Raw genomic sequence first — 49,838 nt, 5'->3', positions numbered from 1 at the left:
CCAAAGTCAAGGGTGGACGAAGTCCATCGCGTAGCGACGCCGAAGGCGCCCTTGACTTTGGAGGGGCGGCCCCGTACGCAAGCGCCACCCCACCACCCGAACACCCCTCCCACCGACGCATCCGAACACCCCTCCCGCCGACGCGCTCGATGCGCTCCGACACGTCGCACCCCACGGGTACTGCTCCGTCCTCGCTCCGGCCCTTCGCTTCCCCAACCAAAACGCACAACGCCACCAACAGCTCAACGCCACCAACAGCTCAACGCCACCAACAGCTCAACGCCACCAACAGCTCAACGCCTCGTACAGCTCAACGCCTCGAACAGCTTGACTGCGTTATGCGACGCCCCGCTTGCCCCACGGCGTGGAGACATCAATAACCCCGTCCACTGCTGGAGGCCCGTGAGCGTCGGTAACGGCGGCTACGGTCAGACGGGCGGCTCTGGACAGACCCCCGAGAACCAGTGCAGTGCCCACGGCCGTCCGACGACGACCCGGGCCTGGCGGCACCGCGACGGCGCTCGTACCGCAGCAGGGGCGTCTGCGTCCGCACGCGCTCGTCGCGTGGCTCGCGGGCGGCCGGCCGACACCGGGCCTCGTCCGAGACCACCGCCGCGCGCACAGGGCCGATGTGCGGCCGGGGTCGGCGGCGGTACGAACAGGGGCACCAAGACCGCACCGCCTTTCACCAAAGTGCGCGGATCCCGTTCAGTGACGTCGGCGCCGACGTGTCGCCCGGGAGAAGGTTGCAGATCGGCCCGGGCGAGTAAGACCGTCCCGTACCGGCGCGGCAGCTCCAGCATCCCCGTGCGCTGGTGGAACACGGTGACTACTCGGCCCTGCTCGGCCGCGCGCCGGAGCAGAGGGGGCGGCAAGTCGGTGGACGAGTCCACGCCGTCGAGTCCGGTGGGGTGCGACGTTCCATCCGGGCGGTCCGTTGGCCGTGCTCACGGAGGGGACGGACGGCACCGCGCGAGGACGGTTCACGCCTGGATCATGCCGCGGCCCGGCCAGCGCAGGCCGCGGACCGTCCTGCGCGAGACCAGGGAACGGTGGGAGGGGGCCGGCGAACCGGGCGCGTCCGGAGACGGGATGACGGTGACGCCGGACGGGGCGGCCGGGCTTGTCGCCGGGTCAGCGGGACCGGCGGGCGGCGGCTCGCGCCTCGTCGCGCTCCCGGATCAGCCGTGCCAGTTCGTCGGTCACCTCGTCGAGGAACGCGTCGACCTCCTCGACCGCGTATCCCTGGGTGAGGCGGGTCGTCGCGAACTTCCGGTTCCGGACGGTGTCCGGGGTGATCCGCCGCTCACCGCCGGCCGTGCCGGGGGCGCCGGGGGAACCGGTCAGCAGGCCGTGCCAGGCCGGTCTCTTCTTGCTCATGCGCACCACTTAACACAGCCCGTCCAGGGCAGGGCGAGGGTTTCCTCGAAGGTGTTGCAATGATGCTGGTTCCGAACCGGTTTCTTGAATCCTGGTGAGCATTTTTGGGACGCGGCGATTGCTGCTGTACGCTGCGCCGCGTCCATTTCCCGGGCGGCCGGATGCTGGATGTCCGAATGGAACGTGTCATCGAGCATCGGTCCGGCGCCGGCCGTTCGTTCGTGACGGAACGGCTCGCGTCTGCCGCCTGATCAGGCCTCAGTTCCCCGGTGTCTGGAACGCCTGCATGCAGGCCAGCAGGGCCGCTTGGGTCTTGGCCTTGTCGGCGCCGGGCGGCGGCTTCCAGGTGCTCACGTTGTCGGGGACGTCGACGCCGTGTGCGCGCATGCACCTGGCGAACGCGGTGACGGCCTTGGACGGCGCGGTGGTCGGACGGGTCGGGTTCGCGCTGGGCTTGGGCGCCGCGGGCATGGACGTGGGTGCGGTTGGGGTCTGCGCGGGAGTGGCGCTGCTACCCGGCGGCGCCGTGCCGTCCGGTGGGGTGGGGGAGGTGAGGGAGACCGGCGGCGGCGCGGACGCGCCGCCATCCCCGCCGCCGCAGCCGGTGGCGGCCATCAGCGTCGCGGCGAGCAGCAGCGCCGCCGGCCCGGTACGAGCTGCCATCGGCTTCACCTCGGGTCCTTCCGATGAGACGGCGGCCGCGGGACGGCCGGGAGAAAGCCATTATCGTGCGACCGGAAGGGCGTGCGTTATCACTCGGATAAAGTTCCGGAACGGCCGCTTGTCAGTCGGTTGACAAGCATTTCCGGGGACCGGGTCGCTGCTCACTGGAGTATGAAGAAGGATATTCCTTGCTCGCCCGGTGAGCAATTTTTCCGGGCGTCTTGTGCCGGTGCGTTCTTCCGTGGTCCCATCCGGTGCCAGGCTCGTGACCGGCGCGGAAAGCGATCGCCGGCCGGGGCGGACGGACGATTTCCGATGGGTGGTCGACAGATGAGCGTTCGCGCACGCCGGGCCGGGCGCCTGACGGCGGCCGCCGCGGCGGGCGCGCTGCTCGCCGCCGGGCTGAGCGGCGCCGGGGCCGCGGCCGCGGGCACCCAGAACGCCGACCTGACGGTGGCGTACCAGTGCGCGTTCCCCGCCGGTCCGCAGGAGGTGAGCGTCCGCTACCGGGCGGCGTTCCCTGCGTCGGCGGCGCCGGGCGGCCGGGTGCGGCCGGGGAAGGTCACGGCGACCCTGACCGTTCCGCGCGCCGCGCTCGCCGACCTCGGCGCCACCGAGGTCGGCGGGACCGTGCAGGTGGCGGCGCGGACCGAGCAGAACGGGGCGGGCGCCAAGGCCGCCTGGCCGGCGTTCACCGTCGAGCCCGCCGCGGTCCCGGACGACGGGGACGTGACGCTCACCGCGTCCGGGCGGCCCGCGGACATGACGGCCGCGCGCACGGGCACCCTCACGGTCACCGTCGGGGCACTCGACCTGGGCCTGGCGCCGGAGCCCGCCGCCGGCGGCGCCGAGGAGAGCCCGGTCGCCTGCACCCCCGCGCAAGGGCAGGCGGGTGTCCTCGCGGCGGTTCCGATAGCGGCGGACGGCGCCGCGCAGCCGCCGAAGAGGACGGCGGCCGTGCCCGCCGGCGAGGCCCCGCCGGACTGCCAGGACCTCAAGGAGCCCGGGTGGCTGATCTCCGGCTGCGTCTACATGAACGGCTACGCGAACGTGCGCAAGCTCGCCGGCGCCACCGTCCTGAATGATCCGGCGGGCCCGGCCCCCGCGCTGACGAACGTCGAGTACAACATCGTCCCGAACCTGCCCACCGGGACCGGGACGGACGTCCGCTTCCGGTTCCACGAGCCGCTGCGGTCGAAGGCGGGCTTCCTGACGTTCGGGTTCATGCCCACGACGGCGACGATGGAGATGGACCAGGTCGGGCTCGGGACGGAGACCTCGGAGCCGTACGAGAAGGGCCAGACCCGGCAGCACGTGCAGGCCAGGATGCGGGTCACGATCCGGCTGTACGACGTGAAGGTCAACGGGACGCCGCTGGACGTCGGCCCGCACTGCGAGTCCAGCCGGCCGGCGGACATCGCGCTCGGCGACGCCCCGGGAGCCGGCATCACCAACATCGTCAAAGGCGGGACGCTCGACGGTTCTTTCGAGATACCGCCTTTCCGTGGATGCGGGTCCGGAGAGGACCTGGATCCGCTTTTCACCGGCGCGGTTTCCGGGCCTGGAAACTATGTGAAGGTCAGTCAGGGAACCATCTGCGGCCGGGCGGCTGCCACCTGCCCGCCGGCGATGCCGGAACTGAAGCGATAACGGTCACTGGGTGCGGTGGCCGGAGGCGAGCATGCCCAAAATGCCTGCTCAGCGTGCACGTGTGAGTGTTGTCACTCGACAATAAAGGCCGCGTAAGGCGGCGATTGAAACGTCTCAGAATTTGTCATCGGCGTCCGATGACGATTGAGGTTTCCAGCGAGTAACTTACCGGCGTGACGCAGTGGAAAAGGTTCTCGGGAGGTGATGCGGCATCGGGGGTGAGCAGTACATCGGATAGCCGTGCTTCGAGAATCGAGAGGTACCAGTGAAGACCACGAAGAACACCCGGCGCAGGGGCGGGATGCTCGCCGGCGCGGCCGTCGCGCTGAGCGCCGCCGCCATCGCGTCGGCGCTGCCGGCCTCCGCCGCCGCGCCGATCCACTACTCCTTCGACCTGAAGGGGTCGTCGTTCATCAAGGCGCCGAACGGCAGCACCGACCTCACCGGCGGCGTCGAGGCCGACCTCGACGTGACCAAGCCGGCCGACAACGTCACGGCGGACCTGACCCTGAACCCGACCAAGGGAGACTTCTCGATCCTCGGCATCCTGCCGGTGACCGCGGACATCTCCTTCGTCCCGCAGGGCAAGACCACCGGCACCTACGCCAACAGCGAGCTGACGACGGACTCCAAGATGATCGTCAAGCTCAGCTCGTTCAACGCGTTCGGCTCCATCCCGCTCGGCGGCGGCGACACGTGCCAGACCACCGAGCCGTCGGACATCGTCCTGAAGTCGGACGGCAAGTTCATCCCGTCCAAGGGCGGCACGCTCAAGACCGACGACTTCTCGCTGTCGGCGATCGACGGCTGCGGCCCGCTGACGGGGATCCTCAACGCCTTCACCGCCGGGTCCGGCAACACGATCACGCTGAACCTCACCGCCAAGGCGTAGGCCCCCGCCCGCGCCCTCTGCCCCCCAACCTCACGCACACGAGAGGTACGAGGTGAAACCGAAGAACATCGCACGAAGAGTCAGGACCGGCACGGTCCTCGGCTCCACGGCGGGCCTGATGCTCGCCATGGCGAGCATCGTGGCGGCGCCGGCGGCGTCGGCCGACGCGTCGCTGACGCTGAAGTACCGCTGCACCTACCCGCTGATCGGCCAGCAGGACCTGAGCGTCGCGGTCTCGACCGACATCCCCGACAAGGTCGCGCTGAACACCCCCTCGCCGACGATCAACATCAAGGCCGTCTCGACGGTCAGCGGCGACACGACCTTCGGGCTGTGGACGACCCTGGCCAAGAAGCTGACGGGAACGGCGAAGGCGCAGGCCAAGCTGACCGCCCCGCAGTATCCGAGCGGCCTGCCGCTGAAGCCGAACATGACGCTGGCGGACGCGGACGTGCCCGACTCGGGCCCGTTCGACATCACCGCCACCGGCACGCAGGTCCCGCTGACGTTCAACAAGGCGGGCTGGGCGCAGATCACGGTCGGCAACCTGGACCTGACGATCAACCCGCTCGGCGCGGACGGCAACCCGACCGGGCTCGGCACGCTCAACGCGTCGTGCAAGCAGCTGCCGGGGCAGAACAACGTCCTGAAGCAGTTCCTCATCGACGACGGGAGCAACCCGGCCCAGCCGGAGCCGAAGCCGGACACCTACCCGGCGCCGAACCCGGTGCAGACGCTCGAGCCGGGCCTGCCCTCCTCGCCGGAGAAGACGCTCGACTACACCTGCCCGTACCCCCTCGTGGGCGACGGCGACCTGCAGGTCAAGGTGAAGTCGAACTTCCCGACCGAGGTCCCGGTCAACACCGCGACGCAGGACTTCATCTCCCAGGCCATCGAGGTCACGTCGGTCTCGACCGTTCCGGCCGACGTGAACGAGAACGGGCTCCAGCAGCTCGGCGCCGTGCAGATGGACGGGACCGCGCTCGCGCACCCGACCATCACCGTGCCCGAGATGGCCAACCCCGTCCCGCTGCAGATGGCGCTGAAGCTGGACAAGACCGACGTCCCGGCGACCGGCCCGGTCAGCATCAACGGGCCCGGCAAGGCCCCGGCGCTGTCGTTCAGCAAGACCGGCGACGGCAAGGTCACCCTGGACGACATCGACATCCAGAACTTCACGACCTACGACGCCGACGGCAACCCCGCGAACCTCGGCGACTTCACGTGCCACCTGAAGGCCGGGCAGGACAACACCCTGTTCAGCTTCACCATCAAGGACGGCGGCACGCCGCCGCCGACCGACACGACCGCTCCGTCCGTGCCGGCGAACGTGAAGGGTGCGGCGACCGGTGACTCGGTGGCGCTGTCATGGGACGCCTCGACCGACAACGACGGCGGTTCGGGTGTCAAGGGCTACTTCGTGACGGTGGACGGTCAGAAGGGCGACCTGGTGACGGGTACGTCCACGACCGTTTCGGGTCTGGCCGATGGTGACCACACGTTCGGTGTGTCGGCGGTGGACAACGCGGGCAACGAGTCGGCCGCGTCCGCTCCGGTCACGGTGAAGATCTCCACGGGCCCCGGCCCCGACACGACCGCCCCGTCCGCCCCGGCGAACGTCAAGGGCACCGGGTCCGACGACGGTTCGGTGGCGCTGTCATGGGACGCGTCCACCGACAACGACGGCGGCTCCGGCGTCAAGGGCTACTACGTGACCGTGGACGGCAAGAAGGGCGACGTCGTCACCGGCACGTCGACCAAGGTCACCGGACTGGCCGCGGGCGACCACACGTTCGCGGTGTCGGCCGTGGACGGCGCGGGCAACGAGTCCGCCGCGTCCGCCCCGGCCACGGTGAACGTGCCCGGCAAGCCGACCGGCGGCGGCGTCTCGTACGCGCTGTCCGGGTCGTCGACCATCAAGGGCCTGAACGGCAAGGTCGCGCTGAACGGCGCGGTCAGCGCCACGGTCGACGGCAGCGGCAAGGTCTCCGCCGACCTGACGCTGAACCCGACCACCGGCACCTTCTCGCTGTTCGGGTTCATCCCGGCGACCGCCGGCGTCTCCTTCGCCCCGCAGGGCAAGACGACCGGCACCCTGTCCGGCTCGACCCTCAGCACCGACACCAAGACCGTCGTCAAGATCTCCTCGGTCAAGGTGTTCGGGATGGACCTGGGCGTCGGGAACACCTGCCAGACCAGCGCCCCGGCCGACATCCCGCTGAAGTCCACCGACTTCGGCGTGGCGGGCGGCGGGACGCTGACCGGCAACTACACCCTGCCCGGCCTCACCGGCTGCGGCGCCCTGACGCCGCTGGTCAGCGCGCTGGCCGCCGGCCCGGGGAACGCGATCGACCTGAAGGCCGCGCCGCAGAAGTGATCTTCCGGCAGTGACCGAACGGTCCTGATTCCGGCCCCCGCCGCTCTGCCAGGGACGGCGGCGGGGGCCACCAGCGATGACCAGGGAGGCGGCGTTGAGAGCCACGAGGAGAACGGCCGGGAGCGCGGCCATGGCGTGCGCCGTCGCGCTCGCGTCCGGTGCCGCGGCCCTCGCCGGCACCGCGGCGCCCGCCGCGGCCGACCCGGTCTCGCTGACCCTGAACTACCACTGCGTGTTCCCGCTGATCGGCCCCGAGCCGCTCACCGTCGAGATCAGCACCGACGTCCCGAAGACCGTTGTCAGCGGGCAGCAGGTGCCGGGGTTCTCGGTGGACTCGGTGTCCACCGTCAGCGCCGGCGCGGCGCGCGGCCTGGCCGCCGCCGGGTCGGTGAAGCTCGACGGGACCGCGCTGGCCAAGGCGTCCATCACGGTGCCGGACGTGCCGTCCGGGCTGCCGGTGGCCGTCACCTCGAAGCTCGCCACCACCGCCGTCCCGGCGGAGGGCGCCTTCGACGTGCGGGCGCACGGCACCACCGTCCCGCTGACGTTCCGCAAGACCGGCAAGGGGACGATCAGGGTCGGCGACCTCGTGCTCACGCTGACGCCGGCGATCGGCGACGGCGGCCCGTCCGGCCTCGGCACCTTCGAGTCCGAATGCACGCAGGACCCGGGGCAGGACGACGTGCTCGCGACCTTCGACGTCGTCGACTCGACGCCCGTCTCGACCCACCACGACTACACGGTCCAGGGGACGGCGGCCGTCAAGGCGGCCGGCGGGACCGTCCCCCTGAACGGCACGTTCGGCGCCGGCATCGACCCGGGCACCGGGAACGTCACCGGCGACCTCGCCCTCGACCCCGCCACCGCCGACCTCAAGGCGTGGGGGTTCCTGCCCGTCACGGCGGACGTCGCGTTCGGCCGGCCCGGCGAGACCACCGGCAGGCTGGCCGGCGGCGCGCTCACCGCCGACTCCGCGCTGGACGTGCGGGTGACGTCGGTCAAGGTGCTCGGGCTCCCGGCCGGCGTCGGCGACCAGTGCCGCGCGACTGCACCCTCGAACTGCTGCTGGATTACCAGGGCAAGAAGGTCGCCGACTACTTCACCACCAATCCGCTGGGCACCGAGCCGTGGGCGGACCGCGTCACCGAGAACCGGCTCGGCGGCACGCCCATCAAGGTGCCCGTCCTGCAATACCACTCCGACGCCGACGAGATCGTCGCGTTCAACCAGGCGGACACGCTGCACCGGCAGTACTGCGCCGCGGGCGTGCCGCTCACCTGGAAGGTCTGGAACGGCCTGAGCCACATCACGCTCGTCTACCGCGGAAACGCCGACGCCATGGCGTTCATCGCGGACCGGCTCGCCGGGAAGCCCGCGGCCTCGAACTGCGCCACCACCCCGAGTTCCTGAAGGAGAGTTCGATGATTCGGCGATTGATCATCGGAACCGTGCTCGCGTCCGTCACGGCCTCGGCCGCCGCCGGCTGCGGCGGAGACGGCGGCGACAAGGCGAAACCGGAGGTCGCGTGGGCCGGGAAGGTCTGCGACGGCGTCACCGCGAGCGGCGCCGGCCTGAGCTTCCCGCAGCTCGACCCGGAGAACGGGGCGAGGTCCGCCAAGGCCCTCGCGGGCTTCCTCGACGCGATGGGCAAGCGCCTCCAGACGATGGAGACCCGGCTCCAGGGGGCGGGCGCGCCGCCCGTCGACAACGGAGGGGCGGCGCTGAACACGGCGCTGGCCAACCTGCGCGGCACCGAGTCGGCGGTGCGGACCGCGTCCGGCGGGCTCGCCAAGGCGAAGGTGACCGACGCCAAGTCCTTCAAGGCCGCCGTCACCGAGGCGGGGCAGGCGATGCGGAAGGTGCAGACCTACCAGGGCCCCACCAAGGACCTGCGCGCCGACCCCGCCCTGGCGAAGGCGTTCGACCAGGCCGGCTCCTGCAAGACGCACCAGCTGTGAACGCCGGGGACATGCGTGCCGCCATGGCGCGCCGCGCGATCGCCGGGCTCGTCCTCGCGGCCCTCGCCGCCGCGCCGCTCGCCGGATGCAGCGGCGACGACGAGGGCAAGGAGGGCACCACGGCCGCCGCCGCGCCCACCGCGACCGGCGCCGCCGCCTCGACGAAGGCGGAGCCGCGCCGCACGGCGACGAAGGCGGCGGTCGCCTGGGCCGGACGGGTGTGCCGGGCGATCCCGCCGGGCATCACCGACTCCCCGCTGCCCAAGATCAATGCGCGGGACGTCGCCGCCTCCGAGCGCGCCATCGCCGCCTACATGACCGGGATGGCGAAGCGGCTCGACACCGTCCGCGCCCGGCTCCAGCAGGCCGGTTCGCCGCCGATGGCGGACGGGCGGGCCGTGCTGGACGCGACGCTCAAGGACCTGGAGGCCACCGGGCGGCAGTTGCGGGACGCGGCGTCCGGGCTGCGCACCGGCAGGCCCGGCACGCCCGCGTTCCGGACGGCGCAGGCGGACGCGGGCAAGGCGATGCGCCGGCTCGGCGGCTACCGGCCGCCGACGAGGGCGCTGCGCGCGTCGCCCGCGATCGGCGACGCCTTCACCCGCGCCGCGCCGTGCAAGAAGCCCGGCGTATGAGGGGCGGCGGGCCCGGGATCACTTCGCGCCGGCGGACCTCATGCAGGCGAGCAGCGCGGCCTGCATGTGGGTGTCGCCGGGGCCGGGGGTGGGCTGCCAGTGGCTCACGTCGTCGGGGACCTTGACGCCGTGGGCGCGCATGCACGCGACGAAGTCGTTGACGACCTTGGTCGGCGCGGCGGAGGGAGCGCCGCCGCCGGACGTGCCGGTGCCGCCGGTGCCGCCGCTGCCGCCGGACGAACCGCCGCCGGACGGCGCGCCGGGCACGCCGCCGCCGGACGGGGCCGCGGAACCGCCGGCGGCCGGGCCCGACGAGGAGGACGAGGCGCCCGTGCCGTCGTCGCCGCCGCCACCGCCGCAGGCGGTGAGGGCGAGCGCCGGCGCGAGCAGCAGGACTGCGAGATGACGTCGGTTCACTGGTGTCCTTCCCGCGGGGTGGGGCCTTGACGATAGCCGGTCGGCCGCCGTTCGCGCGCCCCTCCCAGGGCCCGGGCGCGGTGTTCCCCCGCTGCCAAGGAATTGAAGATGATCATCGAGAACCTGTCAGTTCCGGATAGAAAAGCACCGCGCCTCGGAATTCCGTCCCTTTGCTTCTTGCGAATTGAATTTACCCGCCAGTAGTTTTCCTGGACCATGCGCACGCGAAAGGAGGCCCGGCCGTGGCGGCACCGGTCATCGAATTCCCGCTGGGCGCGCTGCGCCAGGCGGGGCGGATGTTCGCGCTCGGCGCCACCGTGCTCGGCATGGCGTTCCGCCGGCCGTTCCAGTTCCGCGAGTTCGTCGAGCAGTTCTGGTTCATCGCCAGCGTGACGATCCTGCCGACCGCCCTCGTGTCGATCCCGTTCGGCGCGGTGACCTCGCTGCAGGTCGGCTCGCTCACCCAGCAGTTCGGCGCGCAGTCGTTCACCGGCGCCGCCAGCGTGCTGGTGGTGATCCAGCAGGCCAGCCCGATGATCGTGGCGCTGCTGGTGTCCGGGGTGGCGGGCTCGACGATCTGCGCGGACATCGGCGCCCGCACGATCCGCGAGGAGCTGGACGCGATGGAGGTGCTCGGCGTCTCGCCCGTCCAGCGGCTGGTCGTGCCGCGCGTGCTCGCGTGCGTCGCGGTCGCGCTGCTGCTGAACGGCCTGGTCTCGGTCGTCGGCGTCGCGGGCGGCTACTGCTTCAACGTCATGATGCAGGGCGGCACGCCCGGCGCGTACGTCGCGAGCTTCTCCGCCCTGGCGCAGCTCCCCGACATCTACGTGGGGGAGGCGAAGGCGCTGCTGTTCGGGTTCGTCGCGGGCGTCGTCGCCGCGTACCGGGGGCTGAACCCGAAGGGCGGGCCGAAGGGCGTCGGCGACGTCGTCAACCAGTCCGTCGTCATCACGTTCCTGCTGCTGTTCCTGATGAACCTCGTGATCACCGGGATCTACCTGCAGGTCGTCCCGCCGAAGGGAGGCTGAGATGGCCGTGCTGCGCGCCGGGCCGAACCGGTGGTTCGCGTGGCTGGACCAGCCCGGCGACCAGGGCACCTTCTACGTCCGGGCGCTGCTGTGGACGCCGCGCGCCCTGCACCGCTACCGCAAGGAGGTGCAGCGGCTGCTGTCGGAGGTCGCGTTCGGCAGCGGCGGCCTCGGCGTGATCGGCGGGACGATCGGCGTGATGGTCGCGATGACGCTCGCGACCGGCGTCGTCGTCGGCATGCAGGGCTACTCCGCGCTCCAGCAGATCGGGACGTCGGCGTTCACCGGGTTCGCGTCCGCCTACATCAACACCCGGGAGATCGCGCCGGTCGTGTCGGGCCTCGCGCTGTCGGCGACGGTCGGCGCCGGGTTCACCGCGCAGCTCGGCGCGATGCGGATCAGCGACGAGGTCGACGCGCTGGAGGTCATGGGCATCCCGAGCCTGCCGTACCTGGTGACGACCCGGATCATCGCGGGCGCGGTCGCGATCGTCCCGCTGTACGCGGTCGGGCTGCTGTGCGCCTACCTCGCGTCCCGTGAGGTCACGGTGAAGGTCAACGGGCAGTCCGCGGGCACCTACGACCACTACTTCGGGCTGTTCCTGTCGCCGACGGACGTGGTGCTGTCGTTCCTGAAGGTGCTGGTGTTCAGCGTCCTGGTGATCCTGTCGCACTGCTACTACGGCTACCGCGCGGCCGGCGGCCCGGCCGGTGTGGGGAAGGCCGTCGGCCGCGCGGTCCGCACCTCGATCGTGCTGATCAGCGTGAGCGACTTCTTCTTCAGCCTCGCGGTGTGGGGCACCAACACGACGGTGAAGGTGGCCGGGTGAACGCGCGGCGGGAGGCCCGCAGGCGCAGGCGGGCGAGCGGCGAGGCGGTGGCCGGGCGGCGGCTCGCCGGGGTCGCGTTCCTGCTGGTGCCGGCGCTGCTGGTCTGGCTGTCGATCGCGTGCTACGACAAGGCGTTCACCGAGGTCAGCTGGGTGACGCTGAGGACGGCGAGCGCCGGCAGCGAGATGCATCCGCACGCGGACGTGAAGTTGCGCGGCGTCGTCGTCGGCGAGGTGCGGACGGTGTCGTCCGACGGCGGCGTCGCGACGCTGAAGCTGGCGATGCGGCCGGACAAGGTGAAGCTGCTGCCGAGCAACGTCACCGCGCAGCTGCTGCCGACGACGCTGTTCGGGCAGCGGTACGTCGCGCTGATCCCGCCCGCGGACCCGAGCCCGGCGCGGCTCACCGCGGGCAACGTGATCAGCCAGGACCGCTCGTCCAACGCGATCGAGCTGCAGCGGGTGATGGACAACCTGTACCCGCTGCTCACCGCCGTCCAGCCGGCGCAGCTGTCGGCGACGCTGACCGCGGTGTCGCAGGCGCTGAGCGGGCGCGGCGAGCGGCTCGGCCAGACCCTTGTGGAGCTGGACGCCTACCTCAAGAAGATCAACCCGAGCCTGCCCGCGCTGAACCGGGACATCCGGGAGCTCGTCGCGGTCAGCAGCGACTACAGCGAGGCGGCGCCCGACATCCTCCAGGCGCTCAACGACTTCAGTTACACGACCCGCTCGATCGTCCAGCAGCGCGACGACCTGAGCCGCCTGTACGCGGCCGTCACCGGCGCGTCGCAGGACATGTCGGACTTCCTGCACGAGAACTCGGCCAACTTCATCGCGCTCGCCGCCGACAGCCGCGCCTCGCTGCAGGTGCTGCAGAAGTACGCGCCGGAGATGCCCTGCACGCTGCGGATGCTGAACGACTTCATCCCGCTGATGGACAAGGTGCTCGGCAAGGGCACCAAGCGCCCCGGCCTGCACGTGGACGTGACGACCGTGCAGAACAAGGGCCGGTACGTCCCCGGCAAGGACACGCCCCGCTACACCGACAAGAGCGGACCGCACTGCTACCCCGCCGGCGCCACCGTGAAGTCGGCGCCCCCGAACGCGGCCACCCCGGTCGCTGTCGCGCCCGGGGCGCTCGGCCTGCCGAACTCGCCGGAGGAGAACCGCCTGGTCAACGAGCTGCTGGCACCGGGACTCCAGGAGGTCCCCGAGGACCTGCCCGACTGGAGCAGCGTGCTCCTCGGACCCGTCTACCGCGGTACGGAGGTGAGGATCCGATGAACCGCGGGGGACTGCTCGGGCCGCTGTGGAAGTCGCTCGCGTTCGTCGTCGTGACGGTCGTCGCGACCGGGATGCTGGCGCTCACCATCGCGCAGACCGGAGGCGGCGGCTCCGTCACCTACAGGGCGCGGTTCACCGACGCGTCCGGGCTGCGCGACGGCGACAGCGTGCGGATCGCCGGCGTCCAGGTCGGCCGGGTCGGCGGGATCCGGGTCGTCGGCCGCCGGCAGGCGCTCGTCACGTTCAAGATCGACCGCGCGCACCGGCTGCCCGCCTCGTCCACCGCGACGATCAAGTACCTGAACCTGATCGGCCAGCGGTACCTGGAGATCGGCCGGGGCACCGGCGGCGCCGGCGTGCTGCGGCCCGGCGCGACGATCCCCGTCGACCGGACGGCCCCGGCGCTGAACCTGACGCAGCTGTTCAACGGGTTCCAGCCGCTGTTCCAGGCGCTGTCGCCGAACGACGTCAACCGGCTCGCCGAGTCGATCGTCCAGGTGCTCCAGGGCGAGGGCGGGACGGTCGAGGACCTGCTGTCCACGGTCGGGTCACTGACCAGCGGCATCGCCGACAAGGACCAGGTGATCGGGCAGGTCATCGACAACCTGAACGCCGTCCTCGACACGGTCAACGCGCGCGGCGACAACCTGTCGGGCCTCATCACGACGCTGCGGCGGCTCGTGTCGGGCCTCGCCGGCGACCGCACGTCCATCGGCGACGCGATCAGCGCCCTCGACGACCTCGCCGGCGTCACCACGAGCCTGCTCCAGCAGGGCCGCGAACCGCTCAGGCAGGACATCGCGCAGCTCGGGCGGCTGTCCACCAACCTCGACGACGACTCCCCGACCGTCGAGACGTTCCTGCGGACGCTGCCGGTGAAGATGGCGGCGATCGGCCGGGTCGGCTCGTACGGGTCGTGGATGAACTTCTACATGTGCGAGGCGTCCGTGACCGGGGTGACCTACCGGCAGTACCCGGGCGAGACCCACCCGGCGCCGACCGGCGTGCACTCGGACGCGGCCAGGTGCGGGTCATGAGGCGGCCGAGGCTGAAGCCGGTCCGGGAGCGCGACCCGGTCCTCGTCGCGATCGTGTCGATCGCGCTGCTCGTCGCCGCCGGGCTCGCCGCGTTCAACGCCAAGGACCTGCCGCTGATCGGCGGCGGCACCGTCTACCGCGCCGACTTCAGCGAGGCGGCCGGGCTGCGGCCGGGCAACGAGGTCCGTGTCGCCGGCGTCAAGGTCGGCGAGGTCACCGGGGTCCGGCTGGACGGCGCGAAGGTCGCCGTGTCGTTCCGGGTGAAGCGCACCTGGGTCGGCGACGCCAGCACCGTCGCGATCGCGATCAAGACGCTGCTCGGCGACAAGTACCTCGCCGTCGACCCGCTCGGCGCGCGCCGGCAGGACCCCGGCCGCACCATCCCGCTGGACCGGACGACCTCCCCCTACGACGTGACGCAGGCGTTCCAGGACCTCGCCACCACCACCGGGGAACTCGACTCCGTCAAGCTCGCGCAGAGCCTCGACGCGATCTCCGGCGCGTTCGCGCACACCGCGCCGAGCGTCCGGCAGGCCCTCACCGGCGTGTCCGCGCTGTCGAAGACGATCTCGTCGCGGGACGCGGAGCTGTCCCGGCTGCTGGCGAACACCCGGCAGATCACCGGTACGGTCTCCGGCCAGGCCCAGGACGTCCAGGCGCTGCTGCGCGACGGCAACCTGCTGCTGAACGAGATCGCCCGGCGCCGCGAGGCGATCCACGGGCTGCTGGTCGGCGCGCAGTCGCTGTCCGAGCAGATCAGCGGGCTGGTCGACGACAACCAGAAGCAGCTCGACCCGACGCTGCGCGCGCTCGGCCGCGTCACCGACCTGCTGCAGCGCAACCAGGACGACCTCGACCGCGCGCTGAAGACCGCCGGTCCGTACACGCGGCTGCTCGGCAACTCCATGGGCAACGGCCGCTGGCTGGACGGGTACCTGTGCGGGCTCGTCCCGAAGGAGTACGCGCCCGCGACGACACCGGAGAAGGGCTGCATGCCGCCCGAGAAGGGCGGGCACTGATGCTGCGCAGAATCGCCGGACCGGCGGCGCTGGTCGCCGCCGGACTCGCCGTCATCGCCGCCGCGACCGTCGCGTTCCTCGTCCTGCGGCCTCCCGCCGGGACCCGGATCACCGTCTACTTCCACGACGCCGTCGGCGTCTACAAGGGCTCCGACGTGCGGATCCTCGGCGTGAAGGCCGGCACGGTGAACTCCGTCCGCGCCGAGGGCACGCAGGTCAGGGCGGTGCTGACGGTCGACCACGGGATCGACGTGCCGGCCGGTGCGAACGCCGTCGCGATCGCGCCGAGCCTTGTCGCCGACCGGTACGTCCAGCTCACGCCCGCCTACACCGGCGGCCCGAAGATGGCGGCCGGCGCGGTGATCCCGGTCGCGCGGACCGCGACGCCCGTCGAACTCGACCAGATCTACGCCGGCATCACCAAGCTGTCGAAGCAGCTCGGACCGGACGGCGTGAACAAGGACGGCGCGCTGTCGCGCGTCCTCGGCACCGGCGCGGAGAACCTCCAGGGCAACGGCCAGGACATCCGCACCACCACCGAGCGGATGGCGCAGGCCGCCAAGACCCTGTCCGGGTCGCAGAAGGACCTGTTCGCGACGGTCTCGAACCTGTCGGCGTTCACCTCGATGCTGAAGGCCAACGACGGGCAGGTCCGGCAGGCCGAGCGGCAGCTCGCCGACGTGAGCGGGTTCCTCGCCGACGACCGGCAGGAGCTGGACGCGGCGCTGAAGGCGCTCGCCGCCGCGCTCGCCAAGGTCAAGGTGTTCATCCACGACAACCGCGAGCAGATCAGCACGAACGTCGCGAAGCTCTCGAAGATCACCCAGCTGCTGGTGGACGAGCGCGGCTCCCTCGCCGAGGCCCTCGACGACCTGCCGCTCGACGTCACCAACGTCCTCAACGCCTACGACCCGAAGAGCGGGACGCTGATGGGCCGCGGCGACCTCAACGAGATGAGCCCGCCGCTGCCCGCGGCCGGACGCGCCGCGCCCGCCGCCGGCGCGGGGAAGGGGGCGCCATGAGCCGCGCGCACACCCGGCGGGCCCGGACCGCCGTCATCGCCGCCGTGCTCGCCGCGACCACGCTCGGCGGCTGCGGGTTCGGCGGCGTGCAGGACCTGCCGCTGCCCGGCGGCGCCGACCTCGGCGACCACCCGTACACGGTGAAGGCGGAGTTCGCGAACGTGCTGAACCTCGTCCCGCAGTCCGCGGTGAAGGTCAACGACGTCGCGGTCGGCCGGGTGGTGAAGGTGGCGCTGCCGCACGGCGGCTGGACCGCCGAGGTCACCATGAAGATCAACGGCGATGTACGGCTGCCCGCCGGCGCGTACGCGCAGCTGGAGCAGTCGAGCCTGCTGGGCGAGAAGTTCGTCCAGCTCAGCGCCGCTCCCGCGACCACCGGACTCCCGGCGGGCGCCGCCGCGCCGGGCGGCACCGCGCCGGGCGGGCCCGCGCCGTCCGCGAGCACGGGAAGGCTCGCGGACGGCGCGGTGATCCCGGTGTCGCGCACGAACCGGAACCCGGAGGTCGAGGAGGTGTTCGGCGCGCTGTCGATGCTGCTCAACGGCGGCGGGATCGCGCAGCTGCGCACCATCACCACCGAGCTGAACAAGGCGCTGGACGGCAACGAGCCGCGGATCCGGTCGCTGCTGGAGCAGGCGAGGAAGCTCGTCGGCGACCTCGACGCCAACAAGCAGGGCATCACCGACGCGCTGGACGGCGTCAACCGGCTGTCGGCGACCCTGCGCGCGCGCCAGGGGCAGATAGGCGTCGCGCTGGTCGACATCGAGCCCGGCCTCAAGGTGCTGGAGGAGCAGCGCGGCGCGCTCGTCCGGATGCTGAACTCGCTGAACGACCTGTCCGGCGTGGCCGTCACGACCGTGCGGCGTAGCCAGACCGACCTCGTCGCCGACCTCAAGGCGCTCGAGCCGGCGCTGCGCAAGCTGTCGGACGCCGGGCACGACCTGCCGAACGCGCTGCAGGTCCTGCTCACCTACCCGTTCACCGACGCCGTCCTGCCCGCGGTGAAGGGCGACTACCTCAACGTGTATCTCCAGGTCACCGCGCAGCCGGGGACCCAGATCGTCCCGCCGGTGACGCCGCTGCCGCGCAGCGGCGACGGCACGCCCGCGGGCGGCCCGGCCGGGCAGGGGGGCTGACCGGATGCTGACCATCGGCACCAGGATCAAGAACATCGTCTTCTTGATCGTCGGGGCGCTCGCGATCTGCTACGTCGGCCTGAACCACGCCGACCTCGGCGGATACGTCGGGCTGAAGGACTACTACGTCGTCAAGGTCGACCTGCCCGAGGCGGGCGGCCTCGCGAAGAACGCCGACGTGACCTACCGGGGCACCTCGATCGGACGCGTCGGCGGCCTCGACCTCACCGGCGACGGCGTGATCGCCGACCTGCGGATCCGCAAGTCGGCGCCGAAGGTGCCGCGCGACACCCAGGCCGTGGTCGCGAACCGGTCCGCGATCGGCGAGCAGTACATCGACCTGCGCCCCCGCACCAGTGCCGGCCCGTACCTCGCCGCCGGCTCGGTCATCCCGCGCTCGTCCGCCACCACCCCGGCGCCCGTCACCGACCTGCTGACCAGCGTGAACGACCTCGCCGCGTCCGTCCCGACCGGGTCGCTGCGGACGGTCGTCGCCGAACTCGGCCGGGCGTTCGCCGGCGAAGGCCCGAACCTGCAGGTCCTGCTCGACAACAGCCACGCTCTCACCGAGGCCGCCGACCGCAACATCGAACCGACCCGCTCCCTGATCGGCGACGGCCAGACCGTCCTGACCACCCAGGACGAGGAGTCGGGTGCCCTGAAGGCGTTCGGCCGCAACGCCCGGCTGCTGTCGCGGCGGCTCCGGGCCTCCGATCCCGCGTTCCGCAAGCTCGTCGCCACCGCGCCCGGCGCCGCCGGCGAGTTCCAGGGCCTCGTCCGCGACCTCGACCCGTCGATGAGCGTGCTCATCGCGAACTTCCTCACGACGTCCCGCGTCCTGCAGCCCCGCACGGACGGGCTCGAGCAGCTCCTCGCGAAGCTCCCCGACGCGGTGTCCATGGGCCTGACCGTCGCACGCGACGGCCGCCTCAGGTTCGGGATGGTCAACACGTTCTTCGACCCGCCGCCCTGCACGTCCGGCTACGGCGGGACGCGGTACCGCAACGGGCTCGACACGTCCCCCGGCCCCGCCCTCAACACCGCGGCCCGCTGCACGGCGCCCGCGTCCAGCGGCATCAACGTGCGCGGATCCGCCAACGCCCCGCACCCGCCCGTCCCGGCCGCCGTGCGTCCCGGGTCCGTCCTCGGCGGCGCCCCGGCCGGCTCGGCGGCGAACGCGGCCCTGCCGGGCGCGCTCGCACTGCCCGGCGTCGCGCCCGGACCGTCCGGGATGAGCGCCCTGCTCGGCCTGAACGGAGGGCACTGATGGCCGCCACCGTCAAGGCCGAACCCCGGCCCCGGCCCCGCCCCGAGCGCCGGCCCCTGCTCGCCGGGTGGGGCCTCATCGGCTGGGCCGCGATCCTCGCCGCCGCCGCGTTCCTCGGCTGGACGGCCTTCACCCTGTTCCCGGCGGGCGGCGCCCGCGACAGCGGCCCCGAACGCGAACGCGACCTCGTCCTGCGCAGCACCGGCCGCGAGATCGCCGCGCTCAACACCATGGACCGGTCCGACCCGTCCGCCGGGCTCAAGGCCTGGCTCGACGCGTCCACCGGCCCCCTGCACGACCAGCTCCAGCGCGACGAGCCGGCGAACCGCGCGAAGATCGGCGCGTCCCGGACCAGCGCGTCCGCGACCGTCACCGGCGCCGCCGTCACCTCGCTCGACACCGCCGCCGGCAAGGCCCGGGTCATCGCGTCCGTGCGGGTCACCCTCACCCCGCAGGGCGGCGCCCCGACCCTGCAGCGCAAGCGCTTCGAGGCCGGCGCCGTCCGCACCGCCGACGGCTGGAAGCTCGAATCGCTCACCTCGATCCCGGCCGGTGCCCGATGAACCGCCTCCTCGGCCTCGGCAAGCCGCTCGGCGTCGCGCTCGGGCTCGTCCTGATCGCGCTGCTCCTGCACCCCGTCGCCGGACGGTTCCGCGATGACGGCACGGGGGGCAGCCCGCACGACCGGGCCGTGCTGGACGGCGTCGCCACCACCGACGTCACCGGCGACGTGTCCACCGCGCTCAGCCGCATCTTCAGCTACACGCCGACCGACGTGGAGGCCGCCCGGCGCGCCGCGTCCGACGTGCTCACCGGGGCCGCCGCCGCGCAGTACGGCAAGATCTTCGGCCAGGTGGCGCGGCAGGCGCCCGCCCAGCGCGTCACGCTCACCACCCGCGTCACCCGCGCCGGCGTCATCTCCCTCGTCGGCGACACGGCGCGGCTGCTGGTCTTCCTGGACCAGACCGCGACCCGCGCCGGCAAGCCCGACGGCACCCCCGCCGCCGCCCAGCTCACCGTCACCGCGCACCGCGACGACGGCCACTGGCGCATCACCGAGCTGAAGTCCGCGTGACCAGGAGGCCCGCCATGCCGGAACCCGACAGCCTGCAGAGGACGGCGGCGTGCCTCGCCGTCCTCGCCGCGCTCTTCGCCGCCTGGGCCGGCTGGAACTGGTACACCGCCGCCCACGACGCCGCCCGCGCCTACTCCCGCACCCGCGACGACGTCCTGCAGAGCGCCGAGCAGGGCGTCCAGAACCTCAACACCCTCGACTACCGCGCCGTCGACGCCGGCCTGCGGACCTGGCTCGACTCCACCACCGGCGACCTGCACCGGCAGATCGCGCAGGACCGCGCCGGGTTCACCGACCGGGTCCGCAAGGCCCGCACCGTCACCACCGCGCGGATCCTCGACGCGGCCGTCGCCGAACTCGACGAGCGGTCCGGCAGGGCGAGCGTGCTCGTCGCCGTCGAGACCACCGTCACCCCGCCCGGCGGCGCTCCCGTCACCAAGCAGAACCGCCTGGAAGGCCGCCTCGCCCGCACCGGCGCCGGCTGGAAGATCAGCGACCTCGGCCAGGCCCCGGCCGGCACGACGTGAGAGGACGGCCCGCCATGGCCGCGCACACCACCCGCATCCTCGGCGGCGCCCGCTGGAAGGCCGCCGCCGCCTCGCCCGCCGTCCTCGGCCTGCTCGCCGTGCTGCTCGCCGCGTCCGGCATCTGGATGCACCGGCAGGCCGGTGACCTGCGCGGCGACCCCGCCGCGCGGAACGGCGCCCTCACCGACGGCGCCGCCACCAGCGAGGTCAAGGGCGCCGTCGCCGACATGGTCGGCCGGCTTTTCTCCTACAACTACACCGACCCTGGCCGGACCGACGCCGCCGCCCGCACCTGCCTCACCGGCCCGGCCGTCCGGCAGTACGCCGCCCTGATGGACCGCGTCCGCACCGACGCGCCGCGGCAGCGGACCGTCCTCAGTACCAAGGTCACCGACAGTGCCGTCACCACCCTGCGGGACGGCCGCGCGCGCCTGCTCGTCTACGCCGACCAGCAGACGACCCGCGCCGGCGACGGCAAGAGCACCACGTCCCCCGCCATGCTCGCCGTCACCGCCGTCCGCCATTCCCGGCAATGGCGGATCACGGGAATTGACACGTTCCAGCCTTGACGGCCGCACCGTCCTGAGCTGCGCGGCAGGCCCCGGCCGGAACCGGGCACGACGAAAATTACCCGTCCGGGGCGGGCCCCCGCGACGGTTTCGCAGGTCATTCCGAAAATGCGAAACGCGCTCGCAGCCGGCTCCGCGCTTTTGTCAGTCGACTCCATGAAGCAGCGCTGAACGATTTATTTCAGGGACAATCGGAATCGGGCCGCGATCCGCGATCCTGGGAGCGCCGCCGACCGGAGGGCCTCGGACAGGGAGATCGACGAGTGGTGCGAACGCGATTGGACGTGCGGCCCTTCGAGGCCGTCCCGGCATGGGTGGCCGAGCGGCTGCGGCCCCACGTGGACCGGGCGGCGAACGAGGTCCTGAACGAGCTGCGGCGCGGCGACCCGCCGGTCGGCGACGGCGAGATCGGGCGGGCGCGCGCGGGGATCGTCGCGGGGATCCGGCACTTCTGCGACCTGGTCGAGGACCCCGGCGCCGGCTGGGAGCGGGTGGCGGCGTTCTACCTGCGGGTCGGCCGCCACCTCGCGCGCGACGGCCGCGACCCGGTCGAGGTCCAGCAGGCGCTGCGCCGGTCCGCGCTCGCGGCGTGGCGGACGCTCGCGGCCGTCCCGGGCGGCCTCGACCTCGACCTCGGCGCGCTCAGCCTCGTCGTGGACGCCCAGTTCCGCCGTCCGGTACCGGCTGCGCCATCTGCAGGACCTGTTCGGCGACGACCTCCGGGACCCGCGGCGCTGCCTGGAGATGGAGCTGATCCTGCACGCCCGGCTCGTCAACCGCGGCGCCGCACGCTGACACACCGTTATTTATCACTTTTGTGATAATTGCCCTGCCGAATCGTTGCGCCCCGTGCATGGTGCGCGACGGAGAGCGCCGCCATAGTCGGGGACCCATCCCGTCCAGTGAGGTGATGCTCCCATGTCCGGTGACGCGTACGACTTCGACGTGATCGTCGTCGGGTCCGGGTTCGGCGGCAGCGTGTCGGCGCTGCGGCTGGCGGAGAAGGGGTACCGGGTCGCCGTGCTGGAGGCGGGGCGCCGCTTCGACGAGAAGACGCTGCCGAAGACGTCGTGGCGATTGCGCAAGTACGTGTGGGCGCCGCGGCTCGGGATGCGCGGCATCCAGCGCATCCACCTCGTCGGCGGGAAGGCCGGCGTGCTGGTCCTCGCGGGCGCCGGCGTCGGCGGCGGCTCGCTGGTGTACGCCAACACCCTGTACGTGCCGCCGGAGCCGTTCTTCAAGGACCGGCAGTGGGGCCACATCACCGACTGGCAGGACGAGCTGAAGCCGTTCTACGACCAGGCGCAGAGGATGCTCGGCGTCACCGTCAACCCGCTCGTCACCCCGGCGGACGAGGCGATGAAGCGCGTGGCCGACCGGATGGGCGTGGGGGACACCTACCATCCGACGCCCGTCGGCGTGTACTTCGGCGACAAGCCCGGCGAGGACCACGACGACCCGTTCTTCGGCGGCGCCGGCCCCCGCCGGACGACCTGCACCGCCTGCGGCTCCTGCATGATCGGCTGCCGGGTCGGCGCGAAGAACATGCTGACGAAGAACTACCTGTACCTGGCCGAGCGGGCCGGTGTGCAGGTGCTGGCCGACACGACCGCGACCGCCGTCACGCCCCGGGACGGCGGCGGCTACGCGGTGGACGTCGAGCACACGGCGCCGCTGCGCAGGCGCCGCCGGACGCTGACCGCCGAGCACGTCGTGCTCGCCGCCGGCACCTACGGCACGCAGCGGCTGCTGCACCGGATGCGCGCCGCCGGCCGGCTCCCGCACCTGTCGCCCCGGCTCGGCGAGCTGACCCGCACCAACTCCGAGGCGCTGCTCGGCGTCGAGCGGATGACGGTGTGGCACCGCAGGAAGGACGTCGACCACAGCACCGGCCTCGCCATCACCTCCTCGTTCCACCCCGATGACAAGACCCACATCGAGCCGACCCGCTACGGCGCCGGCAACAACCTGATGGGCTTCATCCGGACGCTGCTGGTCGACGGCGGCGGCGCGCCGCGCTGGCTGAAGTTCCTCGGCCAGGCCGCCCGGCACCCGACGATCATCCTGCGTGGCCTGTCGCTGAAGGACTGGGCGAAGCGCACCGTCATCGCGCTCGTCATGCAGACCGCCGACAACTCGATCACGGTCACCGAGAAGCGCGGGCTGCTCGGGCGGTGCCGGCTGTCGGCCGGGCTCGGCGAGGGCGAACCGAACCCGACGTGGATCCCGGTCGCGCACAAGGCCGTCCGGATGCTCGCCGAGGAGCTCGACGCCACCCCCGGCGGGACCTGGTTCGACCTGTTCAACATCCCGACGACCGCGCACTTCATCGGCGGCTGCGTCATCGGCGAGACGCCCGAGACCGGCGTGATCGACCCCTACCACCGCGTCCACGGCCACCCCGGCCTGCACATCGTGGACGGCTCGGCGGTCACCGCGAACCTCGGCGTCAACCCGTCGCTCACCATCACCGCGCAGGCGGAGCGGGCGATGGCGTTCTGGCCGAACCGCGGCGAGAAGGACCCCCGCCCCGAGCCCGGCGCCCCCTACCAGCGGGTCGAACGCGTCGCCCCCCGCTCCCCGGCCGTCCCCGAAACCGCCCCCGCCGCCCTCCCCCTCATCTGACCCCGCACTTCAACGAGCACGAACCGACGCAGCGAGGCTCGGCGGGCACCTTCAGATCTCCGCCGTGTTCGGCGACGACCTGTACATCCTGCGCGGCACCGACACGGACGCCGCCTAACCGGTCGCGGGGAGACGGAACGGCCGCGCGGGTCCCGGGGGACCGGCGCGGCCGTTCAGGGGTGTGCGGGCGGGTCAGGCGCCCGGCTCAGGAAGACAGGGCGGTGGTGGTGACGGGCTTGCCGAGGACGCTGCCCTGCGCCCACTTGGTGAACGGCAGCTGCCAGTAGCCCCAGCCGTTCGTCCACTGGAGCTGGCGCTTGGTGCCGGTGATGGTGACCAGGTCGCCGCGGTAGGACCAGCTGTAGAACCACTGCGCGTCGTTCGCGGGGGAGCGGACGCAGCCGTGGCTGCAGTTGCGGTTGCCCAGGCAGGTCGGGTCGTCCATGTTCTGGTGGATGTACTCGCCGCTGTTGGAGATGCGGGTCGCGAACGGGACCTGCTCGTCGTACCAGCCCGGGTCGCCCTTCTTCTTGCCCGGCGGGCGCATCCGCTCCAGGCGGCTGTGGTCCATGGTCAGGTGGACGCCGCTGGTGGTGAGCAGGTGGTCGACGCCGTCGGACTGGACGTCGCCGCCCGCGCCGAGGCTGACGCCCCAGGTGCGGACCGTCCGGCCGTTCTTCTTCACGACCAGCTTGTCGGTCTTGGCGTTGACCTGGACGGTGTGCGAGTCACCGATCTTGAAGTTGCGGGTCACGTCCTTGGCGCCGAACACGTTGTCGCCGATCTTCAGGCCGGCGTAGTGGACGGTGACCGACACCCGCTGGTGCGGCGCCCACGGGTGCTTGGGGCGGAACACCAGCGACGGCAGCCCGTTGAACGACTCGCCCGGCGCCAGCCACCGCCAGGCGCCCTCGGTCGGCTTGGTCGAGGAGATCTCGATGCTCTTCTCGACCGCGGCCCGCGCCTTGGTGGGGACCGCCTTGTTGAACTGGATGAAGACCGGCATGCCGGTGCCGACCGTCTCGTTCGCGCTCGGCACCACGTTGTTGATCACGGTGGCGGCGGTCGCCCGGCTCGCCCGGAACGCGCTGGTGGCCGTGGTGGCCTTGCCCTTGGGCGAGGTCGCGGTCGCCGACACCTGGTAGCTGCCGCCCGGCTGCAGCGTCCAGGTCGAATGCCACTGCGTCTTGTCGGCCGACAGCTTGCCGGGCACCTCGGCGCCCTTCAGCTTCACCGACACCTGCCCGAGCGTGCCGCCGGTCGACGTCACTGTCACGCCCGCGTCCGGGCGGGCCTTCGCGGCCCCGTTCGCGGGGGTGATCGTCACCTTGGGGGCGCCGTCGTCACCGCCCGCCGCCGTCGTCCCGCCCGTGCCGCCGCTCCTGCTGCCACCGCACGCCGTCGCCAGCCCGAGGACCAGAGCGACCACCGCAAACGACTTCCCTCGCACCGTTCTCCCTCATCAAGCCCACCCGAACCCGGTGGAGCGCGGACCCCGCAACGAGTTCGCTGACGAACGGCCCTGTCTTCCCGGCCCGCACCTGGGGGGACGGCCGGTTTTCACGCTCGATCACATGGGACGTCCATCGTGCCCCGAAGGTTCGCATCGTGTGGGGGGTTCTTCGCATCTTTCGCCCCTGGCGCCCCACGGGTTCCCGGTCGCCGGGCGGGCCGGCCGCCGGGCGCCGCCGCCGGGGAGGCCGCCGCGGGACCGGCGGCGGGGCGGGAGAAACGCATGTCATTGCTCGCAATCGGCGCGGGGACGGGCGAAAAGGAAATGTGTCGTCGGCGTCGCGGATATGAAAATGCAAGTGCCCGTCCCGGGTTTGCATGCTTGGCGTTTCTTGGTGAAAGCGATGGCCGGTGATGGGATCGTCGCCGCAGGTCAGATGGGTAGCCCCCAGATTGTGTCGATCTTCTCTTCAAGACTGCGGTGCCCTTCGTTAAAAGCGGCGATCACCGCTGGAACCTGCTGCGAGGCTGGACCGTGGCCGCTCGCGGATCCGATGTTCGGCGGCGCGGAGCGCGTGCGGCGTCGCGGCACCGCGGGCCCGGCGGAGTCACCTGCCGGTGAGGTTCTGTCAGCGAAGGGACGCGCGAGATGAGAGCCCAGGGGTTGAGCGCCGCCGTCGACGCCGGCGCGTCCGCCGGATCCGGAACGCCGCCCTTCGTCCCGCCGCCCCTCCCGCCCCGCCGCCGCGCCCCCGCACCGCTCGCCCTGCTGTACCCGGCCTGCCTCGCCGTCGCCGACGGCTGGGCGATGGCCGCCGCCGTCGCCGTCGCGCGCGGCGCCGGACCGGGCGGGGTGCTGCCTGCCGCCGCGGCCGCCGCCCTCGTCGCGCTGAACGCCTCCGGCGGGCTGTACCGGGTGCGGCGCTGCCCGTCGCTGCTGGCGGACGTCCGGCCGGTGCTGGTCCGGGCGCTGGTGGTCGCCGCGCTCGCCGCCGCGCTGCTGCCCGTGCTGACGCCCGGCGCGGCGCCCTCGCGGGCCGGGACGGCCGCGTGGCTGCTGATCGCGTCCGTCGCGGGCGTGCTGGAGCTGATCGCGCGCGCGTTCGGCAACGCCGCCGCCCGCACCTACCGCTGCCGCCGGTCCCGCGCCCGCACCGCCCTCGTCGTCGGGACGGGCGGGACGAGCGACCACGTCATCGACATCCTGTGCGCGCGCGGGGAGTTCGGGCTCGCGCCGGTCGGGCTCGTCGCGGCCGGCGGCCCGGACACCGCGTCCGGCCTGCCCGCCCTCGGCGACGCCGCCGACCTGCCCGCCCTCGTCGAGGAGCACAGCGCCGGCACCGTCGTGGTCGTCGCCGAGGACGTCCAGCCCGGCCGGCTCGACGCCGTGCTGCGCACCTGCTTCGGGCTGCCGTGCGAGACGCTGCTCGTCCAGCCGCCGTCGGACGTCTTGCCGGTCGCGTCCGCGCGGCGCGAGTACCTCGCCGGGCTGCCGTGCGCGCGCGTCGACTGGCGGCTGCGCGGCGCCGTGCCGCGGCTCGCCAAGCGCGCCTTCGACCTGGTCGTCGGCACCGCCCTGCTGGTCGCGGCGGTGCCGGTGCTCGCCGCGTGCGCGGTCGCGGTCCGGCTGGAGGGCGGGCCCGGCGTGCTGTTCCGGCAGCGCCGGATCGGCCGCGGCGGAGAGGAGTTCGTGCTGCTGAAGTTCCGCACCCTCAAGCCCGCGGACGAGCAGGAGTCCGACACCCGCTGGACCGTCGAGGGCGACGACCGGATGGGGCCCGTCGGCCGGTTCCTGCGCCGCACGTCGCTGGACGAGCTGCCGCAGCTGTGGAACGTCGTCCGCGGCGACATGAGCCTCGTCGGGCCGCGCCCGGAGCGCCCGCACTTCGTGGAGCAGTTCTCCCGGTCGTGCCCCGGCTACATGCTGCGGCACCGCGTCCCGGTCGGCATGACGGGCTGGGCGCAGGTGCACGGCTTCCGCGGCGACACCTCCATCGAGCTGCGCGCCCGCCTCGACAACCACTACATCGACCACTGGACGCTGGCCTCCGACCTGCGCATCCTGCTGCTGACGGTGCGGGCGATGCTCTGCCGGGACGCCACATGACCGAGCGAAGCGAGGGCATGCGGCTGTCTTTGCCGGGAGGTGGCTCCCCGCAAGCTGCTCGCGTGACGGCCGTCGTGCCCTGGCCGGGCCGGGCGCCGGTGGTGTCCCGCCGCGCGCTCGCCGGCCTCCTCGCTCGGCCGAGCTGGCTGGTCGCGGCGACCGTCGCGTGCGTCGGCGTCCCGCCTGGAGGGAGCGGCGCGGCCGCTGGGGACGGCGCCGGGGTGCAGGTCACCGCCGGCGACTGCGCGAGCGTCCTCATGGTCGCGGCGGCCGCGCTGCTGGTCGCCCGGGGACGGGTCGCGATGCCGCGCCGCGCGCTGTGGGCGTTCGCGCCGCTCGCCGCGACCCTCGGCGTGACGACGGTCGCGTCTCCCGACATCGCGTCCAGCCTGCCGGGGTTCGTGCGGGACGTGCAGATCTTCGTGCTGGTGCCGCTCGCCGTCGTGCTGCTCGTCCGGGACCGCCGCGACCTCGGCATCGTGTTCGGGTCGGTGCTCGGCCTCGGGCTCGGCGAGGCGCTGTACGGGATCTGGCAGGCGCTCACCGGGACGGGTGCGTCGATCGGCGGCGCGAACGTCCGCGCGGTCGGCACGTTCGGCGCGGCCGACGTCATGGCGATGTCCATCGTCGTCGGGTTCGCGGTCCTCGTCCTGACGGCGTTCGCGCTGGTCGCGCCCCGGTACGGGGCCGCGGCGGCGCCGGTCGCGCTGGCCGGGCTCGGCGTGCTGGCGCTCGCGCTGCTGCTCGCGCTGAGCCGCGGCAGCTGGATCGCGCTCGCCGCCGGGGTCGGGCTGATGCTGGTGGCCTTCGACCGGTGGCTCGCGGTGAAGGCGGCGGTGTGCTGCGCCGCGCTCGGGCTCGTCGCGTTCGGGCTGCTCGGTGGCGGGGAGATCGTGCAGCGGTACGCGTCGATCGCGGTCTCGGTGAGCGCGCCGGACCAGTCCGTCAGCGACCGCTACAACCTGTGGGCCGCCGCCGGGCGGATGTGGGCCGACCACCCGGTGACCGGCGTCGGCGTGAAGAACTTCCCCGCCTACCGCGACACCTACGCGGGCATCGAGCTGTCGTCCGGCAGCGAGACCGACGACCCCGTCAACGGCTACCGGCGGCAGCCGCTGCTGTCGCCGCACGACGAGTACCTGCTGATCCTGTCCGAGCAGGGCGTGCTCGGCCTCGCCGGGTTCGCCGCGCTGCTCGGCGCGGTCGTGCGGGGGCTGTGGACGCGCCGCGACGTGCGCGACCCGTTCTGGCTCATCGGCGCCGCGTTCACGGCGTTCCTGCTCGTCAACTTCCTGTACGCGGACATGGGCGGGCCGACCTGCGTGCTCACCGGGGTCCTGCTCGGCGCCGCCGCGCGCCGTGCCTTCGGCCTCCGGCGGCCGTCCGGTCCCGGCGTCGCGGGAGGGGAGCACGCGTGACGGCCCGAGAGCCGGCCTCCGGTGCTGTGCCTGACGGTGCGGCGCCCAATGGCGGGGGCGTGTCGGTCGGGCGGGCGGCCGCGCTGTCGGGCGTGCTCATCGCCGCCGGCACCGGGCTCGGGTTCCTGCGCGACCTCGTCATGGCGCACCGGTTCGGCGCGAGCGGCGCCACCGACGCGTTCCTCGTCGCCTGGACGATCCCCGAGACGGTGTCGCCGCTGCTCATCGAGGACGCCATGGCGCTGCTCATGGTCCCGGTCGTGACCCGGCTGCTCGCCGGGGGCGGCGGCCTGCGCGCCCTCACCGCGGCGACGCTGCCCCGGATGGTCCTCGGCCTCACCGCCGCCACGCTGACCCTCGGCATCGCCGCACCGGTCGTCGTGGGGATCCTCGCGCCGGGGCTGACGGAGCCGGGGCCCGCGGTCCGGTGCGTCCGGCTGACCGCCCTCACCGTCGTCACGTTCGGCGTCGCCGGGTACATGAGCGCGACGCTGCGCGCGCACCACCGCTTCGGCCCGCCCGCCGCCATCTACCTCGCCTACAACGTCGGGATCCTCGCCCTCATCGCCGGGCTCGCCGGGGTCGTCGGCATCATGAGCGCCGCGATCGGCGTCGCCTTCGGCAGCGTGCTCATGGTCGCCGTGCAGCTGCCCGCGTTCGTCCGCTGCCTGCGCGAGGACGCCGCCCCCCGCCTGGACGCGGCGGCCCTGCGGCTCGGCCTCGCCGCCGTCGCGCCCGTCGTCGTCTACACCGTCACCCGCCAGGCGCAGGTGTTCGTCGAGCGGTTCATCGGCTCCGGCCTCGCCGCCGGGTCGATCTCGCACCTGAACTACGCGCAGAAGGTCGCGCAGGTCCCGATGGTGCTGTCGCTGCTGATCGTCACCGTGACGTTCCCGCGCCTCGCGCGCGCGTCCGCGGACGGCGACACCGGCGGCGTCGCCCGGCGCATCCGGCAGGACCTCGTCGTCGCGGGCGGCTTCGTGCTGAGCGCGTCTGCGTTCCTCGTCGCGTTCGCGCCCGACATCATCCGGGTGCTGTTCCAGCACGGCGAGTTCACCGCCGCCGACACCGCCGACACCGCCGCCACCCTGCGCGTCTACGCGCTCGGGCTGTGGGGCCAGTCGACCGTCGGGATCGCCACCCGCGCGTTCTTCGCGCAGCGGCGCCCGCAGTGGCGGCCCACCGCCGTCCTCGCCGGCGGCCTCGCCGTCACCGCCGCCGGCTGCGCCGCGTTCGCCGCCCTCGCCGGGACGGCCGCGCTCGCCGCCGCCGACGCCGCCGGCATCACCCTCGCCGCCGTCCTGCTGCTCGCCGGGGTGCGCGCGCGCGTCGCACCGATCCCGCTGCGCCGCGTCGCCGCCGACCTCGCCCGGCTCACCGTCCTCGCGTCCCTCGCCGGCGCCGCCGCCCTGCTCGCCACCGCGCCGCTGGGCGCCGCGCCCGCGCTCGTCCGGCTCGCCGCCGGCGGCCTCGCGACCGCCGCCGCGTTCGCCGCCCTGATCGCCCTGGCGGGACGCGACCTCATCGCGCCATGGACCATCCCATGGCCCTCATGGAGGCCCGGCGCGCTCGCCCGCCGCGGCCGCACATCTTCCGGGGGAACCAGTGACCCAGCCGACCGAACCGGTGCCGGAGACGGCGCCGACGACCAGCCCCGCGCCGAGCGCGCATCCGGCGCGGCCTCCGCAGGAGGTCGAACCGCCGCCGCTGGTGCTGATGTACCACTCGATCGATCACTACGATGACGACCCGCACCTGGTGACCGTCTCGCCGCCCCGGTTCGAGCGGCAGATGGCCTGGCTGCGCGCCCGCGGCCTGCGCGGCGCCGGGATGGCGGAGCTGCTCGCCGAGCACGCCGCCGGCCGCGCCCGCGGCCTCGTCGGCCTCACCTTCGACGACGGCTACGCCGACTTCGCCACCCGCGCCCTGCCCGTCCTCGTCCGGTACGGGTTCGGCGCGACCGTCTTCGCCGTGTCCGGACGGGTCGGCTCGTACAACGCGTGGGACACCGGCCCCCGCAAGCCGCTCATGACCGCCGAGCAGCTGCGCACCGTCGCCGACACCGGTATGGAGGTCGCCTCGCACGGCCGCCACCACGTCCCGCTGCCCGAGGTCGACGACACCGAGCTGCGCGAGGAGCTCGAGGAGAGCCGCGCCGACCTCGAAGAGATCATCGGCCGGCGGGTCACCGGGTTCGCCTACCCGTACGGGCGCGCGGACGCCCGCGAGATCGACGCGGTCCGCGCCGCCGGATACGACTACGCCTGCCACATCCGCCCGGACGAGCCGTCCCGGCACGCGCTCGGTCGCGCCTACATCGGCGAGCGCGACGGGAGCCTGCGGCTGCGCGCCAAGCTCGTCCGGCACCAGATGCTGTGGCGGAGCCGCATGTGACCCGCGTCCTGCACGTGATCACCGGACTGGAGCACGGCGGCGCCGAGCACCAGCTCGCGCTGCTCCTGCGCCACCTGCCCATGGAGTGCGAGGTGGCGACGCTGACGCACGCGGGCGTGCTGGGGGAGCGGATCCGGGGCGGCGGCGTGCCGGTCCACGAGCTCGGCATGCGCGGCAACCGCGACCTCGCCGCGCTGCCGCGGCTCGTCCGGCTGATCCGCGACGGCCGGTACGGCGTCGTCCACACGCACCTGTACCGGGCCTGCGTCTACGGGCGCGTCGCCGCGCGCCTCGCCGGGACGCCCCGCATCATCGCCACGGAGCACTCCCTCGGCGACGGGCACATCGAGGGACGCCGCACCACCCGCGCCGTGCGGGCCCTCTACCGGGCGACCGAGCGGCTCGGGACGGTGACGGTCGCGGTGTCGCCGACGGTCGCGGCGCGGCTGCGCGCCTGGGGCGTCCCGCCCGGCCGCATCACGGTCATCCCCAACGGGATCGACGCCGCCGCGTTCGCGTTCGACCCCGCGCGGCGCGCCGAGACCCGCCGCCGCCTCGGCATCCCGATGGACGCGCACGTCGCCGGCACCGTCGGCCGCCTCGTCCCGACCAAGCGGATCGACCTGCTCATCGGCGCCGCCGCCCGGACGCCCGGCCTGCGGCTGCTCATCGCGGGCGACGGCCCCGAGCGCGCGCGGCTCGAACGGCTCGCCGCGGCGCCCGCCGTCGCCGGCCGCGTCGTCTTCGCGGGCGGGACCGGTGACGTCGCGTCCGTCCTCGCCGCGCTGGACGTGTACGCCGCCCCGTCCGCGCAGGAGACGTTCGGCCTCGGCGTCCTGGAGGCGCTCGCCGCCGGGCTCCCCGCCGTCCGCACCGCCTGCCCGGCCCTCGACGACCTTCCCCCCGACGACGCGCCGCACGCCACCCGCCTGCCCGCCGCCGCCGGTCCGGACGCCTGGGGCGCCGCCCTCGCGCGCCGCACCGGACGGGTCCCGGTGCCGGCGGCCGTCCACCGCTACGCCATCGCGGAGCAGGCCGCGAAACTCGCCCGCCTCTACACCGGCGGCATGCCGAGCACCGGGCGGACGCGGCCCGCCCGCGAGTCCATCCCGACCTGACGGCACGAGAGAAGGGTCAGCCGATGTCGCAACGCGACGCCACGAAGAAGCCTGCCACCGGGAAACCGGCCACCGGAGGCGGCGGCCCGCCCACCGAGCCCGCCCGCGCCGAGGCCGGTCACGCGCAGTCCGGTCACGCCGGGCCCGCTCGCACCGAGCCCGGCCGCACCGAGCCCGCCCACGCCGCGCCCGATCGCGGCAAGGCCGACCGGGGCAAGACCGGCCGGGCGACGACGCGGCGCGCCGCCGCCACTCCCGGCCGCGCCGCCGGGGCGGTCGCCGGTGCCGTCGCCGGCCGGCTGCGCACCCCGGCCGCCGCGTTCCTCCGCCGGTTCGGGCTGCTCATCGCGCTCGTGCTCAGCGGATTCCTCGGCGGCCTCGGCTACGCCCTGTTCGCGCCGGCGACCTACACCGCCACCGCCTACGTCCTCGTCGTGGACGACGGCCCCGGCGGCCAGGGACCCGCCGCGGTCAGCTTCGCGCAGGCGTTCGGCCGGCTCGCGCCGCTGCCGGAGACCCTCGCCTACTCCTCGATCCCGCTGCCGGACGGCGCGATGGCCGCCACCCGCGACCACATCCAGTCGTCCACCTCGCCCGACACGCCGCTCATCAAGCTCGCGGGCAGCGCGGACAGCCCGGCCGGCGCCGCCGCGTTCGCCAACGCCGCCGCCGACGCCCTCGTCCGCTACGGCACGTCGCACCGCTCCGACACCGGCGTCCGCGTCGCGCTGATGAGCATGGCCGCGACCCCGTCGGCGCCGTCGTCGCCGAACCCGCCGCTCGACGTCGCGGTCGGCACCGCGTCCGGCGTGCTGCTCGCCGGGCTCGGCGCCGCCGTCCTCAGCGGGCGCCGCGGCCGAGCCCAGCAGCGGGGCCAGCACGACGCGTCCCGCCCGCCGCGCGGGGCCGTGCCGAGCCCCGCCACCGAACCCGTGGAGGTGCACTCGTGACGCTGTCCAGCATGATCCGCCCGAGCCGGGCCGCCGGGCCGGCCGGGCCCGCCGCGCGAGCCGCGGCCTGGCAGGTGGAGGTGCGCCGCGACGAGGGCGCCCTCCTCGAACTGGCCGATGAGCTGCGCGAACTGTACGAGCGCTGCCCGGAGGCCACCCCATTCCAGTCCCCCGAATGGCTGAGCGCCTGGTGGGGCTGGTACGGCATCCGCGGACGGCTGCGACTCGTCCTCGTCCGGTACCGGGGCCGCCTCGTCGCCGCCGCGCCGCTGATGACCGCGGGCCGCTGGGGCTTCCCCGTGCTGGTGCCGATCGCCGAGGGGCAGAGCGACTTCACCGACTTCCTGCTCGACCCCGCGTACGCGGACGGCGCCGTCGAGCACCTCGCGCGCGCCCTGCACGGGATGCGCGGCCGCTGCGCGATCGACCTGCGCGAGGTGCGGCCCGGCTCGGTCGTCCACCAGGTGGCGCGGCGCTGGCCCGGCCGGACGTGGCCGATGCCCGCGTCGGTGTGCATGGAGCTGCCCTGCACCGACATCGCCGAGGTCATGGACCGGCTGCCGCGCCGCAGCGCCGGCAAGATGCGCGCGAAGCTCCGCAAGATCGACGTGCGGGGCGTCACGGTCGAGACCGTCCCGCCCGAGGAGGCGGCGGACGCGATCGCCGCCCTGCTGGACCTGCACGCCCGGCAGTGGCGGGGCCGGCCGATGAACCCCGAGCACTCCCGCGAGCGGTTCCGCCGGCACCTGGCCGAGGCGGGCGCCGCGATGGTCCGCGAGGGCCGCGCCGCCGTGCTGCGGTACCACTGGGACGGGCGGCTCGTCGCGAGCGACCTCGTCCTCATCGGGCACCGGTTCGTCGGCGCCTACCTGTACGGGGCGATCCCGGAGCTGCGCGGCAGCGTGGACGTGGCGCTGATGCTGCTGCGCGAGGACCTCGCCATCGCGCGCGCCCGCGGCCGGCAGGCCGTCAACCTGCTGCGCGGCGAGGAGCCCTACAAGCTGAAATGGCGGCCGCACCGCGTCCAGAACCAGCGGATCGTCCTCGGCCGCGCCTTCCCGGCGCCGGTGTTCGCGGGGCTGGCGCTGGTCCGCGCGGGCCTCGCCGCCCGCCGCCACCACCGTCCCGCGACGGTGCCGCCGCCCGAGCCCGATCCGCAGGACGCGCCGCGCGAGGACGCGCTGCCGACCAGCGCGAGCCGCGAGGACGTCCCGCAACCGCGCCACGACGCCCTGCCGGTGCGCGACGCCCCGGCGGTAAGCGACGGGGCGCCGGCGCGCGATGACGGGACGCCCGTGCGTGACGCTGTGCCAGTCCGCGACGGGGAGGCGGTGCGCGACGCCCTACCGGTAAGTGACGCCCTGCCGGTGCGCGACGCCTTGCCGGTGCGCGATGACGGGATGCCGGGGGGCGACGCTGTGCCGGTCGACGGCGGGGAGGCGGTGCGTGGCGCGGGGCCGGGGGGTGCCGCCCTGCCGGTAAGTGAAGCGGGGCCGGGGCGCGACGGGGAGGCGGGCGCGGGGAAGGGCGGGCGGGCCGGGGATGGCTGACGCCGCCGAGCCGCTGCGCGTCCTGCACGTCAGCCAGCCGAACGCGGGCGGCGTCGCCGTCTACGTCGGCCAGGCGGTCGCCGACCAGCGGCGCCGCGGCTGGGAGGTGGCGGTCGCCTGCCCGGCCGGCGGCGACCTGCCCGCCCGGTGCGCGGCGGCGGGCGTGCCGTGGTTCAACTGGGACGCCGGCCGCGCCCCCGGCCCGGGGACACCGCTGGAGGCGCTGCGGCTGCGCCGCCTGGTCAAGGGCTTCCAGCCCGACGTCGTCCACCTGCACTCCGCGAAGGCGGGCCTCGCGGGACGGCTGCTGCGCCGCCCCGCCGGGGTGCCCGCGATCTTCCAGCCGCACGGCTGGTCGCGGCCAGCCGGCTCTGGGAGCGGTACGCGGCCCGCCGCGCCGACGCGCTCGTCTGCGTCGGCGAGGGGGAGCTGCGGACCGGGATGCGGGCCGGGGTCCGCGGCCCGTTCCGGCTCGTCCGCAACGGGGTGGACCGGCGCCGGTTCGGGCCCGCCGACGCGGCCGCGCGGCTCGCCGCGCGGACCCGGCTGGGACTGCCCGCCGCCGCGCCGCTCGCGGTGTGCGTCGGCCGGGTGACCCGGCAGAAGGCGCAGGACGTGCTGGTCGCGGCGTGGCCCGCGGTCGCCGCCCGGTGCCCGTCCGCGCTGCTCGCGATCGTCGGCGACGGCGAGGACCTGGACGCGCTGCGCCGCCGGGCGCCGGGCGTCCGGTTCGTCCCGGCGGTGCCGGACCCGCGGGACTGGCTGGCCGCCGCGAACGTGGTCGTGCTGCCGTCGCGCTGGGAGGGGCTGCCGCTGACCGCGCTGGAGGCGCTCGCCACCGGCCGCTGCCTCGTCGGGACGGACATCCCCGGCATCGCGGAGGTCGTCCGTCCCGGGCTCGGCGCGCTGGTGCCGGCCGAGGACCCGGGCGCGCTCGCCGACGCGATGGCGGCGCGGCTGCTGTTCCCGGGGGTCGCCGAGCGGGAGGGCCGCGAGGCGGCGGCGGCCGCGGCGGCCTACGACATCGCCGGGACGGTCGCGCGCCTCGCCGCGGTCACCCGCGAGGTCGCAGGCCGCGGGCCGGTGCCGGACGGCGTGGCCCGCGAGCTCGCGGGCGCCGGCGGCCTCGGCACGGACGTCCGCGCCGGTTCGGAGGCCCTCGCGATGTCGGGCGCGGAACGCGCCGGCGGTTTCCACGGCGGTGCGGGCGAGGTGCTCGCCGGTGCCGGCGGCGGGACCGCCGCCCCGGACGGCGGCCCTCCGGCGGGCTGCGCCCCGGAAGGCGGAGCGGGCACCGGGGCGGACGCCGGTGGCGACGCCGGCCCGGCCGGCGGGGCCGGCGCCGAGGGCGGCGGGGCGATCGGCGGCGTGGCGACGTTGCCGGGCGCCACGGGCGACGGCGCGGTCACCCCGCCGAACAGCTCCCGGTAGGCCCGCGCCGACCGCGGGTTCGCGCCGCATTCCCACACGCCGTGCGGGCAGTAGTCCGTGACCGACTGGTAGACCACGTTATGGGACACGATCCAGTCATGCATTCCCTGGATATATTCGGGGTTGTCGGAGTTGCGGAACAGGCCCCATTCCGGAAAGGAGATGGGCTTTCCGTGCGCGGCGGCGAAGTCCGCCTGCGCCTTCATCCCGTACGGCTCGTCGATGTACTCCTGGAACGACTCACCGGGTGGCTGGTCATAGCTGTCGGAACCGATGATGTCCACCACGTCGTCGCCCGGATAGCACTCCGTCCACGGGATCGCGTCACGGCCGCGGGTCGGCGCGAAATCGAACCGGAAACGCGCGCCGGGAACCGCGCGCATCGCCGCGACGATGCGCCGCCAGTACGCCTTCCACGCGGCCGGGTTCGGCGCGCAGCGGCCGTCGTACACCTCGCCGTTCATCTCCCAGCCGAGGACGATCACAGAGCCGCCCGCGCCCAGCTCCACCAGGTGCCGCGCGAGCGTCCGGTAGTGCTCGTCGAACGCGCCCGACGCGCCGCCGCGCAGCAGCGAGGACACCACCACCGGGGGCAGCCCCGCCTCGTTCGGCGCCATCATCGGCACGTTGACGGCGAGCATCCGGCGCGGGTCGGCCTCCCGCCAGCGCGTCCAGGGCAGCAGGATCTGCGGCGGGCCCTCGACGTCCTCCCAGGAGTCGCCCGGCAGGTAGGTGCGCCCGACGGTGACCGGCGTGCCCAGCCAGCGCTGGAACCGCTCCACCCGGGCGACGCCCTCCGCGCCCGACCCGAGAAATGCCCCCAAGGGCACATAATTCACCGTTCTGTGCGCGGCCTGCGGCCGGAACCAGCCGACCAGCGTGGACGCCGCGAGCGCGGCCAGCGCGGCGGTGGCGAGCAATACCGTCGGGACCGGAAAGAACGCGGCACGCCTTTTCCGCGGTGTTTCCCGCGGCCGCCGCCCGGTCGAATGGATATTCCCAGCTTGCATGCGTAATGTATGCCCTCTGGCGGCCGCGGCGAACGAATCGGCCAAGCGGCCGATCACAAAACAAAATTTACCTGGAAAAGGGAAGGGCACGCCGTGCGCCAAGACCCGCCGCAGGAACCGGCCGGCTGATCCGGATGTTCCTCGAAACACTGTTCACCGCCTTCGGGCGGAGTCCCCGGGGGGCCGCAGGGCCGTCCCCGGAGGAGGCGCGGACGCCGCCGGCGCCGCTCCTGGACCCCGGACTGCCCGTCCTGCTGCTGCGCACCGACCGCAACCGCTTCCACCACGGCAGCCTCGGCGCGATCCGCTCCCTCGGCCGCGCCGGGGTGCCGGTGCACGCCATGCTGGAGGACCGCGCCAGCCCGGCGTCCCGCTCCCGCTACCTGTACCGGGGGCACCCGTGGGGGCCGCCCGCCGAGCGTCCCGCCGAGCTGGCCGCCCACCTGCACCGGATCGCCGAGCGGATCGGCGGCCCCGCGCTGCTGCTGCCCGTCGACGACGCCGGCGCGCTGTTCGTCGCCGAGCACGCCGAGGCGCTCGCGTCCGCGTTCGTCTTCCCGCGCCAGGACCGCGACGTCCCGCGCCGCGTCGCCGACAAGTCGCAGCTCATCGCCGCGCTCCGGGAGCACGGCGTGCCGTGCCCGCAGAGCCGCACGCCGCGCGGCGCCGCCGACGTCGAGGACGCCGCCGCCGAGCTCGGCCTACCGCTGATCGCCAAGTGGGCGCGGCCGTGGCGGCTGCCGCCGGGCATGCGCAGCACCACCGTCGCGCACACCCTTGACGAGGCGTACCGGCTGTTCGCGGCCGGGCTCCGGCGCGACCCGGACGGCGGCGCGGGCCCGCTGATCCTGCAGCGGCGCATCCCGCCGGACGGCGGCGACTGGTTCTTCCACGGCTACTTCGACGCGTCGCTGGACTGCCTGTTCGGCGCGACCGGCCGCAAGCACCTCGCGCATCCGCCGCAGGCCGGCCACACGGTCGCCGGGGAGTGGGCCCGCAACCCCGAGCTGGAGCGGCTCGCGGTGCGGACCGCCCAGCTGATGGGCTGCCGGGGGCCGGTCGACCTGGACTTCCGGTTCGACGCCGGGACCGGCGCCTACCACCTGCTCGACTTCAACCCGCGGCTCGGCGCGCAGTTCCGGCTGTTCACCGACCGGCGCGGGCTCGACCTCGTCCGCGTCCTGCACCTGGACCAGTCCGGGCGCGACGTCCCGCCGGCGCTGCCGGCGTTCGGCCGCCGGCTGCTGGTGGAGAACCACTACCTGCGGCAGACGCTCGGCCGGCCGCTGCTGCGCGCGGGGACCCTCCGCCCGCTGCGCGAGGCCGACGAGCTGGCCTGGTACGCCGGCGACGACCTGCCGCCGTTCCTGGCCATGGGCGGGCAGAGCGTGCTGCGCGCCGCCGGGGGCGCGCGGGGACGCACGCCCCGCCCGGCCGGCCGCTGAGCCGGCCGGCGCACCATCGGCGCCGCCGGGGGACGCGGCGCCGCCACGAGCACGACACACTTTCGGGGGAACGAGAAATGACCGACTCGGTCAGCGACGCCGTCATCGTCGGCGCCGGGCCCTACGGCCTGTCGACCGCCGCCCACCTGCAGAACCTCGGGCTCGGCGTACGGATCATCGGTACGCCGATGGAGTACTGGGCCACGAGCATGCCCGAGGGCATGTACCTGAAGTCCGAGCCCTTCGCCTCCGACCTCGGGGCGCCGCAGGACGGCCTGCGCTTCACCGACCGCCACCCGGAGTGGCGGCTCGGGCAGCCGATCCCGCTGGACACCTTCGTCGCCTACGGCCGCTGGTTCGCCGAGCAGACGGTCCCGGGCGTCGAGCCCGGCGAGGTGGTGAAGGTCGCGCGGGGCGGCCCTTCCGAGTACCAGGTGTCCCTCGCCACCGGCGAGGTGATCGCGGCCCGCGCCGTCGTGGTCGCGGTCGGCGTCGGCCCGTTCGCGCACATCCCCGCGGAGCTGTCGGGCATGCCGTCCTGGCTCGTCTCGCACAGCGGCGACCACCGCGACCTGAGCCTGTTCGCGGGCAAGGACGTCGCGGTCGTCGGGGCCGGGCAGTCCGCGCTGGAGACGGCGGTGCTGCTCGCCGACGCGGGCGCGCACCCGCACGTCATCGCGCGGCGCGGCGAGCTCGACTGGAACGCGGTGCCGAAGGAGCACCGCACCCTCGGGGAGCGGCTGCGGGAGGGCCCGCGGTCCGGGCTCGGCACGGGCTACCGGACGTGGGTGTGGGCGGAGCGGCCCGGTGTCGTCCGGTACCTGCCGGAGCGGACCCGGCTGCGGCTGGTCCGCGAGACGCTGCCGCCCGCCGGCGCGTGGTGGCTGCGGGACCGGCTGGACGAGCGGATCCGCGTGTCGACCGGGCGGCGGCTGGTGAAGGCCGCCGAGCAGGACGACGTCATCGCGGTCACCACCGTCGACCGGACGGGGCGGCGCCTCGTCGTGGAGGCCGAGCACGTGATCGCCGCGACCGGGTTCGTACCGGAGGTCGGGCGGCTGGAGCTGCTGTCGCCGGAGCTGCGGGTGCGGGTGGACAGCCGGCTCGGCGCGCCGGTGCTCAGCGCGCACTTCGAGTCGTCGATGCCGGGCTTGTACTTCGCGGGGCTGGCGGCGGCGCCGACGTTCGGGCCGGTGATGCGGTTCGTGCACGGCGCGGGCTTCGCGGCGCGCCGGATCGCCCGGCACATCGTCCACCGGACGCCCCCGGCCTTCGCGGTGGCGCGGCGCCCCGCGCCCGCGCTGGACGCGGACGCGCGGTAGCGGCCGACCGGAAGGCGCCGGTGGAGAAATCTCTCCGGGATGAGGATCCTCCACCGGAACAGGACGGGACGACGTCGGTGGCGCGCCGGGGCGGGCGCGCCGCCGGCGCCCGTTCACGCGGGCCCCGGCGGGCGGGCGCGCCGGTCAGCGCCAGAGCGGGCGGGCCCGGCGGCGGACCCGTTCGACCCGGGCGGTGGCGACGGCCCATTCGAGCCGCGCGCACAGAGTCCAGAAGCGGGTCCATTCCGGTCGCGTACGGGTGAGGATCCACTCCGGACTGCGGAAACGGCGGACGATGCGGATGCCCTCGCGGCGGACCGAGTAGCGGACGGGGCGGGCGGCGCGGAGAGAGCCGGCGCGCGGGCGCGCCGGCCCGCGCGGCGACGGGGACCATGCGTTCGCGGGGGAGGGGGCGGGGGGCATGCGGTCGGCTCCTCGGCGCTAGACGGCCACCTTGTGACCGAATGTAGCGCATCGGATACCGTCCGCCATGCTTCTCCTGGGCATCGGGCCGGAACCGGATGCCGGGGTCGCCGGAGGCCGCCCGGGGAACGAGTCCCGGTAAAGCGGACGAATTCCAGCCAAAGGCCCTTCTTTGTGGTGTCGGAAAAGGGCTCGCGGAAAGCGGAACCCATGCCCGGGTAAACGCTGGCAAAGACGCGCCGACCTGCTCGATGACAGCTCGGTGAATGCCCCCGGCGCGGTGCTACGGTCATGCCGACCGGCCCGGAACCGGACATCGAACGACGGCTCGACCGAGCCCGACGCGAGCCAGACGCGAGGAGATTCCGCAGTGCGACGCCAACCGATCCGCCACGGGGCGAGCAGCCCCGAGGTGCGTCGGCGCGCCCTCGGAACCGCGCTGGCGCGCGTCGCCGTCATCGCCGGATTCGCCTTCGCCGGATGGATCGCGCTCAGTTCCCTGAACCAGTCCGCGTACGCCGCGCAAAAGGGCGGCGACACCAAGACCGCGAGCACCGGAACTGCGGGCGGGGGAGCGCAGCGGGACGCCCGATGGAATTCCGTGCGGGACACCGCCAGCGACTCCGCCGGGCTCGACCGGCTCGCCACGCTCCGCCACTTCCGGTTGGAGGGCGGCCGGCCGACGGCCGGGACGCCCGGCGCCGTCGCCGGCGACGTCCGCGCGGCCGGTGCGCGGCCCGTCGCCTACCTGGACGGGCGCTACCGCGACGCCGCCGCCGACGGCGGCCACGTGGTCCGCGAGGTCGGCGGCACCGTCGACCGCACCGTGACCGGGGCCGCCGGCGCGGCCGGGGTGCCGCACCTGGGGCTCCCCGGCGTCTCGACGGACGGCGGGGTCGGGGGCTTCGTGCACGGCGTGGCCGGGCCGCCCACCGCGGCGCACGGCGCGCCGGGGGCCACCGCGGACGCCTCGCCCCACGACGACGGTGCGGGGCACGCGAAGGCGCACGACACCGCCGGCGCCCGCCCCGCCGCGGCGCACGCGCAGGCGCGCTACGCGACCGGCAAGGCGCCGTCCGGCGCGCACCGCTCCGGCGGCCACCGCCGGACGTGCGGGGACGCGCACCGTGTTCCCTGCGCCCCGGGCATGCCGTCCCAGCAGGACGGCGACTCGCGCAGCGGCGCGCCGTCCGGCGGGCACCCGTTCGGGCCGTTCGCCGACCTCGGCGCCGCCCAGCACCCGGGTGCGGCGCGCGCCCTCGACTCCGGCGCGTTCCACCGCACCGCCCTGACCGACAAGGCGGCCCCGGGCCGTCCCTCGGTCGTCCCCGACTAGCACCCGCCACCGGGCACCGCGCGTACCCGCGCGTCCCGTGCCGGAAGCCGCACCGTCCCGCAGACCGGACTCCCGCTTCGCGCCGGACGGCCGCTTCCCGCCTTCCCCCGCTTCCCTACCGAGCTTTTTCGGACGGCACGGTCCTGGCCAGGCCGCTGCCCGCTGCGCTCACCCGGACGGTGCACGCAGTGATCACTCACCGATTCACCGATTCACCGAAAGAAGGAGCAAGACCATGCGCATCTGGGCCAGGAACACCGGCCGCGCCGCTCTCGTCGCGGCGGGCTGCGTCGCCATGGGGGCGTCCGGACTCGGCGTCCCCGCCTCGGCGGACACCACCACCAGCGGCGACCTGTCCATCCTCGGCGGCAACCAGGTCGTCGCGCCGATCTCGATACCGATCGAGGTCAGCGGCAACGCCGTCGGCGCCGTCGCCGGCATCGCCCAGGCCGGCTCCAAGGGCGGCGCGTCCGTCGAGCGGCACGGCCGCGAGGGCGGCGACCTGCACACCTCGGGCAACCTGTCGATCGGCGGCGGCAACCAGGTCTACGCCCCGATCTCCATCCCGATCGACGTCTGCGGCAACGCCGTCGGCGCCGTCGTCGGCATCGCGCGGGCCGGCTGCAAGGGCGGCGCCACGGTCAAGAGCAAGGACGGGCACGGGCACAGCCACAGTGGCTGGCGCACGGGCCGTGCGGCGACCGCGCCCGGGGAACGTCAGGCGTCTTCGCCCAAGGGGCGCCAGGCGTCCGCGCCCAGGGAACGCCAGGCGTCTTCGCCCAAGGGGCGCCAGGCGTCCGCGCCCGGGGAGCGCAAGGCGACCGCCGGCACCGCGCAGGCGCCGGCCGCACCCGGCAACGGCCGCATGGGCGGCTGGGACGGCGGCTGGGGCGGCGGCCACGGGCACGGGCACGGCATGAAGACGTCCGGCAACCTGTCCATCCTGGGCGGCAACCAGGTGTACGCGCCGATCTCCGTGCCGGTGAACGTGTGCGGCAACGCGATCTCCCTCATCGCGGGGATCACCCAGGCCGGCTGCAAGGGCGGCGCCTCCGTCGAGCGCAAGGGCGACGACCGCCCGGACATGAAGACGTCCGGGAACCTGTCCATCCTGGGCGGGAACCAGGTGTACGCGCCGATCTCGGTGCCGGTGAACGTGTGCGGCAACGCGATCGGCGCGATCCTCGGCATCGCGCAGGCGGGCTGCAAGGGCGGCGCATCCGTCACCAGCGGCGGCCACGAGCACCACAAGCGTCCGCCGTTCAAGCACTACCCGAAGAAGCCGCACCACAAGAAGCCCTACAAGCCGGCCAAGCACCGCCCGGCCGCCGGGCACCACAAGCTGCCGTCGACCCTGCGCGGGAGCAGCGAGCGCATCGCGATGGGGCCGGACTACCGCCGCGCCGACGGCATGCCCGCCGTGCAGGACCTGCTGAACAGGGTCGCCCGGATCGCCAAGCCGGTCGCGAACGTGACGCCGGGGCAGGTCGGCACGCGGCTGCCGCAGGGCAAAGAGGCCCCGGTCAACCTGGGCACCGCGCTGACCAAGTGAGCCACCGCCGGCCCGGATGACGATCCGCGCGGCCGGCCGAGCCGATGGCGAGGAGGCGGCAGACGTGCCGCCTCCTCCCCGCGTCCGGGCGGCGCGGCCCTCCCGTGCGGGCCGTGCCGCCCGGACTCTGATCGCTGGAGACGGACACGATGCTGGAGACGAAGACAGTGAACGACGCGAGGCGGGACGGGCGGTGCTGGGACGGCGGCGCGTCACGCGCGCCCGGCCGGACGCTGCCCGCGGTGGCGCTCCTCGCCGCCGGATGCGTGGCGGTCGCCGGGGTGCCGGCGGCGCACGCCGCACCGTCCAGGCCGGCCGCGGATCAGCCGGCCGCCGCCCGGCACGCAGCCCGGCCGCGGATCGGGAAGGTGATCGGCACGATCTCGATCAAGCGGATCCACCTGAAGATCAAGATGCGGGAGGGCGTCTCGGAGCGCGTGCTCAGCAAGGGCGTCGGCCACTACCCGCGGACGGCCCCGCCCGGCGCCCTCGGCAACACCGTCCTGCTCGGGCACCGCACCACCTGGCTGCACCCGTTCGGACGGCTGGACCGGCTGCGGCGCGGCGACCGGATCGTCCTCAAGGCGCACCACAGGACCTACGTCTACCGGGTGCGCGGCAGGCACATCATCAAGCCGACCGACCGGCGCGCGCTCGAACCCGTCCCGTTCAAACGCGGAAAGGCCCCGGACGGCGAGTACGTCACGCTCATCAGCTGCACCCCGAAAGGCTCCGACCGGCGCCGCATCGTCGTCGTCGGAAAGATGAGGAAATGACCCGGTGGATAAATTTGGTCAGGCGGACGAGCGGGCCCCGTAAAGCGCGATGAGCCCGGCGTAGTCGCCCTTCCCGAGGGTGGCCGGGTCGTCGTCGCAGGCCGCGACGGTCGGCGCCATGGTCAGCGCGGAGTGCTGCGATCCCTCGACGTGCCCGAGGCCGAGCATGTGGCCCGCCTCGTGCGTCGCGACGGCGGCGGCGTCATAGCTTCCCGCCGGGCAGGGCGAGCCGTCCTGCGGGCCCGGCCACCACCTCTTCCCGTGCTCCTGCAGCGCGGTGTCGTTCTCGATCGTCGTCGCGCCCCGGAACCAGGTGCAGGTCGCCGCGAGGACGTCGGCGTCCGCGCCCGGCATCGCCTCCCAGCCGGAGACGTTCGTCCCGTCGCGGTCGCCGCACACCCCGCCCGCCGTCAGGTTCGGCGGTGTCGCCGTCCGGCCCGCGTACCTCTGCGAGACGTCCGGCGGCGGCGTGAACGTACGGGCCGCGTTGCAGTCCGTCCTGGCGCCGAACATGCCGGCGATCCCGGTGGACACGCCCGACATCGGCAGGCCCGCCGTCCCCGGGTAGTAGTGCCACTCGATCGCGGAGCCCTTCGGCCACTTGCTCGGTTCCTGCTGGTAGGCGTCGTCCTGGCAGGCGTCGATCGGCGCGCGGAACTCGCGCGGCCGGCCCTGCGGCGACCGCGTCCCCGCCGCGGCGAGGGTGATCTCGCCCTTCGCCTCGTCCACCTCGACGCGCAGCTCGGACGCGCCGTCGGTGCGCAGCGAGTGCGCGATCACCGAGGTGCCGTCGGACGGGACCGTCGCGGCGAGGCCGTTCTCGCCGCGCACCACCCGGCCGCGCAGGTCGCACTCGGAGAGCTTGATACGCTGCGGCATCGCGCGCGCGGTGAGCGCCCCGTCCGGCTTGCACCAGCCGGGCGGCCGTCCAGGCTCGGCGGCGGTGGCGGCGGTGGCCGCGCCGCCCGTGACCGTGCAGGACAGGGCCGTCGCGGCGGCGGCGCACCAGACGCCGGTGCGCCGCCCGCGTCCGGCGGGCGATACGTCGTCCATGCAATTTCTCCGATGTGTCGGTACAGCCCTTCGCGCTCCAGCCGTCAGTCTTTCGCGGCGCCGGGAAAGGCAAACCGGCACAGGCTAAAATGATCACCACATTGCACATATCGCCATTGCTAAATAAACGGCCATCTGCACATTTTCCGGAGAATGGCGACCGGCCGGTCCGGAGCGGCCCGGTCAGTGCCGGGCAAATCACCGTCCATGGTTCGGTAAACGTGTTTACCGGTGCGCAGTACGGAAAAATCAGGAGGTAAGCAGGCAACTCGGGGGTGTTCAAGGTGCAGACGCAGACACAGGTGCGGGAACTCATGGGGATGAGCGTGACCGACACCCACGGCGCCAAGGTCGGCACCGTCAAGCAGGTCTACCTCAACGACGACTCCGGCGCGCCGGAATGGGTGACGGTGCACACCGGATGGTTCGGGATGCGGGAGAGCTTCGTCCCGCTGTCCGGCGCCCGCAAGGCCCATGACATGCTGCAGGTGCCCTACGACAAGGAGACGATCAAGGGCGCGCCGAACGTGGACGCCGACGAGCACCTCTCGCACGCCCAGATCGTCGACCTGTACCGGCACTACGGCGTGCGCCCGCCGAGCGGCCGCCGCACGGAGGACGGCGAGGGCACGGCCGAGGAGACCGGCCGCGGCACCGGCACCGGGACGCCCGGCGAGCAGGGCATGGCGGGCGATACGGGCATGGCGGGCGAGCCGGCGCCGTCCGACCAGGGCACGACCGGTGCGCAGGGCAGGGCGCCGTCGTCCGGCATGGGCGGGACGTCCGGCACCTCCGGGACGTCCGGGACCGCGGGCGCCGCGGGGATGGCCGTCCACCCCGAGCGGGACAAGCGCGGCGAGCCGCTGCCCGCGCAGCCCGGCGCCCCGATGACCGAGATCACCCGGTCCGAGGAGCGGCTGCGCATCGAGACCGAGCGGCACGAGTCCGGCCGCGTGCACGTGCGCAAGTGGGTGGAGACCGAGATGGTCGAGCGGACCATCCCGGTCACCCACGAAGAGATCAGGATCGACCGGGAGCCGATCACGGACGGGCGGCCCGGCGTGCAGGTCACCATCACCGAGGACGACCAGGAGATCATCCTCTACGAGGAGCGCCCGGTCGTGGCCAAGGAGACCGTCCCGGTGGAGCGCGTCCGGATCCGCACCGAGCGGGTCCAGGACGAGCAGACCGTCCGCGGCGAGCTGCGCAGGGAGCGCGTCGAGGTCACCCGCGACGACGGCAGCCACGCCGACCACGACCAAGGCGGCCGCTCCCGCGGCTGAGCCCGGCCCCGCACCGCCCCCGGCACTCCGATACACCCCGGCATCGCTCCGGTATCGCCCGGCGCACCTTCCGAGACACCGGATCGCGCGCGCCCGGCCGGCCCTTCCACCCGCAGGCCGGCCGGGCGCCCCAGCATGCCCGCCGCCCCGTCCGCGCGGAATGCACGGGCGGGGCGGGCGCGGCCGGGTGTGGCCAACGTGGCGGGACGGATGGCCGGGCCGACACGCGGCGGGCAGCGCGACGGCGGGCGCGGCGCTCATCGCCCCGACCCGTCCGACCGGCTTAATTCGACCCATGATTTAAATAGTGAACTTAGTCTCCGTCAAGACCCCCGCCCCATGCTTCGATCAAGATCATCCAGACCGCGGCGCGGGACGCTTGACAGGTGATCAAGGCCGGGGGAGGTTCCTGGTGACGCTGAAGCCCGCCGCAGGGGTCATGGCCGTCCGGGCCGCCGTGACCCCGTCCGCGCACCCGCGGACACGGGCGGGCGCGCGGCCCCGCCTCGGGCCGCGCGGCGTCGTCGCCGTCACGACCCAGGAGGGACCTTGCGACACCCCCACACCCGAACGTCCGCCCGGATCAGGCGTTCGCTGGCCGCCCTCGCGGTCGCGGCCGCCGCCGTCCCCGCGGCGAGCGGCCCCGCCCTCGCGGACGCACCGGCCTCCGCCGGCTACCTCGACCCGCGGCTCCCCGTCGCCCAGCGCGTCTCCGACCTGCTCGGCCGGATGACGCTCGAGGAGAAGATCGGCCAGATGACGCAGGCCGAGCGCGGCGCCATCGACGCCGACCCGAGCCAGATCACCTCGCTCGCGCTCGGCTCCGTGCTGTCCGGCGGCGGCTCCGTGCCGTCCGACAACACCCCGTCCGGCTGGGCCGACATGGTCGACCGGTACCAGGCCGCCGCGCTCAAGACGCGGCTGAAGATCCCGCTGCTGTACGGGATCGACTCCGTCCACGGCGACAACAACCTCGTCGGCGCCACCGTCTTCCCGCACAACAACGCGATGGGCGCGACCCGCGACCCCGCGCTCGTCCGCGAGGAGGAGCGGATCACCGCGACCGAGACGCGCGCGACCGGCCCGCAGTGGGTGTTCGCCCCCTGCATCTGCGTCTCCCGCGACCTGCGCTGGGGACGCACCTACGAGTCCTTCAGCGAGGACCCCGCGCTCGTCATGCAGATGGAGACCGCCCTCGAGGGATTCCAGGGCAAGCGCACCAGGGACCTCGCCGACCCCACGCACGTCCTCGCCACCGCCAAGCACTACGCGGGCGACGGCGACACCAAGTACGGGTCGTCCACCAGCGGCACCTACACCATCGACCAGGGCGTCACCATCACCGACCACGCCCACTTCAACAAGATCGACCTCGCGCCGTACATCCCGGCCGTGCACAAGTACCACGTCGGCAGCATCATGCCGTCGTTCTCCAGCGTCGACTGGACGGAGGACGGCGTCGGCAACCCGGTCAAGATGAGCGCCAGCAAGGAGCTGCTCACCGACGTCCTCAAGAAGAAGATCGGGTTCGACGGGTTCCTCATCAGCGACTGGGAGGCCATCCACCAGCTCCCCGGCGACTACGCCACGCAGGTCCGGACGGCCGTCAACGCCGGCATGGACATGTTCATGGAGCCCTACAGCGCGCCCCAGTTCGAGCAGACCCTCCTCGCCGAGGTGAAGGCCGGACGCGTCGCCACGTCCCGCATCGACGACGCCGTCCGCCGCATCCTCAAGGCCAAGTTCGAGCTCGGCCTCTTCGAGCACCCCTACACCGACCGGACCAACATCAAGACGGTCGGGTCGCCCGCGCACCGCGCCGTCGCCCGCCGCGCCGTCGCCGAGTCGCAGGTGCTGCTGAAGAACTCCGGGCATGCGCTGCCGCTGAAGAAGTCGCAGCACATCTACGTCGCCGGCGTCAACGCCGACGACATCGGCAACCAGGCCGGCGGCTGGACCGTCACCTGGCAGGGCGCCCCCGGGAACACCATCCCCGGGACCACGATCCTGCAGGGCATCAAGCAGAACGCCAAGAACGTCACCTACAGCGCCGACGCGTCCGCGCCCACGGCCGGCAGCGACGTCGGAGTCGTCGTGGTCGGCGAGACGCCCTACGCCGAAGGCGTCGGCGACGTCGGCAACGGCCACACCCTCAACCTGTCCGACGCCGACAAGGCCAACATCGACAAGGTCTGCTCCGCCATCGACAAGTGCGTCGTGCTGGACGTCGCGGGGCGGCCGCAGATCGTCACCGACGAACTGCCGAAGATGGACGCGTTCGTGATGTCGTGGCTGCCCGGCAGCGAGGGCGCCGGCGTCTCCGACACCCTCTTCGGGAACCGTCCCTACACCGGCCGGCTGTCCTACACGTGGCCGCGGAGCGAGTCGCAGGAGCCGATCAACGTCGGCGACAAGAACTACGCCCCGCTGTTCCCGTACGGGTACGGCCTCCGCACGCACCGCTGAGCCGTCCTCGTCTTCCGGCGCCGGGGGGCTCGCCCCGGCGCCGGAAGACTGAAGCCGACACGGCCTCCTAGCCGGCGGCCTGCGGAAGGCTCGCCTTGGCCTTCGCGTAGCCGCCGGTCGGAGCGCCGTCGTCCAGGCGGTACACCAGGTGGACGACGCCGGTGGCGAAGGTCGCCGAGGAGATCAGCTTCAGCGGCAGCGGTGCGTCCACGTCCTCGAACAGCCGCATCCCCTCGCCCACGGCGATCGGATGGACCAGCAGGCGAAGCTCGTCGAGCAGCCCCGCCGCCAGCAGCCGGCGGACGAGCGACACCGATCCGCTCATCGCGATGTCCATCGTCGACGGTTCCTCCTTCAACGCCGTCACCGCCTCGATGAGGTCGCCCTGAAGCCGCTCGGAATTGCGCCAGCTGAACCGGAGCTCCTGGGCGGACACCACGATCTTGCGGGCGTCGCCGAGCTTCTTCGCAAAGACCTGGTCCTCGCCGCCGGCCTTCTCGCGGTCGGGCCACGCGCCCGCGAAGCTGTCGTAGGTCCGGCGCCCGAGCAGGAGGGTGTCGGCCGAGCTCATCTGCTCGTCGACGGCCTGCCCCATCTCGTCGTTGAAGTAGGGGAAGTGCCAGTCCTGCGGGTCCTCGACGACTCCGTCGAGCGAGATGAACAGTCCCGCCGTGATCTTTCGCATCCTGGTGCTCCTTGGCCGCTCGCGATGACGCACAGTGCTCACGGGCTTCGACCATCGCCACCGCCGGAACTCATCGCACAGCCGCATGGGCCGCATCTGCACGTGTGTGGTGAGCAGCCGGCTGAGGGATGTCACACGGCCTGACGACCCGAACTGCGGACGTACCGAGCCCTGCGGCACGCCAGGCCGGCGGGCGCCGACGCTGAGAGAAACGGATCGGTGAGCGTAAAGAGCGGGATTAGAAGGCGTTTTGGGCGGTGAAGAGCGGAATGATGGTTCTGGATCGCATACGTGAAGCGCTCACGGTGTGGGCGTAGGCGTAGTGGGTGTGGGCGGACACGGGGGTGCGTGCACGTGATTGTTCGTGTACATGACTGTTCGTCTGTTCGTGGGCGTGGTGTGGATGCGAGTTAGGGGGTGGAGTGCGGTGATCGCCAATAATGGGTGTTCGGTCATGGAGAGCTTGCGGGGAAACTGAGTTGAAAGTGTTCGGGAGTCTGATTCGGATGTTCGGGAAGGTTGCAAGAGGGGTGTTCGGGTGGTGGGGTGGCGCTTGCGTACGGGGCCGCCCCTCCAAAGTCAAGTACGGGGCCGCCCCTCCAAAGTCAAGGGCGCCTTCGGCGTCGCTACGCGATGGACTTCGTCCACCCTTGACTTTGGAGCCTCTGCGGCCCCTGG

42 protein-coding genes and 3 pseudogenes are annotated in these 49,838 nt (G+C 73.6%); 37 read left to right on the top strand and 8 right to left on the bottom strand.

What is annotated here, in order from left to right:
* Nucleotides 1-1,158: 1,158 nt before the first annotated feature.
* A pseudogene (locus tag F8568_RS43820) lies at nt 1,159-1,299 on the bottom strand (DivIVA domain-containing protein); the annotation flags it as partial.
* Between the two features lie 339 nt (nt 1,300-1,638).
* Entirely contained in the window at nt 1,639-2,043 is a 405-nt protein-coding gene (locus tag F8568_RS43815; protein WP_151600062.1) for a hypothetical protein, read from the bottom strand.
* A gap of 330 nt (nt 2,044-2,373) precedes the next feature.
* Between F8568_RS43815 and F8568_RS43810 the strand changes: the two genes are divergently transcribed.
* The 7 genes and pseudogenes from F8568_RS43810 to F8568_RS43775 all read left to right on the top strand — a co-directional run bounded on the left by F8568_RS43810 (nt 2,374) and on the right by F8568_RS43775 (nt 9,555).
* Nucleotides 2,374-3,693: a DUF6801 domain-containing protein gene (locus F8568_RS43810; protein WP_151600061.1), complete on the top strand. Its 1,320-nt coding sequence runs from the start codon at nt 2,374-2,376 to the stop codon at nt 3,691-3,693.
* Nucleotides 3,694-3,958: 265 nt separating this feature from the next.
* Entirely contained in the window at nt 3,959-4,585 is a 627-nt protein-coding gene (locus tag F8568_RS43805) for a hypothetical protein (protein WP_151600060.1), read from the top strand.
* Between the two features lie 52 nt (nt 4,586-4,637).
* Nucleotides 4,638-6,962, top strand: a complete 2,325-nt coding sequence (locus F8568_RS43800) for a DUF6801 domain-containing protein (protein ID WP_151600059.1) — start codon at nt 4,638-4,640, stop codon at nt 6,960-6,962.
* A gap of 76 nt (nt 6,963-7,038) precedes the next feature.
* Nucleotides 7,039-7,641: pseudogene (locus F8568_RS50840) on the top strand (DUF6801 domain-containing protein); the annotation flags it as partial.
* Nucleotides 7,617-8,372, top strand: coding sequence for a lipase family protein (locus tag F8568_RS49185; RefSeq protein WP_151600057.1), 756 nt, complete (start codon nt 7,617-7,619; stop codon nt 8,370-8,372). The pseudogene F8568_RS50840 and the gene F8568_RS49185, both read left to right, overlap by 25 nt.
* An 11-nt stretch (nt 8,373-8,383) precedes the next feature.
* A complete protein-coding gene (locus F8568_RS43780) occupies nt 8,384-8,920 on the top strand; it encodes a hypothetical protein (protein WP_151600056.1) in 537 nt (178 codons plus the stop codon).
* Between the two features lie 11 nt (nt 8,921-8,931).
* On the top strand, nt 8,932-9,555 hold the full coding sequence (locus tag F8568_RS43775; RefSeq protein ID WP_151600055.1) for a hypothetical protein: 624 nt from the start codon (nt 8,932-8,934) through the stop codon (nt 9,553-9,555).
* A gap of 18 nt (nt 9,556-9,573) precedes the next feature.
* On the opposite strand, the gene F8568_RS43770 is transcribed toward F8568_RS43775, so the two are convergent.
* A complete protein-coding gene (locus F8568_RS43770) occupies nt 9,574-9,972 on the bottom strand; it encodes a hypothetical protein (protein WP_160573986.1) in 399 nt (132 codons plus the stop codon).
* Nucleotides 9,973-10,214: 242 nt separating this feature from the next.
* Here F8568_RS43770 and F8568_RS43765 point away from each other — a divergent pair, with 242 nt between their 5' ends.
* From F8568_RS43765 to F8568_RS43700, 14 genes are all read left to right on the top strand, one after another.
* A complete protein-coding gene (locus tag F8568_RS43765) occupies nt 10,215-11,000 on the top strand; it encodes an MlaE family ABC transporter permease (protein ID WP_456236969.1) in 786 nt (261 codons plus the stop codon).
* Between the two features lies 1 nt (nt 11,001).
* Nucleotides 11,002-11,829: an MlaE family ABC transporter permease gene (locus F8568_RS43760; RefSeq protein ID WP_151600053.1), complete on the top strand. Its 828-nt coding sequence runs from the start codon at nt 11,002-11,004 to the stop codon at nt 11,827-11,829.
* Entirely contained in the window at nt 11,826-13,112 is a 1,287-nt protein-coding gene (locus F8568_RS43755; protein WP_328601307.1) for an MCE family protein, read from the top strand. The genes F8568_RS43760 and F8568_RS43755 overlap by 4 nt, the downstream gene beginning before the upstream one ends.
* Nucleotides 13,109-14,149, top strand: coding sequence for an MCE family protein (locus F8568_RS43750; RefSeq protein WP_151600052.1), 1,041 nt, complete (start codon nt 13,109-13,111; stop codon nt 14,147-14,149). The genes F8568_RS43755 and F8568_RS43750 overlap by 4 nt, the downstream gene beginning before the upstream one ends.
* Nucleotides 14,146-15,168, top strand: a complete 1,023-nt coding sequence (locus tag F8568_RS43745; protein WP_151600051.1) for an MCE family protein — start codon at nt 14,146-14,148, stop codon at nt 15,166-15,168. Before F8568_RS43750 ends, F8568_RS43745 begins: the two co-directional genes overlap by 4 nt.
* Nucleotides 15,168-16,190 (top strand): MCE family protein, encoded by a 1,023-nt coding sequence (locus F8568_RS43740; RefSeq protein ID WP_151600050.1) that lies wholly within the window; start codon nt 15,168-15,170, stop codon nt 16,188-16,190. Before F8568_RS43745 ends, F8568_RS43740 begins: the two co-directional genes overlap by 1 nt.
* Nucleotides 16,187-17,326, top strand: coding sequence for an MlaD family protein (locus F8568_RS43735; protein WP_151600049.1), 1,140 nt, complete (start codon nt 16,187-16,189; stop codon nt 17,324-17,326). Before F8568_RS43740 ends, F8568_RS43735 begins: the two co-directional genes overlap by 4 nt.
* 4 nt (nt 17,327-17,330) lie before the next feature.
* Entirely contained in the window at nt 17,331-18,593 is a 1,263-nt protein-coding gene (locus tag F8568_RS43730) for an MlaD family protein (RefSeq protein WP_151600048.1), read from the top strand.
* Nucleotides 18,593-19,156, top strand: coding sequence for a hypothetical protein (locus F8568_RS43725; protein WP_151600047.1), 564 nt, complete (start codon nt 18,593-18,595; stop codon nt 19,154-19,156). Before F8568_RS43730 ends, F8568_RS43725 begins: the two co-directional genes overlap by 1 nt.
* Entirely contained in the window at nt 19,153-19,668 is a 516-nt protein-coding gene (locus F8568_RS43720) for a hypothetical protein (protein WP_151600046.1), read from the top strand. Before F8568_RS43725 ends, F8568_RS43720 begins: the two co-directional genes overlap by 4 nt.
* Nucleotides 19,669-19,682: 14 nt before the next feature.
* The gene (locus tag F8568_RS43715; protein ID WP_151600045.1) at nt 19,683-20,195 is read left to right on the top strand and encodes a hypothetical protein; all 513 of its coding nucleotides are present in this window, start codon (nt 19,683-19,685) and stop codon (nt 20,193-20,195) included.
* A gap of 14 nt (nt 20,196-20,209) precedes the next feature.
* Nucleotides 20,210-20,764, top strand: a complete 555-nt coding sequence (locus tag F8568_RS43710; RefSeq protein WP_151600044.1) for a hypothetical protein — start codon at nt 20,210-20,212, stop codon at nt 20,762-20,764.
* Nucleotides 20,765-21,030: 266 nt separating this feature from the next.
* Entirely contained in the window at nt 21,031-21,585 is a 555-nt protein-coding gene (locus F8568_RS43705; RefSeq protein WP_151600043.1) for a hypothetical protein, read from the top strand.
* A gap of 97 nt (nt 21,586-21,682) precedes the next feature.
* Nucleotides 21,683-23,389 (top strand): FAD-dependent oxidoreductase, encoded by a 1,707-nt coding sequence (locus F8568_RS43700; RefSeq protein WP_151600042.1) that lies wholly within the window; start codon nt 21,683-21,685, stop codon nt 23,387-23,389.
* Nucleotides 23,390-23,594: 205 nt separating this feature from the next.
* Here F8568_RS43700 and F8568_RS43695 read toward each other — a convergent pair whose 3' ends face one another.
* Nucleotides 23,595-24,818, bottom strand: coding sequence for a L,D-transpeptidase (locus tag F8568_RS43695; protein ID WP_151600041.1), 1,224 nt, complete (start codon nt 24,816-24,818; stop codon nt 23,595-23,597).
* Nucleotides 24,819-25,490: 672 nt separating this feature from the next.
* Here F8568_RS43695 and F8568_RS43690 point away from each other — a divergent pair.
* The 9 genes and pseudogenes from F8568_RS43690 to F8568_RS49175 all read left to right on the top strand — a co-directional run.
* Nucleotides 25,491-26,948 carry a sugar transferase gene (locus F8568_RS43690; protein ID WP_236010077.1) on the top strand — a complete coding sequence of 486 codons (1,458 nt, stop codon included), beginning with the start codon at nt 25,491-25,493 and terminating at the stop codon, nt 26,946-26,948.
* Between the two features lie 62 nt (nt 26,949-27,010).
* Nucleotides 27,011-28,366, top strand: coding sequence for an O-antigen ligase family protein (locus F8568_RS43685; RefSeq protein WP_328601306.1), 1,356 nt, complete (start codon nt 27,011-27,013; stop codon nt 28,364-28,366).
* A 59-nt stretch (nt 28,367-28,425) separates the two neighbouring features.
* Complete coding sequence (locus F8568_RS43680; RefSeq protein WP_151600039.1) at nt 28,426-30,111, top strand: lipid II flippase MurJ; 1,686 nt, start codon at nt 28,426-28,428, stop codon at nt 30,109-30,111.
* Nucleotides 30,083-30,760, top strand: a complete 678-nt coding sequence (locus F8568_RS43675) for a polysaccharide deacetylase family protein (protein WP_151600067.1) — start codon at nt 30,083-30,085, stop codon at nt 30,758-30,760. The genes F8568_RS43680 and F8568_RS43675 overlap by 29 nt, the downstream gene beginning before the upstream one ends.
* Entirely contained in the window at nt 30,757-31,878 is a 1,122-nt protein-coding gene (locus F8568_RS43670; protein WP_328601305.1) for a glycosyltransferase, read from the top strand. Before F8568_RS43675 ends, F8568_RS43670 begins: the two co-directional genes overlap by 4 nt.
* A 23-nt stretch (nt 31,879-31,901) precedes the next feature.
* Entirely contained in the window at nt 31,902-32,828 is a 927-nt protein-coding gene (locus F8568_RS43665; protein WP_151600038.1) for a hypothetical protein, read from the top strand.
* A complete protein-coding gene (locus F8568_RS43660; protein ID WP_151600037.1) occupies nt 32,825-34,378 on the top strand; it encodes a GNAT family N-acetyltransferase in 1,554 nt (517 codons plus the stop codon). Before F8568_RS43665 ends, F8568_RS43660 begins: the two co-directional genes overlap by 4 nt.
* Nucleotides 34,371-34,973 (top strand): glycosyltransferase, encoded by a 603-nt coding sequence (locus F8568_RS49180; RefSeq protein WP_236010076.1) that lies wholly within the window; start codon nt 34,371-34,373, stop codon nt 34,971-34,973. The genes F8568_RS43660 and F8568_RS49180 overlap by 8 nt, the downstream gene beginning before the upstream one ends.
* Nucleotides 34,865-35,272 (top strand): annotated as a pseudogene (locus F8568_RS49175) (glycosyltransferase family 4 protein); the annotation flags it as partial. The gene F8568_RS49180 and the pseudogene F8568_RS49175, both read left to right, overlap by 109 nt.
* Nucleotides 35,273-35,394: 122 nt before the next feature.
* Here F8568_RS49175 and F8568_RS49170 read toward each other — a convergent pair.
* Nucleotides 35,395-36,273 carry a glycosyl hydrolase gene (locus tag F8568_RS49170; protein WP_236010080.1) on the bottom strand — a complete coding sequence of 293 codons (879 nt, stop codon included), beginning with the start codon at nt 36,271-36,273 and terminating at the stop codon, nt 35,395-35,397.
* A gap of 680 nt (nt 36,274-36,953) precedes the next feature.
* Here F8568_RS49170 and F8568_RS43645 point away from each other — a divergent pair.
* Entirely contained in the window at nt 36,954-38,264 is a 1,311-nt protein-coding gene (locus tag F8568_RS43645; protein WP_236010075.1) for a carboxylate--amine ligase, read from the top strand.
* A gap of 77 nt (nt 38,265-38,341) precedes the next feature.
* A complete protein-coding gene (locus F8568_RS43640; RefSeq protein ID WP_151600036.1) occupies nt 38,342-39,586 on the top strand; it encodes an NAD(P)-binding domain-containing protein in 1,245 nt (414 codons plus the stop codon).
* A gap of 144 nt (nt 39,587-39,730) precedes the next feature.
* On the opposite strand, the gene F8568_RS43635 is transcribed toward F8568_RS43640, so the two are convergent.
* Nucleotides 39,731-40,009 (bottom strand): hypothetical protein, encoded by a 279-nt coding sequence (locus F8568_RS43635; RefSeq protein WP_151600035.1) that lies wholly within the window; start codon nt 40,007-40,009, stop codon nt 39,731-39,733.
* Between the two features lie 370 nt (nt 40,010-40,379).
* Between F8568_RS43635 and F8568_RS43630 the strand changes: the two genes are divergently transcribed.
* The 3 genes from F8568_RS43630 (at nt 40,380) to F8568_RS50065 (ending at nt 43,673) form a co-directional block, all read left to right on the top strand.
* A complete protein-coding gene (locus F8568_RS43630) occupies nt 40,380-41,345 on the top strand; it encodes a hypothetical protein (RefSeq protein ID WP_151600034.1) in 966 nt (321 codons plus the stop codon).
* A 235-nt stretch (nt 41,346-41,580) separates the two neighbouring features.
* Nucleotides 41,581-42,897, top strand: coding sequence for a chaplin family protein (locus tag F8568_RS43625; RefSeq protein ID WP_151600033.1), 1,317 nt, complete (start codon nt 41,581-41,583; stop codon nt 42,895-42,897).
* Nucleotides 42,898-43,064: 167 nt separating this feature from the next.
* Nucleotides 43,065-43,673 (top strand): class E sortase, encoded by a 609-nt coding sequence (locus tag F8568_RS50065; protein WP_160573985.1) that lies wholly within the window; start codon nt 43,065-43,067, stop codon nt 43,671-43,673.
* 18 nt (nt 43,674-43,691) lie between these two features.
* Here F8568_RS50065 and F8568_RS43615 read toward each other — a convergent pair whose 3' ends face one another.
* The gene (locus F8568_RS43615; RefSeq protein WP_151600031.1) at nt 43,692-44,726 is read right to left on the bottom strand and encodes a matrixin family metalloprotease; all 1,035 of its coding nucleotides are present in this window, start codon (nt 44,724-44,726) and stop codon (nt 43,692-43,694) included.
* A 284-nt stretch (nt 44,727-45,010) separates the two neighbouring features.
* Between F8568_RS43615 and F8568_RS43610 the strand changes: the two genes are divergently transcribed.
* Nucleotides 45,011-46,009, top strand: coding sequence for a DUF2382 domain-containing protein (locus F8568_RS43610; RefSeq protein WP_151600030.1), 999 nt, complete (start codon nt 45,011-45,013; stop codon nt 46,007-46,009).
* Nucleotides 46,010-46,558: 549 nt separating this feature from the next.
* Nucleotides 46,559-48,475, top strand: coding sequence for a glycoside hydrolase family 3 protein (locus tag F8568_RS43605; protein ID WP_236010074.1), 1,917 nt, complete (start codon nt 46,559-46,561; stop codon nt 48,473-48,475).
* A gap of 67 nt (nt 48,476-48,542) precedes the next feature.
* Here F8568_RS43605 and F8568_RS43600 read toward each other — a convergent pair whose 3' ends face one another.
* Nucleotides 48,543-49,160, bottom strand: a complete 618-nt coding sequence (locus F8568_RS43600; RefSeq protein WP_151600029.1) for a dihydrofolate reductase family protein — start codon at nt 49,158-49,160, stop codon at nt 48,543-48,545.
* Nucleotides 49,161-49,838 lie beyond the last annotated feature (678 nt).

This window comes from Actinomadura physcomitrii (assembly GCF_008923205.2).
GTDB classification, from domain to species: Bacteria; Actinomycetota; Actinomycetes; order Streptosporangiales; family Streptosporangiaceae; genus Spirillospora; species Spirillospora physcomitrii.
The sequence above is the reverse complement of the archived record's forward strand: the minus strand, read 5'-3'. Positions and strand labels throughout refer to the sequence as shown.

What these genes read in the sequence shown, in the direction of transcription:
- F8568_RS43815 (WP_151600062.1), bottom strand. Translation starts at nt 2,043, where the DNA reads ATGGCAGCTCGTACCGGGCCGGCGGCGCTGCTGCTCGCCGCGACGCTG.
- F8568_RS43810 (WP_151600061.1), top strand. Translation starts at nt 2,374, where the DNA reads ATGAGCGTTCGCGCACGCCGGGCCGGGCGCCTGACGGCGGCCGCCGCG.
- F8568_RS49185 (WP_151600057.1), top strand. Translation starts at nt 7,617, where the DNA reads ATGCACGCAGGACCCGGGGCAGGACGACGTGCTCGCGACCTTCGACGT.
- F8568_RS43780 (WP_151600056.1), top strand. Translation starts at nt 8,384, where the DNA reads ATGATTCGGCGATTGATCATCGGAACCGTGCTCGCGTCCGTCACGGCC.
- F8568_RS43775 (WP_151600055.1), top strand. Translation starts at nt 8,932, where the DNA reads ATGCGTGCCGCCATGGCGCGCCGCGCGATCGCCGGGCTCGTCCTCGCG.
- F8568_RS43760 (WP_151600053.1), top strand. Translation starts at nt 11,002, where the DNA reads ATGGCCGTGCTGCGCGCCGGGCCGAACCGGTGGTTCGCGTGGCTGGAC.
- F8568_RS43750 (WP_151600052.1), top strand. Translation starts at nt 13,109, where the DNA reads ATGAACCGCGGGGGACTGCTCGGGCCGCTGTGGAAGTCGCTCGCGTTC.
- F8568_RS43745 (WP_151600051.1), top strand. Translation starts at nt 14,146, where the DNA reads ATGAGGCGGCCGAGGCTGAAGCCGGTCCGGGAGCGCGACCCGGTCCTC.
- F8568_RS43740 (WP_151600050.1), top strand. Translation starts at nt 15,168, where the DNA reads ATGCTGCGCAGAATCGCCGGACCGGCGGCGCTGGTCGCCGCCGGACTC.
- F8568_RS43735 (WP_151600049.1), top strand. Translation starts at nt 16,187, where the DNA reads ATGAGCCGCGCGCACACCCGGCGGGCCCGGACCGCCGTCATCGCCGCC.
- F8568_RS43730 (WP_151600048.1), top strand. Translation starts at nt 17,331, where the DNA reads ATGCTGACCATCGGCACCAGGATCAAGAACATCGTCTTCTTGATCGTC.
- F8568_RS43725 (WP_151600047.1), top strand. Translation starts at nt 18,593, where the DNA reads ATGGCCGCCACCGTCAAGGCCGAACCCCGGCCCCGGCCCCGCCCCGAG.
- F8568_RS43720 (WP_151600046.1), top strand. Translation starts at nt 19,153, where the DNA reads ATGAACCGCCTCCTCGGCCTCGGCAAGCCGCTCGGCGTCGCGCTCGGG.
- F8568_RS43715 (WP_151600045.1), top strand. Translation starts at nt 19,683, where the DNA reads ATGCCGGAACCCGACAGCCTGCAGAGGACGGCGGCGTGCCTCGCCGTC.
- F8568_RS43710 (WP_151600044.1), top strand. Translation starts at nt 20,210, where the DNA reads ATGGCCGCGCACACCACCCGCATCCTCGGCGGCGCCCGCTGGAAGGCC.
- F8568_RS43700 (WP_151600042.1), top strand. Translation starts at nt 21,683, where the DNA reads ATGTCCGGTGACGCGTACGACTTCGACGTGATCGTCGTCGGGTCCGGG.
- F8568_RS43690 (WP_236010077.1), top strand. Translation starts at nt 25,491, where the DNA reads ATGAGAGCCCAGGGGTTGAGCGCCGCCGTCGACGCCGGCGCGTCCGCC.
- F8568_RS43675 (WP_151600067.1), top strand. Translation starts at nt 30,083, where the DNA reads ATGTACCACTCGATCGATCACTACGATGACGACCCGCACCTGGTGACC.
- F8568_RS43665 (WP_151600038.1), top strand. Translation starts at nt 31,902, where the DNA reads ATGTCGCAACGCGACGCCACGAAGAAGCCTGCCACCGGGAAACCGGCC.
- F8568_RS49180 (WP_236010076.1), top strand. Translation starts at nt 34,371, where the DNA reads ATGGCTGACGCCGCCGAGCCGCTGCGCGTCCTGCACGTCAGCCAGCCG.
- F8568_RS49170 (WP_236010080.1), bottom strand. Translation starts at nt 36,273, where the DNA reads ATGAACGGCGAGGTGTACGACGGCCGCTGCGCGCCGAACCCGGCCGCG.
- F8568_RS43645 (WP_236010075.1), top strand. Translation starts at nt 36,954, where the DNA reads ATGTTCCTCGAAACACTGTTCACCGCCTTCGGGCGGAGTCCCCGGGGG.
- F8568_RS43640 (WP_151600036.1), top strand. Translation starts at nt 38,342, where the DNA reads ATGACCGACTCGGTCAGCGACGCCGTCATCGTCGGCGCCGGGCCCTAC.
- F8568_RS43635 (WP_151600035.1), bottom strand. Translation starts at nt 40,009, where the DNA reads ATGCCCCCCGCCCCCTCCCCCGCGAACGCATGGTCCCCGTCGCCGCGC.
- F8568_RS43625 (WP_151600033.1), top strand. Translation starts at nt 41,581, where the DNA reads ATGCGCATCTGGGCCAGGAACACCGGCCGCGCCGCTCTCGTCGCGGCG.
- F8568_RS43615 (WP_151600031.1), bottom strand. Translation starts at nt 44,726, where the DNA reads ATGGACGACGTATCGCCCGCCGGACGCGGGCGGCGCACCGGCGTCTGG.
- F8568_RS43600 (WP_151600029.1), bottom strand. Translation starts at nt 49,160, where the DNA reads ATGCGAAAGATCACGGCGGGACTGTTCATCTCGCTCGACGGAGTCGTC.